This window comes from Pseudomonas sp. 3A(2025), from assembly GCF_054589175.1.
Genome location: NZ_BAAILM010000039.1, coordinates 93,468 through 151,138, shown reverse-complemented (window position 1 = coordinate 151,138; position 57,671 = coordinate 93,468). Strand labels below are relative to the sequence as shown.

General features: G+C 61.5%; 47 protein-coding genes and 2 tRNA genes (1 of these 49 only partly in view). 39 read left to right on the top strand and 10 right to left on the bottom strand.

Features of this window, described 5'->3' with window-relative positions; all coding sequences use genetic code 11:
* Positions 1-699: the 5' portion of an RsiV family protein gene (locus ACYP2A_RS16315; protein WP_459746553.1), read on the bottom strand. Its footprint begins 48 nt before the window's first position; only the first 699 of its 747 coding nucleotides appear in the window; its start codon is at positions 697-699; its stop codon lies off the left edge, out of view.
* Positions 700-908: 209 nt separating this feature from the next.
* Here ACYP2A_RS16315 and ACYP2A_RS16310 point away from each other — a divergent pair, with 209 nt between their 5' ends.
* The 10 genes from ACYP2A_RS16310 to ACYP2A_RS16265 all read left to right on the top strand — a co-directional run bounded on the left by ACYP2A_RS16310 (position 909) and on the right by ACYP2A_RS16265 (position 10,534).
* Positions 909-1,529 carry an NUDIX domain-containing protein gene (locus tag ACYP2A_RS16310; RefSeq protein ID WP_459746552.1) on the top strand — a complete coding sequence of 207 codons (621 nt, stop codon included), beginning with the start codon at positions 909-911 and terminating at the stop codon, positions 1,527-1,529.
* On the top strand, positions 1,520-1,972 hold the full coding sequence (locus tag ACYP2A_RS16305) for a DUF1249 domain-containing protein (protein ID WP_056840639.1): 453 nt from the start codon (positions 1,520-1,522) through the stop codon (positions 1,970-1,972). The genes ACYP2A_RS16310 and ACYP2A_RS16305 overlap by 10 nt, the downstream gene beginning before the upstream one ends.
* A 232-nt stretch (positions 1,973-2,204) precedes the next feature.
* Positions 2,205-2,351 carry a hypothetical protein gene (locus ACYP2A_RS16300; RefSeq protein WP_459746548.1) on the top strand — a complete coding sequence of 49 codons (147 nt, stop codon included), beginning with the start codon at positions 2,205-2,207 and terminating at the stop codon, positions 2,349-2,351.
* Positions 2,352-2,428: 77 nt separating this feature from the next.
* The gene (cpdA, locus tag ACYP2A_RS16295; RefSeq protein WP_459746547.1) at positions 2,429-3,238 is read left to right on the top strand and encodes a 3',5'-cyclic-AMP phosphodiesterase; all 810 of its coding nucleotides are present in this window, start codon (positions 2,429-2,431) and stop codon (positions 3,236-3,238) included.
* Positions 3,239-3,318: 80 nt separating this feature from the next.
* Positions 3,319-3,936: a YqiA/YcfP family alpha/beta fold hydrolase gene (locus ACYP2A_RS16290; RefSeq protein ID WP_459746545.1), complete on the top strand. Its 618-nt coding sequence runs from the start codon at positions 3,319-3,321 to the stop codon at positions 3,934-3,936.
* 53 nt (positions 3,937-3,989) lie between these two features.
* The gene (parE, locus tag ACYP2A_RS16285) at positions 3,990-5,894 is read left to right on the top strand and encodes a DNA topoisomerase IV subunit B (RefSeq protein WP_459746543.1); all 1,905 of its coding nucleotides are present in this window, start codon (positions 3,990-3,992) and stop codon (positions 5,892-5,894) included.
* Complete coding sequence (locus tag ACYP2A_RS16280; protein WP_459746542.1) at positions 5,891-6,865, top strand: esterase-like activity of phytase family protein; 975 nt, start codon at positions 5,891-5,893, stop codon at positions 6,863-6,865. The genes parE and ACYP2A_RS16280 overlap by 4 nt, the downstream gene beginning before the upstream one ends.
* Positions 6,862-7,383, top strand: coding sequence for a retropepsin-like aspartic protease family protein (locus ACYP2A_RS16275; protein ID WP_459746541.1), 522 nt, complete (start codon positions 6,862-6,864; stop codon positions 7,381-7,383). Before ACYP2A_RS16280 ends, ACYP2A_RS16275 begins: the two co-directional genes overlap by 4 nt.
* 13 nt (positions 7,384-7,396) lie before the next feature.
* Positions 7,397-9,652, top strand: a complete 2,256-nt coding sequence (gene parC, locus ACYP2A_RS16270) for a DNA topoisomerase IV subunit A (RefSeq protein ID WP_459746539.1) — start codon at positions 7,397-7,399, stop codon at positions 9,650-9,652.
* 180 nt (positions 9,653-9,832) lie between these two features.
* The gene (locus ACYP2A_RS16265; protein WP_459746536.1) at positions 9,833-10,534 is read left to right on the top strand and encodes a PqiC family protein; all 702 of its coding nucleotides are present in this window, start codon (positions 9,833-9,835) and stop codon (positions 10,532-10,534) included.
* Positions 10,535-10,663: 129 nt separating this feature from the next.
* Here the strand turns inward: ACYP2A_RS16265 and ACYP2A_RS16260 are convergent, their stop codons facing one another.
* A complete protein-coding gene (locus ACYP2A_RS16260) occupies positions 10,664-12,196 on the bottom strand; it encodes a histidine kinase (RefSeq protein ID WP_459746534.1) in 1,533 nt (510 codons plus the stop codon).
* A gap of 130 nt (positions 12,197-12,326) precedes the next feature.
* Here ACYP2A_RS16260 and serB point away from each other — a divergent pair, with 130 nt between their 5' ends.
* A complete protein-coding gene (serB, locus tag ACYP2A_RS16255; protein ID WP_459746533.1) occupies positions 12,327-13,541 on the top strand; it encodes a phosphoserine phosphatase SerB in 1,215 nt (404 codons plus the stop codon).
* 45 nt (positions 13,542-13,586) lie between these two features.
* Here the strand turns inward: serB and ACYP2A_RS16250 are convergent, their stop codons facing one another.
* The 4 genes from ACYP2A_RS16250 to ACYP2A_RS16235 all read right to left on the bottom strand — a co-directional run bounded on the left by ACYP2A_RS16250 (position 13,587) and on the right by ACYP2A_RS16235 (position 18,978).
* Positions 13,587-15,365, bottom strand: coding sequence for a molecular chaperone (locus ACYP2A_RS16250; RefSeq protein ID WP_459746531.1), 1,779 nt, complete (start codon positions 15,363-15,365; stop codon positions 13,587-13,589).
* Between the two features lie 237 nt (positions 15,366-15,602).
* The gene (asd, locus tag ACYP2A_RS16245) at positions 15,603-16,466 is read right to left on the bottom strand and encodes an archaetidylserine decarboxylase (protein WP_459746527.1); all 864 of its coding nucleotides are present in this window, start codon (positions 16,464-16,466) and stop codon (positions 15,603-15,605) included.
* Between the two features lie 69 nt (positions 16,467-16,535).
* Positions 16,536-17,351 carry a rhodanese-like domain-containing protein gene (locus tag ACYP2A_RS16240; protein WP_459746524.1) on the bottom strand — a complete coding sequence of 272 codons (816 nt, stop codon included), beginning with the start codon at positions 17,349-17,351 and terminating at the stop codon, positions 16,536-16,538.
* Positions 17,352-17,448: 97 nt separating this feature from the next.
* Entirely contained in the window at positions 17,449-18,978 is a 1,530-nt protein-coding gene (locus ACYP2A_RS16235) for an HDOD domain-containing protein (RefSeq protein WP_459746522.1), read from the bottom strand.
* Between the two features lie 216 nt (positions 18,979-19,194).
* Here ACYP2A_RS16235 and motA point away from each other — a divergent pair, with 216 nt between their 5' ends.
* Entirely contained in the window at positions 19,195-20,046 is an 852-nt protein-coding gene (gene motA, locus ACYP2A_RS16230) for a flagellar motor stator protein MotA (RefSeq protein ID WP_459746518.1), read from the top strand.
* Positions 20,047-20,049: 3 nt separating this feature from the next.
* On the top strand, positions 20,050-21,054 hold the full coding sequence (gene motB / locus ACYP2A_RS16225) for a flagellar motor protein MotB (protein WP_459746516.1): 1,005 nt from the start codon (positions 20,050-20,052) through the stop codon (positions 21,052-21,054).
* A 7-nt stretch (positions 21,055-21,061) separates the two neighbouring features.
* On the opposite strand, the gene rsgA is transcribed toward motB, so the two are convergent.
* A complete protein-coding gene (gene rsgA, locus ACYP2A_RS16220; protein ID WP_459746513.1) occupies positions 21,062-22,093 on the bottom strand; it encodes a small ribosomal subunit biogenesis GTPase RsgA in 1,032 nt (343 codons plus the stop codon).
* 139 nt (positions 22,094-22,232) lie between these two features.
* Here rsgA and orn point away from each other — a divergent pair, with 139 nt between their 5' ends.
* Entirely contained in the window at positions 22,233-22,766 is a 534-nt protein-coding gene (gene orn / locus ACYP2A_RS16215; RefSeq protein WP_459746511.1) for an oligoribonuclease, read from the top strand.
* A 99-nt stretch (positions 22,767-22,865) separates the two neighbouring features.
* Positions 22,866-23,477 (top strand): trimeric intracellular cation channel family protein, encoded by a 612-nt coding sequence (locus ACYP2A_RS16210; RefSeq protein ID WP_459746509.1) that lies wholly within the window; start codon positions 22,866-22,868, stop codon positions 23,475-23,477.
* An 81-nt stretch (positions 23,478-23,558) separates the two neighbouring features.
* Here the strand turns inward: ACYP2A_RS16210 and queG are convergent, their stop codons facing one another.
* Entirely contained in the window at positions 23,559-24,641 is a 1,083-nt protein-coding gene (queG, locus tag ACYP2A_RS16205; RefSeq protein WP_459746507.1) for a tRNA epoxyqueuosine(34) reductase QueG, read from the bottom strand.
* A gap of 63 nt (positions 24,642-24,704) precedes the next feature.
* On the opposite strand from queG, the gene ACYP2A_RS16200 reads away from it, so the two are divergent.
* The 12 genes from ACYP2A_RS16200 (at position 24,705) to ACYP2A_RS16145 (ending at position 39,732) form a co-directional block, all read left to right on the top strand.
* The gene (locus ACYP2A_RS16200) at positions 24,705-26,201 is read left to right on the top strand and encodes an NAD(P)H-hydrate dehydratase (RefSeq protein ID WP_459746505.1); all 1,497 of its coding nucleotides are present in this window, start codon (positions 24,705-24,707) and stop codon (positions 26,199-26,201) included.
* The gene (tsaE, locus tag ACYP2A_RS16195; protein WP_459746503.1) at positions 26,189-26,671 is read left to right on the top strand and encodes a tRNA (adenosine(37)-N6)-threonylcarbamoyltransferase complex ATPase subunit type 1 TsaE; all 483 of its coding nucleotides are present in this window, start codon (positions 26,189-26,191) and stop codon (positions 26,669-26,671) included. Before ACYP2A_RS16200 ends, tsaE begins: the two co-directional genes overlap by 13 nt.
* Before the next feature lie 14 nt (positions 26,672-26,685).
* Entirely contained in the window at positions 26,686-28,107 is a 1,422-nt protein-coding gene (locus tag ACYP2A_RS16190; protein ID WP_459746501.1) for an N-acetylmuramoyl-L-alanine amidase, read from the top strand.
* Positions 28,104-30,053: a DNA mismatch repair endonuclease MutL gene (gene mutL / locus ACYP2A_RS16185; RefSeq protein ID WP_459746499.1), complete on the top strand. Its 1,950-nt coding sequence runs from the start codon at positions 28,104-28,106 to the stop codon at positions 30,051-30,053. The genes ACYP2A_RS16190 and mutL overlap by 4 nt, the downstream gene beginning before the upstream one ends.
* Positions 30,054-31,025: a tRNA (adenosine(37)-N6)-dimethylallyltransferase MiaA gene (gene miaA, locus ACYP2A_RS16180; RefSeq protein WP_459746496.1), complete on the top strand. Its 972-nt coding sequence runs from the start codon at positions 30,054-30,056 to the stop codon at positions 31,023-31,025.
* 92 nt (positions 31,026-31,117) lie between these two features.
* Complete coding sequence (gene hfq, locus ACYP2A_RS16175; protein WP_056840661.1) at positions 31,118-31,378, top strand: RNA chaperone Hfq; 261 nt, start codon at positions 31,118-31,120, stop codon at positions 31,376-31,378.
* 12 nt (positions 31,379-31,390) lie between these two features.
* A complete protein-coding gene (gene hflX / locus ACYP2A_RS16170) occupies positions 31,391-32,692 on the top strand; it encodes a ribosome rescue GTPase HflX (RefSeq protein WP_459746492.1) in 1,302 nt (433 codons plus the stop codon).
* Between the two features lie 96 nt (positions 32,693-32,788).
* Positions 32,789-33,976 (top strand): FtsH protease activity modulator HflK, encoded by a 1,188-nt coding sequence (gene hflK / locus ACYP2A_RS16165; protein ID WP_459746489.1) that lies wholly within the window; start codon positions 32,789-32,791, stop codon positions 33,974-33,976.
* Complete coding sequence (gene hflC, locus ACYP2A_RS16160) at positions 33,976-34,845, top strand: protease modulator HflC (protein ID WP_459746486.1); 870 nt, start codon at positions 33,976-33,978, stop codon at positions 34,843-34,845. The genes hflK and hflC overlap by 1 nt, the downstream gene beginning before the upstream one ends.
* A gap of 269 nt (positions 34,846-35,114) precedes the next feature.
* Complete coding sequence (locus ACYP2A_RS16155) at positions 35,115-36,299, top strand: ATP phosphoribosyltransferase regulatory subunit (RefSeq protein ID WP_459746485.1); 1,185 nt, start codon at positions 35,115-35,117, stop codon at positions 36,297-36,299.
* A gap of 54 nt (positions 36,300-36,353) precedes the next feature.
* Positions 36,354-37,646, top strand: a complete 1,293-nt coding sequence (locus tag ACYP2A_RS16150; RefSeq protein ID WP_459746483.1) for an adenylosuccinate synthase — start codon at positions 36,354-36,356, stop codon at positions 37,644-37,646.
* A 151-nt stretch (positions 37,647-37,797) separates the two neighbouring features.
* The gene (locus ACYP2A_RS16145; RefSeq protein WP_459746482.1) at positions 37,798-39,732 is read left to right on the top strand and encodes a methyl-accepting chemotaxis protein; all 1,935 of its coding nucleotides are present in this window, start codon (positions 37,798-37,800) and stop codon (positions 39,730-39,732) included.
* 129 nt (positions 39,733-39,861) lie between these two features.
* Here ACYP2A_RS16145 and ACYP2A_RS16140 read toward each other — a convergent pair.
* Both ACYP2A_RS16140 and ACYP2A_RS16135 read right to left on the bottom strand, forming a co-directional pair.
* Positions 39,862-39,948, bottom strand: a tRNA-Leu gene (locus ACYP2A_RS16140).
* A 79-nt stretch (positions 39,949-40,027) separates the two neighbouring features.
* Positions 40,028-40,114, bottom strand: a tRNA-Leu gene (locus ACYP2A_RS16135).
* Positions 40,115-40,340: 226 nt separating this feature from the next.
* Here ACYP2A_RS16135 and rnr point away from each other — a divergent pair.
* The 12 genes from rnr to ACYP2A_RS16075 all read left to right on the top strand — a co-directional run.
* Complete coding sequence (gene rnr, locus ACYP2A_RS16130) at positions 40,341-42,953, top strand: ribonuclease R (protein ID WP_459746481.1); 2,613 nt, start codon at positions 40,341-40,343, stop codon at positions 42,951-42,953.
* Positions 42,950-43,708: a 23S rRNA (guanosine(2251)-2'-O)-methyltransferase RlmB gene (gene rlmB, locus ACYP2A_RS16125; RefSeq protein ID WP_459746480.1), complete on the top strand. Its 759-nt coding sequence runs from the start codon at positions 42,950-42,952 to the stop codon at positions 43,706-43,708. The genes rnr and rlmB overlap by 4 nt, the downstream gene beginning before the upstream one ends.
* 216 nt (positions 43,709-43,924) lie before the next feature.
* A complete protein-coding gene (locus ACYP2A_RS16120) occupies positions 43,925-44,911 on the top strand; it encodes a catalase family protein (RefSeq protein ID WP_459746478.1) in 987 nt (328 codons plus the stop codon).
* A 47-nt stretch (positions 44,912-44,958) separates the two neighbouring features.
* Complete coding sequence (locus ACYP2A_RS16115) at positions 44,959-46,899, top strand: LodA/GoxA family CTQ-dependent oxidase (protein WP_459746476.1); 1,941 nt, start codon at positions 44,959-44,961, stop codon at positions 46,897-46,899.
* Positions 46,878-47,960 carry an FAD-dependent monooxygenase gene (locus ACYP2A_RS16110; protein ID WP_459746474.1) on the top strand — a complete coding sequence of 361 codons (1,083 nt, stop codon included), beginning with the start codon at positions 46,878-46,880 and terminating at the stop codon, positions 47,958-47,960. Before ACYP2A_RS16115 ends, ACYP2A_RS16110 begins: the two co-directional genes overlap by 22 nt.
* A gap of 201 nt (positions 47,961-48,161) precedes the next feature.
* Positions 48,162-48,587, top strand: a complete 426-nt coding sequence (gene rpsF / locus ACYP2A_RS16105) for a 30S ribosomal protein S6 (protein ID WP_109512918.1) — start codon at positions 48,162-48,164, stop codon at positions 48,585-48,587.
* Positions 48,588-48,615: 28 nt separating this feature from the next.
* The gene (gene rpsR, locus ACYP2A_RS16100) at positions 48,616-48,846 is read left to right on the top strand and encodes a 30S ribosomal protein S18 (RefSeq protein ID WP_002551829.1); all 231 of its coding nucleotides are present in this window, start codon (positions 48,616-48,618) and stop codon (positions 48,844-48,846) included.
* Positions 48,847-48,885: 39 nt separating this feature from the next.
* Positions 48,886-49,782, top strand: a complete 897-nt coding sequence (locus ACYP2A_RS16095) for a hypothetical protein (RefSeq protein WP_459746472.1) — start codon at positions 48,886-48,888, stop codon at positions 49,780-49,782.
* A gap of 18 nt (positions 49,783-49,800) precedes the next feature.
* Positions 49,801-50,247, top strand: a complete 447-nt coding sequence (gene rplI / locus ACYP2A_RS16090; protein ID WP_056840673.1) for a 50S ribosomal protein L9 — start codon at positions 49,801-49,803, stop codon at positions 50,245-50,247.
* A 121-nt stretch (positions 50,248-50,368) separates the two neighbouring features.
* Positions 50,369-51,763, top strand: coding sequence for a replicative DNA helicase (gene dnaB, locus ACYP2A_RS16085; RefSeq protein ID WP_459746470.1), 1,395 nt, complete (start codon positions 50,369-50,371; stop codon positions 51,761-51,763).
* A 133-nt stretch (positions 51,764-51,896) separates the two neighbouring features.
* The gene (locus ACYP2A_RS16080; protein ID WP_459746468.1) at positions 51,897-54,209 is read left to right on the top strand and encodes a YgiQ family radical SAM protein; all 2,313 of its coding nucleotides are present in this window, start codon (positions 51,897-51,899) and stop codon (positions 54,207-54,209) included.
* Between the two features lie 255 nt (positions 54,210-54,464).
* A partial coding sequence (locus ACYP2A_RS16075) for a transglutaminase family protein (protein ID WP_459746466.1) occupies positions 54,465-57,671 on the top strand: 3,207 nt, incomplete at its 3' end.

Below are 57,671 nucleotides of genomic sequence, written 5' to 3'. Positions count from 1 at the left end.
CGGATACGGAATCTTCAGCTCGATATGGCCCATGGCATAGGGCGCAATGGTGGTCACCGGGTACTTGAGGATCACCGCGCCGTAGGTCAGGGCCACATTGGGGGTGCGCTTGAATGGCCAGGTCTTGATGAACTCAGGGTCTTCATTGACCTTGGTCGAGGTCATCCAGGCCTGGTGGGCGAGCTGGGCCTTGTCCCAGAACTCGGCTTCCTTGCCCGGCACGACCATGTCGGCCAGGGTCAGCACTTTCTGTTGCTGGCGCGAATAGCTGAACACTGCGCGACCCGGGTCGCCATGCGCGCCGCCGGTGTCCAGGTAGCTCGACAGCTCGATGACCACAATGCCGTCATGCTGCTCGCGGACCTTGGCCTGCAAGTAACTGCTGTTGCGGCCCTGTGCGCTGCTCAAGAACTGTTGTTCGTAGGCTTTGAGCGTGGCCGCCGGGGCCGTGCCTGCTTCGCTGCCGGCCATCTGCAGCAGGTTTTTCTGCACGATGGCGTCAAGCCGCGGTTCGGCGGGGAAGTGCACGGTATCGATGTTCACCAGCGGGCAATCGTCGCTGCTGCAGCCCGGCTTGATCTGCTCCCAGGCTTCGCGCTCCACTTGCAGCGGGGCACGCATATTGGGTGTGAACAGGCTTTGGCAGGCACCCAGCGTAACGGCCAGGCAAGCCAGTGCGGCGATCTTCGATAACGACATTGATGATCCTTGGCGGTTTCGGAAAAAACGCATGTGGCGTGCGTATGCAGGCTGCTTGGACTGCAAACCCGGCTTTCGGTTCGCCACTGGGCGGATTAGAAATGCTTTGGCGCCTGCGCGTCTACCCTGCATTTTGAAGGGGGGCTGCATCCGGTGGTCGATGCGCGTTAGGATGGCCCGAAGCCAAAGCGTCCTGCAGCGAGACCTCCATGACCCAAACCACTACCCGATCGACCCCGACGGCGTTTGAAATCACCCGCCGTGAAACCTGCTTTCAGGGGTTCTACAAACTCGACAAGCTTTACCTGCGCCATGAGCTGTTCAATGGCGGTACAGGCCGTGAAATCGGCCGTGAACTGTTCGTGCGTCACGATGCCGTTTGCGTGTTGCCGTACGATGCCAGGCGTGACGAAGTGGTGCTGATCGAGCAGTTCCGCGTCGGTGCGCTAGAGAAAGTCGGCAACCCGTGGCTGATCGAGCTGGTCGCCGGATTGATCGACAAGGACGAGCAACCGGAAGAGGTTGCTCATCGCGAGGCAGAAGAGGAAGCTGATCTGGCATTCCAGGCCTTGTGGCCGATTACCCGGTACTTTCCTTCGCCGGGCGGCAGCGATGAATATGTTCATCTTTTCCTGGGACAATGCGACAGCCAGGGCGCCGGTGGCGTGCACGGGCTGGAATCGGAGGGGGAGGACATCCGCGTTACGGTCTGGTCGTTCGACGACGCATTGCAGGCTGTGGCCGATGGCCGGATCATGAACGCGGCAACCATCATTGCCTTGCAATGGCTGGCCTTGAACCGCGCTGAAATAAGGGGGCTATGGTCGTGAATCTCTTGCGCGAGCGCTATCGTGTCGATCTTGCCGGCCTGCAGGCAGCATGCGAGGCCAACTATGCCCGCCTGATGCGCCTGTTGCCCGACATGCGCACACAAAAAAGCTCGCGTCGTGTAGCAGTGACTCAAGGCGAGCAAATGCTCGGCGTGCTGGCAGTCGAAGTCCTGCTCGACTGCCCCTATACCACCACCTTGCAGGTCAGCCAGGAGCACAGCCTGCCCTGGCTACCGGTGCCGCGCCTTGAAGTGCAGGTTTATCACGACGCGCGCATGGCCGAAGTGATCGGCGCCGAACACGCCCGGCGCTTTCGCGGCATCTACCCGTACCCCAATACCCACATGCACCAGCCCGACGAAAAGGCCCAGCTCAACCTGTTTCTGGGTGAGTGGCTGAGCCATTGTCTGGCGTGCGGGCATGAGTATGAGGCGGTGCGGTAGAAATCCCCCGCCGTCTTGGCGTCGCGCTGTCGCGCAGTAAACACAGATCATGATGTGGGAGGGAGCTCTGCTCGCGAAAGGGCCAGTAAAGTCCGCACATTGGCAGTAGCTTTACCTCCGTCATCGCGGGCAGAGCCCCCTCCTACCATTGACCGTGTTCCTTCAATTGATCGGTATTACTTGGCCGCATAGGTCTTTCGATAAGCCTGGCCGGAATTTTTACGGAGTGATCATGGACGCGAATCAAGCAAAAGTCCCTGTCAGTCGCCAGATTGCCGATCTTGATGCGCGTATAAATGCCAAAAAAACATTTGCGGCTCGAATCGGCCTCGTTCCCGCTTGTCTGGCGTTGCCGCACGGAGAATGTTTGCCAGTGTGACCGGCTACTCATTCCCGGTTTGCCGTACCCGATATCACCCACCATAATCGCAACGTATCGTTCCAGGGAGACGGCCGTTGCCGAGTTCATCTATCAAGGACTCCTCAGTCCTGCTGGTCCAGCTTTCCGACAGTCATCTGTTCGCCGAGGCGAGCGGTACGCTGATGGGTATGAATACCCGTGACGGCCTGGAAAAAGTGCTTGAGCTGGTGCAGGCCGAGCAGCCAGAAATCGATCTGTTGCTGATGACCGGGGATATTTCCCAGGACGGCACGGTGCAGTCGTATCAGACCTTTCGCCAGATGAGCGAGCCACTGGGCGTGCCGGTGCGCTGGTTGCCGGGCAATCATGACGAATGGGCGCAGATGCACGAGGCGGCGCACGGCACCGATGTGCTGGTGCCGGTGACCGACATCGGCGGCTGGCGGGTCACGATGCTCAACTCGGAGGTCGAGGGCTCGGTGTTCGGTCATCTGGAAGACGATCAGTTGCAATTGCTCGAGCAATCGCTGAGCGAGGCGCCTGATCGCCATCATCTGGTGTGCCTGCATCATCATCCCGTGCCTATTGGCTGTGCCTGGATGGTGCCGATCGGCTTGCACAATGCCGTGGCGCTGTTCGCCGTCCTGGATCGCTACCCTCAAGTGCGCGCAGTGCTCTGGGGCCATGTGCACCAGGCGTTCGACCAGGTGCGCGAGGGGGTGCGGCTGCTGGCGACACCGTCGACCTGCATCCAGTTTGCGCCGGGCAGCGAGGATTTCGGCCTCGACACGGCTGCGCCCGGCTATCGCTGGCTACGCCTGCATGACGACGGACGGCTCGAGACCGGCGTCAACAGGCTGGCAGCGGCGGATTTCGGCGTCGATTACACCGGCACTGGCTATTGATACAGTTGCAGTGCGTTTCTGTCCTCTGACTCCTGTAAACTACGCAGCTTTGCTCTGCTGCGAGTTACCGGAGGCATGACGTGACCGGCAATAACCCCTCTGTGCTTTATATACACGGCCTGAACAGCTCGGCCCTGTCGAAGAAGGCGACCTGGTTGACGACGCTGATGCGCTCGCTGGGCTTGCAAGCGCACCTGCAAGTGCCAGAACTGCATCACCACCCCCGTCAGGCCATCGGCCAGCTGGAGCAGGCGATTGAAGCCCTGGGTCGGCCGCTGCTGGTCGGCAGCTCGCTCGGCGGCTACTATGCGACCCATCTTGCGCAGCGCCACGGGCTAAAAGCCGTGTTGATCAACCCGGCGGTCAATCCGCACCAGTTGTTCGACGGTTTTCTGGGGACCCAGCAAAACCTGTACACCGGTGAGCGTTGGGAACTGACTCTGGACCATGTGCAGGCACTGGCCGATCTGCAGGTGCCGGCACCCAGCGACCCGCAGCAGATCCGGGTGTGGTTGCAGACCGGCGACGAAACGCTGGATTACCGCCGCGCCGAATCGTTTTACAAAGGTTGCAGCCTTGATATCCAGCAAGGCGGTGACCACAGCTACCAAGGCTTTGCCGCGCGTCTGCCAGAGCTGCTGGCGATTGCCGGTTTTGCCCCGCAGGTGCTGCAAGCGATTGACCTTTCACAGCTCTGAAAAGCAGGCATGTGAAGATGCGATATTTCATGAACCATTGATGACGAGACCCCATGGCCACTCCCAGCGCTAGTTCTTATAACGCCGATGCCATCGAAGTCCTCTCGGGCCTCGACCCGGTTCGCAAGCGTCCGGGTATGTATACCGACACCTCGCGGCCCAACCACCTGGCTCAGGAAGTCATCGACAACAGCGTCGACGAAGCCTTGGCCGGCCACGCGCGCTCGGTGCAGGTCATTCTTCACGCCGACCATTCCCTTGAAGTCAGCGACGATGGCCGCGGCATGCCGGTGGACATTCACCCTGAAGAGGGCGTGTCCGGGGTCGAACTGATCCTTACCAAGTTGCACGCCGGCGGCAAGTTCTCCAACAAGAACTACCAGTTCTCCGGTGGCCTGCACGGTGTGGGCATTTCGGTGGTCAACGCGCTGTCGACCCAGGTGCGGGTCAAGGTCAAGCGCGATGGCAACGAATACCAGATGACCTTCGCCGACGGCTTCAAGGCCTCGGATTTGCAGGTCGTCGGGACAGTGGGCAAGCGCAACACCGGCACCAGTGTGTATTTCAGTCCGGACCCCAAGTATTTCGACAGCCCCAGATTCTCTGTCAGCCGCCTCAAGCATGTACTCAAGGCCAAGGCGGTGTTGTGTCCGGGGCTGCTGGTCAGTTTCGAAGACAAGTCCACCGGCGAGAAGGTCGAGTGGCATTACGAGGACGGCCTGCGCTCTTACCTGCAGGATTCGGTCACCGAGTTTTTGCGCCTGCCCGACGAGCCGTTCTGCGGCAGCTTCGCCGGTAATAAAGAGGCCGTCGACTGGGCCTTGCTGTGGTTGCCCGAAGGTGGCGACAGCGTCCAGGAAAGCTACGTCAACCTGATCCCTACCGCCCAGGGCGGTACTCACGTCAACGGCTTGCGCCAGGGCCTGCTCGATGCCATGCGCGAGTTCTGTGAGTTCCGCAGCCTGCTGCCACGTGGCGTCAAGCTGGCCCCGGAAGATGTCTGGGAGCGCATCGCCTTTGTGCTCTCGACCAAGATGCAAGAGCCGCAATTCTCCGGCCAGACCAAAGAGCGGCTGTCGTCGCGTGAAGCGGCGGCGTTTGTCTCGGGTGTGGTCAAGGATGCCTTCAGCCTTTGGCTCAACACCCACTCTGACCTGGGCATGCAACTGGCCGAGCTGGCGATCAATAACGCCGGCCGCCGCCTGAAAGCCAGCAAGAAGGTCGAGCGCAAGCGCATCACCCAGGGGCCGGCACTGCCCGGCAAGCTGGCCGATTGTGCCGGGCAGGACCCGGCGCGCTCCGAGCTGTTTCTGGTCGAGGGCGACTCTGCCGGCGGTTCGGCCAAGCAGGCGCGGGACAAGGAGTTCCAGGCCATCCTGCCGTTGCGCGGCAAGATTCTGAATACCTGGGAAGTCGATGGCGGCGAGGTGCTTGCCAGCCAGGAAGTGCATAACATTGCCGTGGCCATTGGCGTCGACCCGGGCTCGACCGACATCAGCCAGCTGCGTTACGGCAAAATCTGCATTTTGGCCGACGCCGACTCCGACGGCCTGCACATCGCAACCTTGCTGTGTGCCTTGTTCGTCCAGCATTTCCGCCCGTTGGTGGATGCCGGCAACGTCTATGTGGCCATGCCGCCGCTGTACCGCATAGACCTGGGCAAAGAGATTTTCTATGCGCTGGACGAAGCCGAGCGCGACGGCATCCTCGACCGGCTGGTGGCCGAGAAGAAGCGCGGCAAGCCGCAGGTCACGCGATTCAAGGGCCTGGGCGAAATGAACCCGCCACAGTTGCGCGAAACCACCATGGACCCCAATACCCGGCGCCTGGTCCAGCTGACCCTGGACGACTTTGCCGCGACCACAGAGATCATGGACATGCTGCTGGCCAAGAAGCGCGCCTCGGACCGCAAGGCCTGGCTTGAGGCCAAAGGCAACCTGGCCGAGGTCCTGAGTTGAGGCTAGCCTGTCTTGCCGCGCTAATCCTGCTGGCGGCACCGGCCCACGCGCTGGTGCCGCTCGAACAGCTCCAACTGCTGTCCGAGCATCCGGTGGAGGGCATGGTCGGCGGCAATCTTTCAGGGCTGGCCCTGTGCAACGGGCAGTTGTGGACGGTATCGGACCGCGACGACCGGGTGATCTATCGCCTGGACCGTACGCAAACCGTGTGGCAGGCCGAGGCCGAACACTTCGAGGTGCCCGAGCCGCCCAGTAACTTGCCGGCCAGCCTGCGGGCAATGGCCAGTATGTCGACGGTGGTGCGCGGCGGTGGCATGGACTACGAGGGCGTGAGCTGCGATGCCGCAGGCAATCGCTATCTGGTCAGTGAAGCCCACGCCGCCGTCTTGAAGCTTCCGTTGCAAGGTGCTGCCAGCTGGCTGGCCTTGCCGCCGGCGCTGGTCGAGCAGGCCCGTGCAAAGGGCATGCTGCAACGCTTCAACGCCATTTTCGAAGGCATTGCAGTCAATCCGCAGGGCGACCGCGTCTGGCTGGCGGCAGAGCGCGAGGCGCGTGGCCTGCTGGTGGTCAGTCGTGACGGCGAGAAATGGCATTGCCAGCCGACGTGTGTACTGTATGCCGAGGTCGATCGTGTGCAGACCAGCAACCTGCGTCACCGGGACACATCCAGCGACTTTGCCGACCTGTCGTTGTACAACGGCAAGCTCTACACGCTTGAACGCTCGGTGTACCGGATATGCCGACGCGACCTGGAGGACGGGCAGATCGAGCGTTGCTGGGCGTTCAGCCGTGAAGCCCGGCAACCGCAGCGCCGCTACGATCAGCCGTATGGCTTGACCGAGGCGCTGGTGGTCGACGAAACCGGTGCCTGGATCGGCACGGACAACAACTTCGGTGCGCGCGCCGATGGTGAAAAACGACCCGTCGTGTGGCGCTTCGCAGCGCCCGCACGCGGCTGGAGTGCGCCATGAATCAAGCGGTTCCCGGCCGGCGTGCCGGCAAGATTCTGATGATCGTGGCCTGGGCGGCGGGGATCTTTTTGGCCACGCGCTTTTTTGGCGACTGGGAAGACAAGCAACACAACCCCAATAGCAGCATGGTCTCCGAGCATGCCAATGGCGCGATCGAAGTGCGCCTGGCGGGCAATCGCCAGGGGCATTTTGTCGGCACCGCGAAAATCAACGGGCGTGACGCGCAGTTCATGATCGACACCGGCGCCACCGATGTCGCGATTCCGGGCGAGCTGGCTGACGAACTGGGCCTTGAGCGCGGCGTGCCGGTCACCGTCAGCACCGCCAATGGCCGCGTGCAGGGCTTTCGCACCCACCTGGACCGCGTGCAACTGGGCGATATCGTCCTGCGCAATGTGCGTGCACTGGTCACCCCCAGCCTGGACGGCAACGAGATCCTGCTGGGCATGAGTGCCATGAAACAACTCGAATTCACCCAGCGCGACGGCACCTTGCTGCTGCGCCAGACGACCCCCTAATGACGAGGCCCGCATGAGCGACTCCCTTGACCTCAGCCTGGACGGCGTCGAACGCCGCTCCCTGGCGGACTTCACCGAACAGGCCTATCTCAACTATTCCATGTACGTGATCATGGACCGCGCACTGCCGCACATCGGCGACGGCCTCAAGCCGGTGCAGCGCCGTATCGTGTACGCCATGAGCGAGCTGGGCCTGGGCGCCGATGCCAAGCACAAGAAGTCGGCGCGCACCGTCGGCGACGTGCTCGGCAAGTTCCACCCGCACGGCGACTCGGCCTGCTATGAAGCCATGGTGCTGATGGCCCAGCCGTTCAGCTACCGCTACACCCTGGTCGACGGCCAGGGCAACTGGGGTGCGCCGGACGATCCGAAGTCGTTCGCGGCCATGCGTTACACCGAAGCGCGTCTGTCGCGCTATTCCGAAGTGCTGCTCAGCGAGCTGGGCCAGGGCACCGCAGACTGGGTGCCTAACTTCGACGGCACCCTCGATGAGCCTGCCGTGTTGCCGGCGCGTTTGCCCAATATCCTGCTCAATGGCACCACGGGTATTGCCGTGGGCATGGCCACCGATGTGCCGCCGCATAACCTGCGCGAGGTGGCCAATGCCTGTGTGCACTTGCTTGACGAGCCCAAGGCCACCGTCGAAGAGCTGTGCAGCTTCATTCAAGGGCCGGATTATCCGACCGAAGCGGAAATCATCACCCCGCGTGCCGACCTGCTGAAGATTTACGAAACCGGCAAGGGTTCGGTGCGCATGCGCGCCGTGTACCGGGTCGAAGACGGCGACATCGTGGTCACCGCGCTGCCGCATCAGGTTTCCGGCGCCAAGGTGCTGGAGCAGATCGCTGCGCAGATGCAGGCCAAGAAGCTGCCGATGGTCGCCGACCTGCGCGACGAGTCGGACCACGAAAACCCGTGCCGTATCGTGATCATTCCGCGCTCCAACCGCATCGATGCCGCCGAACTCATGCAGCACCTGTTCGCCACCACCGACCTTGAATCGAGCTACCGCGTCAACATCAACATCATTGGTCTGGACGGCAAGCCGCAGCTCAAGAACCTGCGGGTGTTGCTCAGCGAGTGGCTGACGTTCCGTATCGGCACCGTGCGCCGCCGTTTACAGTTCCGCCTGGACAAGGTCGAGCATCGCCTGCACCTGTTGGACGGTTTGCTGACCGCCTACCTGAACCTGGATGAAGTTATCCACATCATCCGCACCTCCGACCAGCCAAAGGCCGACCTGATCGCGCGTTTCGGACTGTCGGAAATTCAGGCCGACTATATTCTCGACACCCGTCTGCGGCAGCTGGCGCGTCTCGAAGAAATGAAGCTGCGCGGCGAGCAGGATGCCTTGCGCAAGGAGCAAGCCAAACTCAAGGCCCTGCTGGGCAGCGACACCAAGCTGCGCAAACTGGTGCGCACCGAGCTGATTGCCGACGCCGAAACCTATGGCGACGATCGCCGCTCGCCGATTGTCGAGCGTGCCGAGGCCCGTGCGCTGTCGGAAAACGAGCTGATGCCAACCGAGCCGGTGACGGTGGTGATGTCCGAGAAAGGCTGGGTGCGCTGCGCCAAGGGCCACGACATCGACGCCACCGGGCTGTCTTATAAAGCCGGCGACGGCTTCAAGACCTCGGCCATCGGTCGCTCCAACCAGTTTGCGGTGTTCATCGACTCGACCGGGCGCAGCTATTCGGTGGCTGCGCACACCCTGCCGTCGGCCAGGGGGCAGGGCGAGCCGTTGACCGGCAAGCTGCAACCGCCGCCGGGTGCGACCTTTGAATGCGTGTTGCTGCCCGAAGACGAGGCGCTGTACGTGATTGCCTCCGATGCCGGCTACGGATTCGTGGTCAAGGGCGACGACCTGCAAGCTAAGAACAAGGCCGGCAAGGCCTTGCTGACCTTGCCGGGCGGCTCGAAAGTCATTCCGCCGCGCCCGGTCGGCGACCGTGAGAGCAACTGGCTGGCGGCGGTGACCACCGAAGGTCGCCTGCTGGTGTTCCGCATCAGCGACCTGCCGCAACTGGGCAAGGGCAAGGGCAACAAGATCATCGGCGTGCCCGGCGAGCGGGTGGCCAGCCGCGAAGAGTATGTCAGCGACCTTGCGGTTATTCCTGAAGGCGCGACGCTGGTATTGCAGGCCGGCAAGCGCACGCTGTCGCTCAAGGCCGACGACCTGGATCACTACAAGGGCGAGCGTGGCCGACGCGGCAACAAGCTGCCACGGGGCTTCCAGCGAGTAGACGCGCTGTTGGTAGAAAACAGCTGAAAACAGTTGTTTATGGTCAGCGATCTTCGTTTTGCAGCGAAGATCGCCGCAGAATCGCTGGAGTCATGACCGATATTCGCGGATGATATGGGGTCTTTAAACAGGCGTGGCTCTGTGCCTGTATGACTTTGACGAGCTTTCAATTTGTAACCTGCCGCTCGCAGGTTCCTGGACGGGACGATGAATTTCCGACGCCTCCCCTTTATTTTGCTGATGACCGGTGTACTCGGCCTTGCCGGCTGCAGTGTGCATCAGCCTGCCGCGCTGTATCAGCTTGACAGCGGCGAGCCGGGCCAGCCCAAACAGGGCGCCGGGCTTGCGGTGTTGCTGGGCCCGGTTTCCATAGCCGACTATTTGCAACGTGAAACCCTGCTGCAACGCCAGCCCGACGGCACCCTGACCGCTGCCACCGATGGTCGCTGGGCCGGTAACCTGTCGTCCGATATCGATCAGTTATTGTTGCGCCAGATCGCCTGGAAGCTCGACAGCCAGCGCGTCGTCCTGGCGCCAGCGACGGGCGCCAGCTTCTCGCCCGACGTACAGATTCTGTTGTCCATCACCCGGCTGGACTCGGGCAGCAAGCAACCTGCAATCCTCGACGCTCAATGGCGTCTGCTGGACCGCAAGGGCAACGTACGCGACAGCCGTCTCGTGCATCTCGAAGAGGTGCACAGCGGAACGACAGCAGCACAGGTCAAGGCGCAGGGTATTCTGTTGCAGCGCCTGGCCGATCAGGTCAGCACCGCGATCAAGCCGATTGCCTGGCAGCCGCCTGAAGAACCGAAAAAGGCGCCTGTCGTGCGTACCAAACCGCAGGCCGAAAAGCCAAAGATCCCAATGGCCGCGCCTATCCGCACCGATCTTGAAGTGTTCCGCTTCTGATTGCACTCCCGTAGGGCCGACCGTACGGCGATCCGTCGGGCGGCCCCGTAGGACCGACTTTAGTCGGGAAGCAGGCGACACCGATTCGCGCCCTTCGCTGCTAAAGCAGCTCCTACGTACGGATTCGCCCTACACGTCGTGCATGCGTGCCAGCTGGCGCTCGAGCATCGACGGGTAGGGCTCCATCAAGCGTTCCACACAACACGCACCTTCGGGGCTGGCGATAGGGCGGATGCGTGCGCGCTGGCGAATCAGCTCATCGTCGTTGACCGAGCGTTCGACCAGCAGCAGGTTGCGGCTGTGTTGCGACAGGGCCAGGGCGTCCTGGGCTTTTTCGGTCAGCAGCAAGTCGATCTGGCTCAGTCCTTTCAGACCCTCGCCCAGTGTCAGGCCCAATTGCAGTTGCAGGGTGATGCCGCTGTCGGCGACTTCGACCTGCAAGGCGTGGCTCAGCGCACGCAGCAGCTCGCCACAGCAGATGGCGTTAGTGAGGTAATCCTCGCCACTGACCTGGCTGTGGAACAGCAACAGTGTGCTGCCGTCATTCAGGGTGTGGACTTCGCCATCGTACAGCGAGGCCGCCTGCTCCAGGCAGTCGCGATAGCGCTGCAGCAGGTCGTTCAGGCGCGCACGGGGCAGGCGTCGCAGTTGGTCCTGAGCCCCCAGTTGTGCGGCCAGAATTGCACTGTGTTGCGGTTCGTCATGAGCCGGCGCCACATAGGCCGGTGCTGCGACCGGCAGCGCGGCCAGGCGAGCGGCAGGCGCTGCATGCTCGCGCAGGTCGGCGAACGCCTCGTCATCGTCCAGGTCTTCTTCGGCAACGATACGTCGTGGCACAGGTGCTGCTGCCAGACGTGGCTTGACCGGTGGCTCGATGATTTCATCGTCACGGGCCGAAAACGACGAGTCGTCGAGATCGTCGTCGATCAGTTCAGGATCGTACTCCGGCTCCGGTGGCTGTTCAGGCTCGGGCGGTGCGAACGAGGCGCGCAGCTGGCGGGCCAGGTCACCGACTTCGTCCTGACGCTCGGTGCCCGGCGTATAAGGGTCGATATGGCGCAGCCACAGGCGCAACTGCAGCAGTGGCGTGGAAATATGCCGGCCCAGGCGCAGGCTGAGCGCCAGGGCCAGTGCCAGCAGGATCCCGGCCAGAATGCCCATGCTTTGCAGGCTGATGGTCAGCGGCTGCTGGAATTGCGACATGTCCAGGCTGATGCGCAGATGACCTGCCATCACGTCCTGAAAGGTGATCTTGATTTCGTACAGCCCCTCGGTTTCACCCAGCAGGCCGCTTTTGGGGCGCTGTCCGGCTTCGGCAAGGATGCGGTTGTCGACGCTGTAGATCGCCGCGTGTGCCACCAGCGGGTTCTTCACCAGGTTGCCCAGCAGCACATTGAGACTAAGGATGTCGTTGGACACCAGCAGCTCGGTGGCCGAGGTCGCGGTCTGGGTGGTCAGCGCCTGACCCAGGGCATCGGCCTGCTCATGCATGGCCTGCTTGAACTGCAAGCCCATGACGCCGGCGTAGATCACCAGCGCCAAGGCCACCAGAATCACGTTATGGCTGGCGATACGCAGGGCAATCGGTACACGGCGATGACGCAGGGCACGAAAGATCAGCAGGAAGAAGTTATCGGATTTGACAGGCGTGGGCCGGTTCACAGAGCACGGCTCTTTCGAAGAAGTTGCCGCGCAGTATAGCGAGCGCCCCTGAGACGGCAAAGCGCTGGCTGTGCCCGATAGGCCTTGAAAGCAGGTAGAATGCGGTTTTTTTCCATAGCGGGGGTGCGCCTTGCGCGAAATCGTCCTGATTAACATCACTGGTGAGGATCGTCCCGGTCTCACCGCAGCCATTACCGGCGCTCTCGCCCAGGGTGGCGTGAACATTCTCGATATTGGTCAGGCAGTGATCCACGACACGCTGTCGTTTGGCATCCTGGTTGAGATTCCGGATACGGTGCAGGGTTCCTCGGTGCTCAAAGAGGTTTTGTTCACCGCCTACAAACTCGACCAGCAAGTGCGTTTTACCCCGGTGTCCGAAGCCGATTACCAGCACTGGGTCGACGGCCAGGGCAAGGCCCGGCACATCGTCACGCTGCTGACCCGCAAGGTCACCGCCGAGCAACTGCAATGCGTCAGCTCGATCATTGCGCGCTATGGCCTGAACATCGATCAGATCGATCGCCTGTCCGGGCGCACGCCGCTGGATACCCCGGATGACAAGAGCAAGGGCTGCATCGAGTTTTCGGTACGCGGCGAAGCGGGCGATCTCAAGGCCATGCAGGCCGAGTTCCTGAGCGTGGCCCAAGAGCTGAACGTCGACATCGCGTTTCAGCAGGACTCGCTGTTCCGCCGCAATCGCCGTCTGGCGGTGTTCGACATGGACTCGACGCTGATCGAGGCCGAGGTCATCGACGAACTGGCCAAGGCTGCAGGCGTCGGTGAGCAGGTTTCGGCCATCACTGAGCGGGCCATGGCCGGCGAGCTGGATTTTCGCGCCAGCTTCAAGGAGCGCCTGGCGCTGCTCAAGGGCCTGGACATCAATGTGCTGGACGAAATCGGCGCGTCGCTGCGCCTGACCGAAGGGGCTGAAAACCTGTTCGCCGAGCTCAAGCGCCTGGGGTACAAGACGGCGATCTTGTCCGGTGGCTTCACCTACTTCGCCAGGCAGTTGCAGGAAAAGCTGGGCATCGACTACGTGTTCGCCAATGAACTGGAAGTGGTCGACGGTCGTGTGACCGGCGTCGCCGTCGAGCCTATCGTCGATGCTCAGCGCAAAGCCGACCTGCTGCGTGAACTGGCGCGCAAGGAAGGGTTGAGCCTGGAGCAGACCATCGCTGTGGGCGACGGCGCCAACGACCTGCCGATGCTGGCGATTGCGGGTCTGGGTGTGGCGTTCCGTGCGAAACCGCTGGTCAAGCAATCGGCCAAACAGGCGATTTCTACCCTGGGGCTGGACGGGATTCTGTACCTGCTGGGTTTCCGCGACCGCGAAGGCCGGAGCTAAGACGCAAGATACAAGCTGCAAGCGCTTGAAGCTTGAAGCTTGAAGCTACAGCGTGCCCCACAACGATTCGAATTCTTCGCCGGTACGGGACTTGTCCTGGCCGGCGACTTTCGGCGCTTCGAATATCTGATACTCGAACTGGTTGTAGCTGGCACTGGCAATGTGGCGGCCTTTGAGGGCCGCACGTTTCTCGTCGCCATTTACATTCATCATCACCTTGTTGCCCTCCTTGAAGGGCAGTCGCGGCGCCAGCACCGTCGGCGGTTTTTCCATCGGGCGTATCTCGGGCAGCATCAGGCTGCGCAGGTACTGGCTGTTTTGCAGTTCGCCAATCAATTGCATGCCGCAGGGCTGGGCGAACGGCGCGATCAGTTCGATGCCCATCTGCGTGCCACCGCTGCGCACCTGACGTATCCAGCGCACGATGGCGACACTCCAGCCGGGTCCGCTCTCATCCTGCAAGCCGATCACTTCGCCCGCCTGTAACTGGCTGGGCACCTCTTTCTGCCAGGCCAGGCAATAGCCGCCTGGGCTGTGGTTGACGATATTCAACTCATACGTCGGGAAATCATGCTGGGCGTTGCTGCCGTCAGCATCGCCCTCGGCTTGCGGGTATTCGATTTCCTCGAGCGGCAGCAAGGTCGATGAGGTGTTGCCGCGCTGAGTATCGAACGCTTGTGACCATGGGTCGTCGTTATCGTTGACCAGCTTGAGGCTGAAGTCCGCCGGCTTGCTGGCTGCCGGCAATTGCAGTTGCTCGCTGAACGACTTTCGTCCGCCCAGGTAGTAGTGCAGGGCGCTCATGCCCAGGCACAGTTTCAGCGTACCCTGGCCAGGGGTGCGCTGAAAGGTCCGTTCGGCCACATCGCCCCAGGCCACCGCCAGATGTTGCAGCAGGTCGGTGCTGATGCCGGGCGGTACCGACAGAGCCGCTTGCCCGCGTTGTTCGGCTGGCAGCTCGAGGTATTGATGGATTGCACTGGCCAGTTGCAGCGAGTTGACCCCGAGCAACTGCGGTATCAGCTCTTCGCCAAACAGACTGCGATAGCGCGGTGGTTTGTCGGCCGTGGGGTCCACGGCAAACAGACTGCCCTCTTTATGAGCATCCTGCAGTTGCACTTGGCTGCTCCAGGCCTCCAGCGCCTCGGCCAGTTTGCCGATATTGAGCTGGCGCATCTGGTTACAGCGTGCGTTGCCCATCATCAGGGCGATGACGTAGGTCTGCTCGATGCTCAGGCTGCGTACATGCAGCGCCTGGGGTTCTGGCACCTGAGCATTGTGCAACTGATACTGGCGAGCGATCTGATACATCTGGTGCAGTTCAAGCCACAGGCCGTCCTGTACCGGGCAGTACAGCTGGCTTGCGCGCACCAAGGGCCCGTTCAGGCAGTGCAAGGCGCGTTGCAGTGCTGTGGTGAACAGGGTGGCGCGTTCGCGGGTGTACTTCGGCGCGATGCGGTGGATGATCAGTTTATAACCGGTTGCCAGATGGTTTTGCAGGGCCTGGCACAGGTTGGCGACCTTGCGCGGGCGCTCGTCCAGAACGATGGACTGATTGAGAAAGTGGCGTTCCAGGTGCTTGCAGACGAAATACACTTCTGGGCGCAGCAACTCCAGCAACTGCAGGCGGTTTGCGCTGGGGGTGACCAGCAGGTTGAGCTCTGTAAGACCTTGATACAATTGCCGGGCCATTTCGCCCAGGTTCGCCTTGGGAAGGGTCGAGATCCAGCGCTTCAGGTCGCGCGGGCTGGCTTCACAGAAGGTCAGGCTCGACTGTGTCGGTGCTGGAACACGCAACAACAAAGGAAAGCTCAAGTTGCTCATGTGACAGGCAGACTCCTGGTATTACTGGCCCGAACGGTGGCATTCAAGGCGGGTAGTCGCGCACGGCCTTGATCCAGGCGGTGTGCGAGTACCGATTAAATGCAGAGTGTCCTACAACACCGATGGGCCGACTGTAACAGCATCAGACTAACATCGCAGCTTAATCTGGCTTTTAGCCATCGCAGGGGCCGATCAGAACCCGCTATAAAAACATACCGTCCTGATCGACCCTCCGGATCATACCTTCGTTGCGTGCGCGAGTGCCTGACCCATGTTGACCGCTGATCCGGCCGTCAGGTTTTCAGCCCATTTCACTTGCTCGGGGCCGAACAGGACGATGACGGTAGAGCCCAGTTTGAAACGGCCCATCTCGGCGCCTTTTTCCAGATGGATCGGTGCACGTGCGGCTTCGTCATAGCGTACGGTTTTCAGCGTGCGCTTGGGTGGCGTGACCAGCCCGGCCCAGACGGTTTCGACCGAAGCGACGATCATTGCGCCGACCAGTACCATGGCCATCGGGCCACGTTCGGTATCGAAAATGCAGACCACGCGCTCGTTGCGGGCAAACAGTTCTGGCACGTTTTCGGCCGTGGTCTGGTTGACCGAAAAGATGCGCCCCGGCACATAGACCATTTCACGCAGGGTGCCGGCCAGCGGCATGTGCACGCGGTGGTAGTCCTTGGGCGACAGGTACACGGTGGCGAATTCGCCGCCCATGAACGGCGCCGACAGGGCCGGGTCGCCGCCCAGCAGTTCAAGCGCGCTGAAGCTATGGCCCTTGGCCTGGAACAGACGGCCCTGTTCGATCGGGCCCAACTGGCTGATGGCGCCGTCGGCAGGGCTGAGAATCGCGTCGGGCGTGGTGTCCAGTGGGCGAGCGTCAGGCTTCAGGGCGCGGGTGAAGAAGGCGTTGAAGTGCTCATAACCGTGAATGTCTTCGACCTGCGCCAAGGACATGTCGATCTGATAGCGGCGAGCGAACCACGCGGTAAAGGCGTTCTTGAACCAGGTCACCCGGCACTCGGCGATGCAGCCGGCCAGGCGCGACAACAAATGATGGGGCAGCAGGTACTGGCTCAGAATAAACAGACGCTCTTTCATTAATCGTTCCTAACCTCTTGATGGAAGCCTGTGATGGAAGCCTGCGCGCAACGGGCGCAGGCTGCCGGTTTATTGTTCGACCGGGGTGTCGGGGTGATTGCCCCATTCGCTCCAGGAGCCGGCGTAAGCCTTGACCCGCGGGTAGCCCAGCGCCTTGGCGGCCAGATAGGTGAAGCCGGAGCGGCGATGGCTCTGGCAGTGGGTGATCACTTCCTTGTCCGGGGTAATGCCCAGCTCTTCCAGCGCCTGGCGCAGGTCCTGGCGGATGCGCAGCTGGCGTGCCTTGTCCATGCCGTCGGTCCATTCGAAATTGACCGCGCCAGGAATGTGCCCGCCTTTTGCCGACAGCACCTTTGCCCCGGAAAACTCCTCCGGTGCGCGGGCATCCCAGATCGCCAGGTCATCGGCGCCCAGGCGGCTTTGCAGGTATTCACGGGTGGCGGTGGGTTGCTCGTGCAGTTCCAGGCTCACCGGCGTCGTGCCCGCCGCCGGGGTGTCGGTGGACAAGGCCAGGCCGTCTTCGGCCCACGCCAGAACACCGCCATTGAGGTAGTGGTAGCGGCTGTGGCCGATGACGTCGAGCAACCAGATAAAACGTCCGGACCAGCCGCCGCCTTCATCGTCGTAGACTACGTAGACCGCATCGCTGCGATGGCCCAGTTCGCCGAACAGGCGCTCCAGGTCGGTCTGGCTCGGGGCCAGCCCGGGGGCTGGCGGTTGACCCAGCTGGGTGCGCTTGGGCTCGACGAAGCGGGCACCGGGGATATGTCCGGCGTCATAGCGCGCCTGATTGGTCAGGTCGACGAGAATCAGTTCCGGCGCCGTCAGGCGTGCCTGCAGGTCGCTGGGCTCGATGACCAGCGGCAAGTCGTTGAACACGGACATTTCCAGCCTCCCTTGATGAGCAAAGGCGCAAATTGTAGCCCAAGGCAGCGCTGAAAAGTGTCTGTAGGGAGTCCTTAAGTCGATAACCCTGTCCGCGTCAGGACTTGACCTGAACGAAATTGACCAATGCCCGCTCGATGCATTGCGCGGTTTTGGCAAAGGCCTGCACGGAAATCTCCGACAGCGGGCTGCCGCCCTGGTCTGCGATGGCCAGCATCAGCACCTTGCCGTTGCAACTCAGCGAGCGAATCAGCAGGTGCTGGCCTTTGAACAAGGCCTTGAACACCGGCGGCAACAGCGCGGCAAACTGTGCATGGTTGGCAGGGGTTAGGCGCAATTGCGTCGGCTGGCCGAGCAGGCGGGCCAGCACCTTGCTGTCCTTGAGCGGGAACTGCAAGGTGGCGTTGTCGTTGCTCATCCCGGCCAACTGGTGCACGCGCAGCAGGCTGGCGGTCTTGTCGGGCATCAACAGCATGACCCGCTGCATGCCGCAGGCCACCAGCGCATCGCGGGCCAGAGTGGTCAGGTGCATGGCGTTATTGAACGGGCTGGGCTCGACCAGAAGTTCTGCACACAGCTTGCGCCAGCGTTGCAATGCGTCGGCCGAAGGCGGCGGCGTTGGCTCGTGGTTATTGGCGATACGCCTGAAATCCCATGGCCACAGCAGAGACTCGGCCGGGTGCCACAAATCCTTGCTCGCATGCTGGCGTGCACTGCTGGCGGCATTCTGGTGCACCTGTTGCTGGACATCGGCCAGTGGCTGCTGCAGATACAGGCTGCTGAGCAACTCCCAGCGCAGGCAGTGCGGGCTGTTCCAGGCCTGCTGGGCGGCCAGTGCCAGGCCGTTGCCCATCAGCACGGTGTTGGCCGGCTGGTTGAACCAGCGTTGCAGGATCGGGTTGGCGTCCATGTTGCGTTGCTGCTGCAACGGTTCTTCGTTCTCGCGAGCGATGCGCAGGGCCTTGACCCATTCGCGACGCTCCTTGATCAGCACGGTATAGCCACGGGTAACCCACAGCGGCAAACGCCAGGTGTCGGCCAGTGCCAGGCACAGGTCGAGCAGCTTGATGCCGAACAGTTCCTGTTCGACGCTACGGCTCGACTCACCCTTGTGGATCACCCGCAGTTCCCACTCTTCGAGCAGCTTGGGGTGCGCCAGCGCCATCGGCCACAGCGGCGCGAGAAACAACAGGCTGCCCAGATGAATGTCCTGCCACAGGCGCGCCAGGCGGCTGGCAAACAGGCCGCTGGCCTGCTGGGTGGCGTGCTGGCTGATGAGGATCAGTTGTCGATAGGCCTTGGGGATCTCATCGGCCGGTTTTGCCGGCAGACGATTGAGCAGCACTTCGGTGCGCGCCAGCCCCAGACGATTGAGCGCCACCTCCAGGCTCTCGGCCTGTTCGGCCAGGCCATGGGTGTGCTGGTTGGCTTCGCGCAGGACGCTGAGCACCAGTGCCGGGCTCTCGTGCATCATGTCGGCGATCTCGCGCAACGAGCGGCGGCTGTCGGTCAGCGCAGAGCGCACATGTGCGTGGTTGTGCTGCGGGATCGGCAGCGCAAGGCCATCCAGTTGCTTGACCCAGGCATCGAGCGTTCGTGGGCGTGGGAAGTGTGGCGTTGTCGGCATACGGGGCGGCCTGTGCGGCTAATAGTCTGTCAGTGATGGGTTACGCTTATTCAGACCTTGCGATGTCATGTATTGTTACACCCTGAGTCAATGACGAAACAGGTTTTTCACGCGATCAGACTACAGTCTGGCTCAGTGAGGCCGATAAGTAGAACAGCAGTTTCATCGTTGCACCGCACATATCCCTGAATCCGACTGAACAAGTATTTTTTACCTATGGCTAAAATCATCGGCATTATTGTCGTTTTCGCGAGCGTTCTCAGCGGATACGTGCTGTCCCACGGTCAGATCATGGCGTTGTTCCAGCCATTCGAGGTCCTGATTATCGGGGGCGCGGCACTGGGTGCCTTCTTGCAGGCCAACCCGGGTCATATGACCATGCATGTGTTCAAAAAGTCGCTGAAGATGTTCAGTACGCGCTTTACCCATGCCTACTACCTCGAAGTGCTGGGGCTGATCTACGAAATTCTCAATAAAAGCCGTCGTGAAGGCATGATGGCCATCGAAGGCGACATCGAAGAGCCGGCGTCCAGCCCGATCTTCGCCAAGTACCCCGGCGTACTCAAGGATGAGCGCATGACCGCGTACATCTGCGATTACCTGCGCATCATGTCGTCCGGCAACATGGCGCCGCACGAGCTCGAAGGCCTGTTCGACATGGAACTGCTGAGCATGAAAGAGGAGCTTGAGCATCCCTCCCATGCCGTGACCGGTATCGCCGACGGCATGCCCGGCTTCGGTATCGTGGCAGCGGTACTGGGGATCGTGGTGACCATGGCCTCGCTGGGCTCCGGCGACAAGGCCGCGATCGGTCAGCACGTGGGTGCGGCACTGGTCGGTACCTTCTTCGGTATTCTGGCGGCATACGGCTTCTTCGGCCCGCTGGCCACCTCTTTGGCACACGATGCCAAGGAAGAGATGAACGTCTACGAATGCATCAAGGCATCGCTGGTCGCTTCCGCTTCCGGCATGCCGCCTTCACTGGCCGTCGAGTTCGGCCGCAAGGTTCTGTACCCGGCACACCGCCCCAGCTTCACCGAGCTGGAACAAGCCGTACGTGGTCGCTAAGCCATGGAAAATAATCAGCCGATAATCGTCAAACGGGTCAAACGCTTCGGCGGTGGACACCACGGCGGCGCCTGGAAAATCGCCTTCGCCGACTTTGCAACGGCAATGATGGCGTTCTTTCTGGTGCTGTGGCTGATGTCGGCCGCCACCCCTGAAGAGTTGGTCGCGATTGCCGGCTACTTCAAGGACCCGGTGGGCTTTAGCGACAGCGGCTCGCCGTATGTGATCGACTTGGGCGGTTCGCCGGAAATGGCGCCGGACCGCTCGCTGAACCCTGAGATCAAGAGCACGCCAAGCCCGGACACTGTGCCGATCGAAGCGGACGATGCCGAGGCCAAGGCTGATCAGGTCGAGAAAGAACGTCTTGAAATGCTGCTGCAAGAGCTGCAGAACAAGGTCGAAGAAAGCCCGCAACTGCAGAAATTCAAGGACCAGATTCTGCTCGAAATCACTCAGGACGGCTTGCGTATCCAGATTGTCGATGCCGACAACCGGCCGATGTTCGACTCCGGCAGTGCGCGGCTCAAGCCTTATTTCGAAGATATTCTGCTGGCCCTGGCCGACACCATCAAGGATGTGCCGAACAAGATCAGTGTCAGCGGCCACACCGATGCCAAGCCGTTTGCCGGTAGCGGTGAGTTCGGCAACTGGGAACTCTCGGCCAGTCGTGCCAACGCCGCACGCCGTGCGCTGGTGGCGGGCAGCTACCCCGAGTCGCAAGTGGCGCGGGTGGTGGGGTATGCCTCGTCGGCGCTGTACGATCGTGACAAGCCGCTGAACCCGATCAACCGGCGCATCGACATCGTGGTACTGACCAAAAAGGCCCAGCGGCTTATCGATGGTGATCAGGGCACCGGTACTGCGCCTGCCAGCACCCCGGCAACGCCAGCACCGCCGGGCGCATCGACCCGGGGGGCGGTCGACCCGCAGGCCGGTGCTCTACCGCACGAGGTTCGCCAGCGGCTGAACCTGTTCGAGCAAGGCAACGTACGGGCGCCGGGTCAGTAAGCGCCGATCAGTATTCATCCTGCGGCAAGCTGGCCAGGATCGAGCGGTAGCTGTGCATGCGCTGGGCTGAAATACGGCCCTCTTCAAGTCCCTTGAGCAGCGCGCAGCCAGGTTCGCGGTCGTGCTTGCAGTCGCGGAAGCGGCAAGTGCCGATCAGGTTGTTGAACTCGATAAAGCCGGCTTCCACGTCATGACGACTCACGTGCACCAGGCCGAATTCGCGGATGCCCGGTGAGTCGATCAGCTCGCCGCCATTGGGGAAATGGAACAGCCGTGCGGTGGTCGTGGTGTGGGTACCTTGCCCGGAAAACTCCGACAGCGGCCCGACACGGGTGCCGACGTCCGGCAGCAGGCTGTTGACCAGCGACGATTTGCCCACCCCGGATTGGCCGACAAACACACTGACTTGTCCGTTCAGGCGCTCTTCGAGTTGCTGCATGCCGTCGCCTTGATGGGCGGAGACTTCCAGCACCGGATAGCCCAGGCCGCGATACACCGACAACATTTCATTGAGGGCAACGGCGTTCTGCTCGTTGATCAGGTCGGCCTTGTTGAGCAGCAGCAGCGGGTGGATGCCGGCATGTTCGGCAGCCACCAGATAACGGTCGATCAGGTTGGCGTGCGGCTCGGGCATTGGCGCAAAGACGATCACGATCAGGTCGACGTTGGCTGCTACCGGCTTGAGCTGGCCGCGCGAATCCGGCCGGCACAGCTCGGTGCTGCGTGGCAGTTGCGCCACGATGACGCCGATACCCTGGTTGCCGGCCCGCCATACCACCTGGTCGCCGGTGACCAGCGCTGGCAGGTTGGCGCGCAAGTGGCAGCGGTAGGTCTGACCCTTCTGCTCGCCTTCCTGGGCTTCGACCTCGACCTGGACGCCGAAGTGGGCAATCACCAGGCCGACCTGTTCAGGGCCCAGATCGCCACCTTCAAGGATTTCGACTGCCTGGGATTCGCGTTTGGCGGCGCGAGCGGCGCGCTCGCCCTGGATCTTTTCGATACGCCAGTTCTGGCGGCGATTGAGTTGGCGTTTGGCCATGGGGACTTCCGATGTGTGAGGTCCAGGCCACGCCGTCTGGCAGCGACCGGCCCGCAAAAATGAACAGCTTGGGATGCAAGGGCCGATACTAGCACGCCGGGCTAGGCTAAACTGCGCGCCTACGCTGAGGAGCCCAAACATGCAGAGCAAGAGCAACCTGATCTGGATCGACCTGGAAATGACCGGTCTGGATCCTGATCACGACGTCATCATCGAGATGGCGACCATCATTACCGACAGCGAGCTCAATACCCTGGCCGAAGGGCCGGTGATCGCCATCCATCAGAGCGATGAAATCCTCGCCGGCATGGACGAGTGGAACACCCGTCAGCACGGCGGTTCCGGCCTGACCCAGCGGGTGCGCGAGAGCACTATCAGTAACGCTGAAGCGGAAGCCCTGACTCTGGACTTCATCAAACAATGGGTGCCAGAGCGCAGCTCGCCGATCTGCGGCAACAGCATCTGCCAGGACCGCCGCTTTCTGTATCGGCACATGAAAGGCCTGGAAAACTACTTCCATTACCGCAATCTCGATGTCTCGACGCTCAAGGAACTGGCCGCGCGCTGGTCGCCGGAGCTGAAATTCAAGAAAGGCAGCACCCATCTGGCACTGGACGACATTCGCGAATCCATCGCAGAACTGCGTTTCTATCGCGAAAACTTCATCAAGTAACGACTGGGTTCACAGGGGCAACGAATAAACCTCGTTGCACCCTTTCAGTGCGCCGGGCGGCTGGGTAGACTGCGCGCCTTTGTCGCCGGGGCTGCCGCCATGTTGTTGATGCTTTACCTGATTGCCATCACTGCCGAGGCCATGACCGGCGCATTGTCGGCCGGGCGCCGTGGCATGGACTGGTTTGGCGTGGTGCTGATCGCCTGCGTCACCGCGCTTGGCGGTGGTTCGGTGCGCGACGTGCTGATTGGCCATTACCCGCTGACCTGGGTCAAGCACCCTGAATACCTGGTGCTGACCAGTGTGGCGGCACTGGTGACGATCTTTATCGCGCCGTTGATGCGTCATTTGCGCTCGCTGTTTCTGGTGCTCGACGCTCTGGGGCTGGTGGCGTTCACCCTGATCGGCTGCATGACGGCGCTGGAAGCCGGCCACGGCATGTTGATCGCCTCGGTGTGCGGTGTGATCACGGGTGTGTTCGGCGGCATCCTGCGCGACATCTTCTGTAACGACATCCCGCTGATCTTCCGCCGCGAGCTGTACGCCAGCGTCTCGTTTCTGGCGGCGTGGTGCTTTTTGTTGTGTGGCTACTTCAACGTGCCGAACGAGCAGGCGATTCTGATCACTCTGTCGGGCGGGTTGCTGCTGCGGTTACTGGCCATCCGCTTCAAATGGGAAATGCCCAAGTTCGTTTACAACGACGATCACTAAAACGGTGATTGGAATGCCCGTAGGACCGGCTTTAGCCGGGAAAGCCGTTATGCGGTGCCTGCTTCCCGACTAAAGTCGGTCCTACGTGCGGGCAGCGTGCTGCCCGATAGCCCATTCGACGTGTTCTCTGACCATTTCCGAGGGGTAGTCGCGGCGCGCTTCAAGCGCTTGCAGTACGCTGATGGTCGAGGGGGCGTTGCCCAGGCCGACGGCGAGGTTGCGCAGCCAGCGTTCGTAACCGGCGCGGCGCAGCGGGGAGCCTTCAGTGCTGGACAGAAAGCGTTCTTCGTCCCACATGAACAGCTCGGCCAGGCCTGCGTTGTCGAGGTTGTGGCGCGGCTGGAAGTCGCTTTGTTCGGTGGGCTTGGCGAAGCGGTTCCACGGGCAGACGATCTGGCAGTCGTCGCAACCAAACACCCGGTTGCCAATCAATGGCCTCAGTTCCACCGGAATGGCGGTCTTGAGTTCGATGGTCAGGTACGAAATACAGCGCCGCGCATCCAGCACATAGGGGCCTACGAAAGCGTTGGTCGGGCAGATGTCCAGGCACGCCGTGCAGCGGCCGCAGTGTTCGCTGGCGTGGGGGGCGTCGACCGGCAAGGGCAGGTCGACGAACAGTTCGCCCAGAAAAAAGAAACTGCCGGCCTTGCGGTTGAGCACCAGGGTGTTCTTGCCGATCCAGCCCAGACCTGCCTGTTCGGCGATGGCCTTTTCCAGTACCGGCGCGCTGTCGACGAAGGCCCGAAAGCCGAATGGGCCGATGTCCTTTTGAATTCGCTCGGCCAATTGTTGCAAGCGTTTGCGTACCAGCTTGTGGTAATCGCGGCCCAGCGCGTAGCGCGATACATAGGCTTTTTCCGGTTCGCCAAGGCGCTGGTTCATCTCGGTATCGCCCGGCAAATAGTCCATGCGCAGCGACACCACGCGCAAGGTGCCGGGCACCAGTTGCTCTGGATGGGAACGTTTGCTGCCATGGGCGGCCATATAATCCATCTCGCCGTGATAGCCCGCGTCGAGCCAGCGCTGCAGGTGCTGTTCGTGCTCATCGAGCGCCAGCCCGCTGATGCCGACTTGCTGAAAGCCCAGTTCACGGCCCCAGGTCTTGATCGACTGGGCAAGGGCGGCAAGATCGTCGTCGGTCAGTTGTGCAGTAGTAGCGGGCATGCGAAAGGAGAAACCAGGGCCAAGGTGCGTATAATTCTGCCAGACATTGGAGTCCGTAAGCGCATGCCAGACACTCAAGCCCATTTACCCGACGCGCTGTACAGCGCAGCGCAGGTCCGCGACCTCGATGCGCGGCTGATTGGCGCCGGTACGCCGGGGCTGGAATTGATGCAGCGTGCCGCCCACGCCACCTGGCGCGCGATGCGCAGACGTTGGTCTGATCCGGCCGTTCTGAGCGTGCTGGCCGGGCACGGCAACAATGCCGGCGACGGTTATCTGGTGGCCGCGCTGGCGCACAAGGCCGGCTGGTCGGTGCGTGTGCTGGCGGTGGGTGATCCGGCGGCTTTGCGCGGCGATGCCGCTGCCGCTCATGCCGAAGCCCAGACGCAGGGTGTCGATATCGTGCAATGGCTCGGCCAGCCGCTGGCCGGCGTGGTGCTCGATGCGCTGCTCGGCACCGGGCTGGCCGGTGAAGTGCGTGAGCCCTACAAAAGCGCTATCGACGCCATCAATGCCGCCAACCTGCCGGTGGCTGCCGTGGATATTCCCTCGGGTTTGTGTGCCGATACCGGGCGGGTATTGGGCTGCGCCGTGCGCGCCGACCTGACGGTGACGTTTATCGGTCTCAAACTGGGTCTGTTCACCGCCCAGGCGCCCGATCTGGTCGGGCAGCTGGTGTTCGATGATCTGCAAGCGGACCCGCAATTAGTCGTTGATGTGCCTGTCAGCGCCACGCGCCTGGACAGCTTCAATCTGCCGCCGCTGGCGCCACGCCCGCCGACTGCGCATAAGGGTCAATATGGTCGGGTGCTGGTGATCGGCGGCGACCATGGTTTTGCCGGTGCGGCGCTCTTGAGTGCCGAAAGCGCCCTGCGCAGCGGCGCCGGCATGTTGACCCTGGCGACTCGCCCCGAGCATGTTCCGGCAGCGTTGGTGCGCATGCCCGAGGTGATGAGTGCCGGAGTGAGTTCGGCCAATCAATTGATGGGCCTGATCGCGGCGGCCAGCGTGCTGGTGGTCGGGCCGGGCCTGGGGCAGGGCAGTTGGGGGCGCAGCTTGTTGTCGGCGGCAGCCAGTAGCGACAAACCGCAAGTCTGGGACGCCGATGCCCTTAATATGCTCGCGGCCGGGCAGGCCAGCATTGCGCCCGGTGGTGTGATCACGCCGCACCCTGGCGAGGCCGCGCGCCTGCTGGGTATCGAAACCCGTGAAGTCCAGGCGGATCGTCCTGGCGCTGCGCGGGCGCTGGCGAAAAAGTATCAGGTTGTGTGTGTATTGAAGGGCAGCGGCAGTCTGATCGCCGATGCCCAGGGGCGTCTGGCCCTGTGCGATCGTGGTCATCCGGCCATGGCCAGTGCGGGGTTGGGCGATGTGCTGGCCGGTTTGATCGGTGCACTGCTGGCCCAGCACATGGCGCCGTTCGAGGCCGCCTGCCTGGGTGTCTGGCTGCATGCCAGCGCCGGTGAAGAGGCAGGTCGGGCCGGTCGGGGTTTGCTGGCCAGTGACCTTGTCGCTGTCATTCGTCGCTTGTTGGAGGAGCATCAACCGTGTCTGAAATAACCCTGCAGGTGAATGGTGAAGACGCCATGACAGCCCTGGGTGCGCAGCTTGCGCAGTGGGTCGGCGCCAAGGGCGTGATCTTTCTCGAAGGTGATCTGGGGGCGGGCAAGACCACCCTGTCACGCGGTATGATCCGCAGTCTGGGGCATCAGGGCGCGGTGAAAAGCCCGACCTTTACCCTGGTCGAACCCTATGAAATCGGTGCGCTGCGGGTTTTTCATTTCGACCTGTATCGGCTGGTCGACCCCGAAGAACTTGAGTTCATGGGCATTCGCGACTACTTCGACAGTGATGCTGTGTGCCTGATCGAATGGCCCGCGCTGGGTGCAGGCTTTTTGCCAAAGCCCGACCTGACCATTACCATTAGGCACCAAGGCCAGGGTCGCGCTGTGACCCTGAGCCCGCAAGGTTCGCGTGGCGAGAGCTGGTGTTCGGCTCTGGCGACGGAATTCAACCAGAAATGCCAATAGATATGGGGAAAAGTATGCGCATGCGCGCGCCGCTGGCGGTGCTTGGTTTGCTGTTGATGGCTCTGGCCGTGGATGTATGGGCGGCCGCCACCCAGGTACGCAGTGTTCGCCTGTGGCGTGCACCGGACAACACCCGTCTGGTGTTCGACCTCACAGGACCCGTGCAGCACAGCGTCTTCACGTTGACCTCGCCGGACCGTCTGGTGATCGACATCAATGGCGCCACGCTGGGCGGGCCGCTGAATATCGCCACGGCCAATACGCCAATCACCAGCATGCGCTCGGCGCAGCGTACCCCCACGGACCTGCGTGTGGTCATCGACCTGAAAAAGGCGGTCACCCCCAAGAGCTTTACCCTGGCGCCCAACCAGCAGTACGGCAACCGGCTGGTGGTCGACCTGTTCGATGACGCTGCCGATGCCAATCCGCCGCCCGCCCTGCCCGAAACCACGGTGGCCACTGCGCCGGCGGTGCCGATCAGCCCGGCCAAACCCGAGATCAAGCTGACCCCGGTGCCCAATGGCAAGCGCGATATCGTGGTGGTGATCGATGCCGGCCACGGTGGCGAAGACCCAGGCGCCTCGGGCGGCAAGGGCCAGATAGAAAAACACGTGGTGCTGTCGATTGCCAAAGAGCTGCAGCGTCAGGTCAACGCCGAGAAAGGTTATCGCGCCGAACTGACCCGTACCGGTGATTACTTCATTCCGTTGCGCAAACGTACCGAGATTGCCCGTGCCAAGGGCGCTGACCTGTTCGTGTCGATTCACGCCGATGCGGCACCGTCGAAGGCCGCATTCGGTGCTTCGGTGTTTGCCTTGTCCGACCGCGGGGCGACGTCTGAAACGGCGCGCTGGCTGGCCGACAGCGAAAACCGCTCCGACCTGATCGGCGGTGCCGGTGCGGTCAGCCTGGACGACAAGGACCGCATGCTGGCCGGTGTGTTGCTCGACCTGTCGATGACTGCTTCGCTGTCGTCGAGCCTCAACGTTGGCCAGAAAGTGCTGAGCAGCATTGGCCGGGTGACTTCGCTGCACAAGTCGCGGGTCGAGCAGGCCGGCTTCATGGTGCTAAAGTCGCCGGACATTCCATCGATTCTGGTCGAGACCGGGTTCATCTCCAACGCCAACGAAGCCAGCAAGCTGACCTCGGCATCGCACCAGCAGGCGCTGGCGCGTTCGATCAACACCGGCGTCAAGCAGTTCTTCCAGCAGAACCCGCCACAGGGCACTTATATCGCCTGGCTGCGTGACAACGGCAAGCTGGCCCAAGGCCCGCGCAACCATGTCGTAACCTCCGGCGAAACCCTGGCGATGGTCGCCGCGCGTTATGACATGAGCGTCGCGACCCTGCGCAGCGCCAATTCGCTGAAGACCGACGAGCTGCGCATTGGTCAGGACCTGCGAATCCCCAGCTCCGAGGTCGCCGCACAGCCATGACCGATCTGCTTGCTGACAGCCTGCCTGTAGACGCCTGCGAGAGCGCCACCGAGGCGGCACGCATCCAGTTGCTCAGCCCTCGGCTGGCCAACCAGATCGCTGCCGGCGAGGTGGTCGAGCGTCCGGCGTCGGTAATCAAGGAGTTGCTGGAAAACAGCCTGGACTCCGGTGCCCGGCGCATCGACGTAGATGTCGAGCAGGCCGGTATCAAGCTGCTCAAGGTACGTGACGACGGGCGCGGCATTGCGGCCGATGACCTGCCGCTGGCTCTGGCCCGCCACGCGACCAGCAAGATTCGCGAGCTTGAAGACCTTGAACGGGTCATGAGCCTGGGCTTTCGCGGTGAAGCGCTGGCGTCGATCAGTTCGGTGTCACGCCTGACCCTGACCTCTCGTACCCAGGGCGCCGATCAGGCCTGGCAGGTCGAGACCGAAGGCCGCGAAATGAACTCGCGGGTCCAGCCTTCGGCGCACCCGGTCGGCACCTCGGTCGAAGTACGCGACCTGTTCTTCAATACGCCTGCGCGGCGCAAGTTTCTCAAGGCCGAGAAGACCGAATTCGATCACCTGCAAGAAGTCATCAAGCGCATGGCGCTGGCGCGTTTCGATGTTGGCTTTCACTTGCGCCATAACGGCAAGAGCGTACTGAGCCTGCACGAGGCTCACGACGAAACTGCCCGTGCGCGCCGCGTCGGAGTGATTTGCGGGCCGGGCTTTCTCGAGCAGGCGCTACCCATCGACATCGAGCGCAACGGCCTGCACTTGTGGGGTTGGGTTGGCTTGCCGACGTTCTCGCGCAGCCAGGCCGACTTGCAATATTTCTTCGTCAATGGCCGTGCGGTGCGCGATAAACTGGTCGCCCACGCGGTGCGTCAGGCGTACCGCGACGTGCTGTTCAACGGTCGTCACCCGACGTTCGTGTTGTTTCTGGAGGTCGATCCGGCCGCTGTGGACGTCAACGTTCACCCGACCAAGCATGAGGTGCGCTTTCGTGACGGGCGCATGGTTCATGACTTTCTGTACGGCACCCTGCACCGTGCGCTGGGCGATGTGCGCCCGCAGGATCACCTGACCGACACCCAGGTCGAACCCGAGGCGCCGCGGCCTACCGGGATTGCGGCCGGTGAGTTCGGCCCGCAGGGTGAAATGACTCTGGCGGCCCATGCGCTGGAACGCCCGCAAGGCTCGGCCTATGGCGGCAGTGCAGGTTCCGGGCCGGGGGCGGGGTATCAGTACACGCCGCGTCCGACCTCCAGCCTGCCGACCGCCGAGACGCAAAACGTCTACCGTGAATTCTTTTCGCCGCTGCCGGGGGCAACCCCTGCCCAGGCTCCGGCCGCATTGCCGGAGTCCGGCGGCGATGTACCGCCGCTGGGCTATGCGCTGGCACAGCTCAAGGGGATTTATATCCTCGCTGAAAATGCCCATGGTCTGGTGGTGGTCGACATGCATGCCGCTCACGAGCGGATCATGTACGAGCGCCTCAAGGTGGCCATGGCTCAGGAAGGCCTCAGCGGCCAGCCGCTGCTGGTGCCCGAATCGCTGGCGGTCAGCCAGCGCGAAGCCGATTGCGCCGAAGAGCATCTCGACACCTTCCGCCAACTGGGCTTCGAACTGCATCGGCTGGGCCCGGAAACCCTGGTGATCCGGCAGATTCCTGCCTTGCTCAAGCAGGCCGAAGCCAACCGGCTGGTCAGCGATGTGCTGGGCGACCTGATGGAATACGGCACCAGCGACCGGGTGCAGGCGCACCTGAACGAACTGCTCGGCACCATGGCCTGTCACGGCGCCGTGCGCGCCAACCGGCGCCTGGCCATCCCGGAAATGAACGCCTTGCTGCGCGACATGGAACACACCGAGCGCAGCGGTCAATGCAACCACGGACGGCCCACCTGGACCCAGATGGGTCTTGATGATCTGGACAAACTCTTCCTGCGCGGTCGTTGAATGAACGCTTTACCTCCGGCCATCTTTCTTATGGGGCCAACCGCCGCAGGCAAGACCGATCTGGCCATCGAACTCACTAAAGTGCTGCCCTGCGAGCTGATCAGCGTCGATTCGGCGCTGGTTTATCGCGGCATGGACATCGGCACTGCCAAGCCTTCAAAAGAGCAACTGGCGCAGTATCCGCACCGGTTGATCGACATCCTCGACCCGGCGCAGAGCTATTCGGCGGCTGATTTTCGCCGTGATGCACTGGAGGCCATGGCGCAAATAACCGCACGTGGAAACATTCCTTTGCTGGTCGGCGGCACTATGTTGTATTTCAAGGCTCTACTGGAGGGCCTGGCCAACATGCCATCCGCCGATGCCGAGGTTCGTGCCCGGCTCGAAGCCGAGGCCAAGGCGCATGGCTGGCAGGCATTGCATGACCAGTTGGCAACGGTAGATCCGGTGTCCGCTGCCCGTATCCATCCCAACGACCCGCAGCGTCTGATCCGGGCGCTTGAGGTGTATCGGGTCAGTGGAATCAGCATGACGGCGCATCACGAGCAACAAATTGCGCAAAGTGCCGATGGATCAGCATCGGGACAGGGGCAATTGCCCTATACTGTCGCCAACCTCGCGATAGCACCGGCTGATCGCAAGGTCTTGCATGACCGAATCGCATTACGTTTTGTGCAAATGCTGGAACAGGGATTTCTGGACGAAGTACTGGCATTGCGCTCAAGGGCAGACCTGCATGCAGGGTTGCCCGCCATCAGAGCCGTTGGTTATCGCCAGGTCTGGGATCATCTGGATGGAAAGCTGACACGTGAAGAAATGCAGGAGAGGGGCATCATTGCCACGCGCCAACTGGCCAAGCGGCAGTTTACCTGGCTACGCAGCTGGGAGAATCTGCACTGGCTTGACAGCCTGGATCGCGACAATCTGCCACGCGCCTTGAAATACCTGGGATCGGTCTCCATATTGAGCTGAGTCCTTGCAATTGCCGTCTATCCTTGGGGGGTAGCGGTTCAAGCTCATCGAATTCGTTTTTCTTATTATTGATCCTTAAAGGAGTGCGGCACATGTCAAAAGGGCATTCGCTACAAGACCCTTACTTGAATACCCTGCGTAAAGAGAAGGTCGGTGTTTCGATCTATCTGGTCAACGGTATCAAGCTGCAAGGTACGATCGAGTCGTTCGATCAGTTCGTCATTCTGCTGAAAAACACTGTCAGCCAGATGGTCTACAAACACGCTATCTCCACCGTGGTACCGGTTCGCCCGATCCGTCTGCCAAGCGCTTCCGAAACAGAAGCCGGTGATTCCGAGCCTGGTAACGCCTGATAGGAGCCTGCCTTGTTCTTTGAGCGCCACAGCGGTGGTGAGCGGGCCATACTCGTTCATCTGGAAGGTCAAGACCCTGAGGCGCGTGAAGATCCGCAGGAGTTTCAGGAACTGGCTATCTCGGCCGGTGCCGATACCGTCGCGTTTATCAACGTGCCGCGTCATCGGCCATCGGCCAAATACCTGATCGGAAGCGGCAAGGTCGAGGAACTTCGCGACCAGATCAAATCCGGTCAGGTCGATCTCGTGATTTTCAATCACACCCTTACGCCCAGTCAGGAGCGTAACCTCGAACGTGTCTTCGAATGTCGGGTGCTCGACCGCACCGGGCTGATCCTCGACATCTTCGCTCAGCGTGCCCGTACTCATGAAGGCAAGCTGCAGGTCGAACTGGCCCAGCTTGAGCACATGAGCACCCGTCTGGTTCGCGGCTGGACCCACCTTGAACGCCAGAAAGGCGGTATCGGCCTGCGTGGTCCGGGTGAAACCCAGCTCGAAACCGACCGTCGTCTGCTGCGGGTTCGCCTGCGCCAGATCAAGGGGCGTCTCGACAAGGTGCGCAGCCAGCGCGATCAGGCGCGGCGCGGGCGCAAGCGTGCGGACATCCCGTCGGTTTCGCTGGTGGGCTACACCAACGCCGGCAAGTCGACACTGTTCAATGCCGTGACCGATTCGGATGTCTATGCGGCCGACCAGTTGTTCGCGACCCTCGACCCGACCCTGCGCCGTCTGCAACTCGACGACCTGGGGCCCATCGTGCTGGCCGATACCGTAGGGTTTATCCGCCATCTGCCGCACAAGCTGGTCGAGGCCTTTCGGGCGACCCTCGAAGAGTCGAGCAACTCCGATTTGCTGCTGCATGTGATCGACGCCCATGAGCCCGAGCGCATGGCGCAGATCGAGCAGGTCATGGCGGTGCTGGGCGAGATCGGTGCCGAGGGCTTGCCGATCCTCGAGGTGTATAACAAACTCGATCTGGTTGAGGGCGTCGAGCCGCATATCCAGCGCAATGCCGAAGGCAAGCCCGAGCGGGTCTGGCTGTCGGCGCGTGACGGTCGCGGTCTTGGGCTGCTCAAGCAGGCGATTGCCGAGTTGCTGGGCGAAGACCTGTTCGTCGCGACCTTGTGCTTGCCGCAGGCGCTTTCGCGTTTACGGGCCCGGTTTTTCGAGCTGGGTGCCGTACAAAGCGAAACGCACGACGATGAAGGGTCCAGCCTGCTGGCCGTTCGCTTGCCGCGTGTCGAACTCAATCGACTGGTGAGTCGCGAAGGATTGCAGCCGCTGGAGTTCATTGAGCAACACACTTTGCAATAAAAGCCCGGGAAAGCGATTGCACGGCTTTCCCGGGCATTCTGTAGCATGGGGCGGCGCGCCGAGGGCGCGTCTTTGCTTTATCAGATGGAGAGCGCTATGGCTTGGAATGAGCCGGGTGGCAACTCGAATAATCAGGATCCCTGGGGTGGCAACCGTCGTGGTGGCGACCGCAAGGGGCCGCCGGATCTCGACGAAGCCTTCCGCAAGCTGCAGGACAGCCTGAAGGGGTTGCTCGGTGGCGGTAAGAAACGTGGTGGCGATGGCAGTGGCAGCGGTGGCGGCGGCTCGAACAGAGGCGGCGGTTTCGGTCTGCTCGGCATCGGCTTGTTCGTGGTCCTGGCCTTCTGGCTGTACAACGCCATCTATGTGGTCGATGAGCAGGAGCAGGCTGTCGTCCTGCGCTTCGGCAAATACTACGAAACCGTAGGGCCGGGCCTGAACATCTACTTCCCGCCGTTCGATCGCAAGTACCTGGAAAACGTCACCCGCGAGCGCGCCTACAGCAAGCAAGGTCAGATGCTGACCGAAGACGAGAACATCGTCGAAGTGCCGCTGACCGTGCAATACCGGATTTCCAACCTCCAGGACTTCGTGCTCAACGTCGATCAGCCTGAAGTCAGCCTGCAGCACGCCACTGAAAGCGCGCTGCGCCACGTCGTGGGCTCCACGGCGATGGATCAGGTCCTGACCGAAGGTCGTGAGCTGATGGCCAGCGAAATCAAGGAGCGCCTGCAGCGTTTCCTCGACACTTATCGCACCGGTATCACCATCACCCAGGTCAACGTACAGAGCGCGGCAGCCCCGCGTGAAGTGCAGGAAGCCTTCGATGACGTGATCCGCGCCCGTGAAGACGAGCAGCGTTCGCGCAACCAGGCCGAAGGTTACGCCAATGGCGTGATCCCTGAAGCCCGTGGTCAGGCCCAGCGCATCATCGAAGACGCCAACGGTTATCGCGACGAAGTCATTTCGCGTGCCAAGGGTGAGGCCGACCGCTTCACCAAGCTGGTGGCCGAGTACCGCAAGGCGCCGGAAATTACCCGCGAGCGTCTGTATCTCGAAACCATGCAGCAGGTCTACAGCAATACCAGCAAAGTGCTGGTAAGCGGCGACAAGGGGCAGAACAACCTGCTTTACCTGCCGCTGGACAAGATGATCGACAACTCCCGCAGCGGCAACAACACCGCGTCGCCTGCGACCGGCAGTTCGTCTTCCGCGAACTCCGATGTCGGCACCCGGGCGACCGAGATCCAGCAGCGTGAGACGCGTACCAGGGAGAGCCGCTGATGAGCAATAAATCACTGTTCGCACTGATCGTGGGCGTGGTGCTGGCGATCGTCGCCTGGAACAGCTTCTACATCGTGTCGCAGACCGAGCGTGCCGTATTGCTGCAGTTTGGTCGCGTGGTTCAGGCCGATGTCCAGCCAGGTCTGCATGTGAAGGTGCCTTACGTCAACCAGGTGCGCCGTTTCGACGCCCGCCTGCTGACGCTGGATGCACCGACCCAGCGGTTCCTGACCCTGGAAAAGAAAGCCGTGATGGTCGATGCCTACGCCAAGTGGCGGGTCAAGGACGCCGAGCGCTTCTACACCGCGACCTCCGGTCTCAAGCAGATCGCCGACGAGCGCCTGTCGCGTCGTCTGGAGTCTGGCCTGCGTGACCAGTTCGGCAAGCGCACCCTGCACGAAGTCGTGTCGGGTGAGCGTGACGCGCTGATGGCTGACATTACCGGCTCGCTTAACCGCATGGCGGAAAAAGAGCTGGGTATCGAAGTCATCGATGTCCGGGTCAAGGCCATCGACCTGCCCAAGGAAGTCAACCGCAGCGTATTCGAGCGGATGAGCACCGAGCGTGAGCGTGAGGCTCGTGAGCACCGCGCCAAGGGTAACGAGCTGGCTGAAGGCATTCGTGCCGACGCCGACCGTCAGCGCCGTGTACTGCTGGCCGAAGCCTATCGCGAGTCTGAAGAGGCGCGCGGTGAGGGTGATGCCCAGGCCGCTGCCATCTACTCCAAGGCCTACGGCCAGGACCAGGAGTTCTACTCGTTCTATCGCAGTCTGATGGCCTACCGCGAAAGCTTTGCGAGCAAGAACGACGTGCTGGTGCTGGACCCGAAAAGCGAGTTTTTCCGCTACCTGGAAAAGGTCAAGCCTTGATCTGAATCACCCCGCTGGGCGGCAAAACCGTCTGGTGGGGTGATCGGATGCAAAAACGTGTGTATGATGCGGCAGCCGGGAATTTCCCGGCTTTTTTGCGTCTGCACGATTGATTGGTCGCAGCCCGGTGGGCAGGCGACAGGATTTTTCGAGGAGAGTGGTCCGAGGCCTGTTCTCGGGTATTTGTCGTGCCCGTCGTATGGCCCCGCTCTCTGCTTTACTCAAGGCTTGCCGCACGGCTTGCCGCCCGCACAAAGGGGAATGGCTTAATGGCAACGGTTGACCGCTGGCTGCTACCAGATGGCATCGAAGAAGTACTGCCACCGGAAGCTGCGCGCATCGAAGTCGCGCGGCGTCGGGTGTTGGATCTGTTCCAGAGCTGGGGCTATGAGTTCGTCGTCACCCCGCATATCGAGTATCTGGAGTCGCTGCTGATCGGCGCCGGCTCCGATCTGGACCTGCGTACCTTCAAGGTGATCGATCCGCAATCGGGTCGGCAGATGGGCTTTCGGGCCGACATCACGCCGCAGGTGGCGCGTATCGACGCACACACCCTCAAGCGTGAAGGGCCGACCCGCCTGTGCTATGCCGGCAGCGTGCTGCACGCCAGGCCGCGGGCGTTGTCCAATTCGCGTAGCCCGATCCAGCTGGGCGCCGAGTTGTATGGCGATGCCAGTACGAGCAGCGACGTTGAAGTCATCAGCCTGATGCTGGGCATGCTGCAACTGGCCGAAGTGCCGGATGTGCACATGGACCTGGGGCATGTGGGTATCTATCGTGGGCTGGCGCGTGCGGCCGGTTTGTCCGGTGAAGTCGAGCAACTGCTGTTCGACGCCCTGCAGCGCAAGGCCATCGACGAAGTGGTAGAACTGACTGCCGCTCTGCCGGCCGATCTGGCTGCCATGCTGCAAGCGCTGGTCAATCTGTGCGGTGGCCGTGAAGTGTTGGCAGATGCGCGTGAGCGCCTGGCCGCTGCGCCAGCGCCTGTGCTGGCGGCGCTGGATGACCTGCTGGTGGTGGCCGAGCGCCTGACCGCACGCTTCCCGGATCTGCCGTTGTACTTCGACCTGGGCGAGTTGCGCGGCTACCACTACCACACCGGTGTGGTGTTTGCCGCATTCGTACCGGGTGTCGGCGAGTCGATTGCGCAGGGCGGTCGTTACGACGACATCGGCGCCGACTTTGGCCGGGCGCGTCCTGCGACAGGTTTTTCCACCGACCTGAAAACCCTGGTTACCCTGGGGCAGGCCGAAATTGAATTGCCGTCCGGTGGTATCTGGGTGCCGGACAGTACCGATTCGGCGCTCTGGCAGCAGGTCTGCCAGTTGCGCAAAGACGGGCAGCGTGTGGTTCAGGCCTTGCCTGGGCAGCAGGTGAGCGCCGCGCACGAAGCTGGCTGCGACCGGCAATTGATCCAGCAGGGCGAGCACTGGCAAGTACTGCCGCTGGCCTGAGTTATTCCTGCCGGCGCCGCCGGTACCAAGTTTGCGTGAATGAGGACAAGTGTTATGGGTAAGAATGTCGTAGTCCTGGGCACCCAATGGGGTGATGAGGGCAAAGGCAAGATCGTTGATCTGCTGACCGAACATGCTACCGCTGTCGTGCGCTACCAGGGTGGCCACAACGCGGGTCACACACTGGTGATCGACGGTGAAAAGACCGTATTGCACCTGATTCCGTCCGGTGTGCTGCGCGAAGGCGTGCAGTGCCTGATCGGCAACGGCGTAGTGGTCGCGCCCGACGCGCTCATGCGTGAAATCATCAAGCTCGAAGAGAAAGGCATTCCGGTTCGCGAGCGTCTGCGCATCAGCCCATCCTGCCCGCTGATCCTGTCCTACCACGTCGCACTGGACCAGGCGCGCGAGAAGGCCCGTGGCGAGCTGAAGATCGGCACCACCGGTCGCGGTATCGGCCCGGCTTACGAAGACAAGGTTGCACGTCGCGGTCTGCGCATTGGCGACCTGTTCCACCGCGAGCGCTTTGCTGCCAAGCTGGGCGAGCTGCTGGATTACCACAACTTCCAGCTGGTCAATTACTACAAAGAGCCGGCCATCGACTTCCAGAAAACGCTCGACGAGTGCATGGAATACGCCGACCTGCTCAAGCCGCTGATGCTCGACGTCACTGCCGCCCTGCACGAATTCCGTCGTGACGGCAAAGACATCATGTTCGAAGGTGCGCAAGGCTCGCTGCTGGACATCGACCACGGTACTTACCCGTACGTGACCAGCTCCAACACCACCGCCGGCGGCATCGCCACCGGTTCCGGTTTTGGTCCGCTGTACCTCGACTACATTCTGGGCATCACCAAGGCCTACACCACGCGCGTCGGTTCCGGTCCTTTCCCTACCGAACTGTTCGACGACATCGGTGCGTTCCTGGCCAAGCGCGGCCATGAGTTCGGCTCCACTACCGGTCGTGCGCGTCGTTGCGGCTGGTTCGATGCCGTGATCCTGCGTCGCGCCATCGAAATCAACAGCATCTCGGGTATCTGCCTGACCAAGCTGGACGTGCTCGACGGCCTGGAAACCATCAACATCTGCGTCGGCTACGAAAACGAAGATGGCGCCGTGATCGATGCGCCAACCGATTCGGACAGCTACATCGGCCTGCGCCCTGTGTACGAGCAGATGCCGGGCTGGAGCGAGTCGACCCTGGGCGCCAAGACCCTGGAAGACCTGCCGGCCAATGCGCGTGCCTACATCAAGCGCATCGAAGAGCTGGTCAATGCGCCGATCGACATCATCTCCACCGGCCCGGACCGCAACGAGACCATCGTGCTGCGTCACCCGTTTGCCTGATTGACTGCTGTCGTATACGACAAAGGGCCGCTATTGCGGCCCTTTGTCGTTTCTGCTTGATCCGCGTCTTGTTACCGGCATGGCAATTGCTGTAGAAACGTCAGAAAAAGTGCCATCACTTTAATGGCGTTTAGTGCTGGGGGTGTCTCCTGTGTCAGCTGTCCTTTCTCTTCTGCGTAGTCGTCTGCTGCGTCCGGTCTTTATCGCGCTTGGTATCGCTCTTTTGGTGCAGGTTCTGATCGCGGTTGCGCTGACGCGAAGCACCGTCACAGCGCTGGAGGCCGATCTGGCGCAAAGTCTGGGGGTAGATTCGCAACAACTGTCCTCGCAACTGGAACAAGCCAGTAACGAAGTGGCGTCTAGTCTCAATGCCTTGTCGGTCAATACCCAGCAGCGCCTTAGCCAAGGCTTGTCCACTCGTCTGAAGGATGAGCAGGCGCAACTGCGCGCTACGCTGGAAAAGAGCCTGCGCGAGTCGACCAACGACATGGCCGAGCTGCTGGCGGCTGTGGCGCCGCGGGCCATGTGGGATAACGACACGCCAACCCTGTCGGAATTTGCCCGGCGTGCACAGCGCAATCCCAACGTACTGTTCGTGGTCTATGACGATGCGGCTGGCGAGCACCTGACCCGTTATCTTGATCGTGACAATGTCACGATCAAGAGGTTGTTGGCTGCCGGGCAGGGCGAGCGGGCCATGGACAAGGTGCTGGATGCGGCTAAGTCCGACCCGGGTGTTTATTACGTCGAAGCGTCGATCAGTCCCAATGGTGTCGAGATCGGCAAGGTGCGCATGGGTGTGTCGACCACCGCTGTCGAGGAGAATCTGGTCGCTCTGGACAAGCGCTTTGCTGCCCTGACCGCCAGTGGTGAGCAATTGGTCTCTGCCAGCCTGGCCAGTGCGTCGGCCGACAGCTCCGCTGCCTTGCGCAGCCGCTTGCAGGCGGCGCACAGCACGGCAGACACCATGGCCAGCAATACCCGGTTGGCGGTCAAGGATGCGGCCGAGTCGCTGCGCTGGAGAATTGGCTTGAGTCTGGCGCTGGTCGGGCTGGGGGTGCTGCTGCTAGTAGCAGTCGTGCTTGGGCATCGGGTGGTCAGCAAGTTGCGTCTGCTGATTGCGGCGCTGGACGATCTGGCGGCGGGTGAGGGGGACCTGACCAAGCGCGTCAAACTCGACAGCAATGACGAGATCGGTGACATGTCGGCGGCGGTCAATCGTTTCGTCGACAAGCTTCAGCCTATTGTGCGCGAGGCCGGTGAGGTGGCGCAGCGTACCGGTGTCGAGATCGGTGTGATGAGCGAACGCAATGCCGGCGCCGATGCGGCGGCCGAGTTGCAGCGTGACGAAGTGGCGGCCAGTTTGCAGGCACTGGAGCGCATGGCCGATGAGGCCCAGAACGAAAGCCAGGCCATGCAGGCGGCGCTGCGTCAGGTGGTCGGCATCAAGCAGGCGACCGACGAAAATACTCGTACTTCCAATCAGGTCGGTGGCTTGATCGAGGCGCTGGCCGGGCAGGTCGAAACCGGTGCCCAGGTCATCGAGCGGCTGGCTCAGCAAAGTCAGCAGATCGAGGTGGTACTCGAGGTGATTCACGGTATTGCCGAGCAGACCAACCTGCTGGCGTTGAACGCGGCTATCGAAGCGGCGCGTGCCGGTGAGACCGGGCGCGGTTTTGCGGTGGTGGCCGATGAGGTGCGGGCGCTGGCGAGCAAGACTCAGAGTTCGACCGGCGACATTCAGGCGCACATCGGTGCATTGCAGCGTGGTGCCAAAGAGGCGGTGGCGGCCATCGATCAGGCGGGGAGGCAGGCCAAGGAGGGGCTTGCCGTGTTGCGTGACAGCACCCGATTGCAGCAGTCGGTGCAGGAGTCGGTCGAGCAGGTGCATGCTGCCATCGGTCTGGCGACCCAGGCGGCCGTGCATCAGGCGCAGGGTGCGCAAGCAGTTCGCGGGCGGGTCGAGGTGATTCATGCTCAGGCCGAGCGTGCCGCCAGGGCGGTGTCGGAAACCACCGCCAGCGGCAAGGTGCTCAATGGGCTTGCCGCGCAACTGAAAGCCAGTCTGGGGCAGTTCCGCGCCTGATCGAAGGCGTTACCCGGCGTGGCCTTATGGCTGCGCCGGATTATGTTTTCACAGAACGAAGGCGGGGCGGGATAAAACCCATATGCCAGAAAGCACAAAACCGAGCGCTTGGCTCGGTTTTGTTTGAATTGGTGCCCAGGAGAAGACTCGAACTTCCACGACCGTAAGGTCACCAGCACCTGAAGCTGGCGTGTCTACCAATTTCACCACCTGGGCATGTGTTGCTTTTGAAGCTTTCGACCTGAATCGTAATCCTGGTCTACTTTTAAAACAAAGCGATGCTCTGTTTTTGAATTGGTGCCCAGAAGAAGACTCGAACTTCCACGACCTTGCGGTCACCAGCACCTGAAGCTGGCGTGTCTACCAATTTCACCATCTGGGCAACTCGTTGCTTTCAACAGCACTTTCGTTCGAGAATGCTGTCTGTTTCAACTCAACACAGCCTTGGCTGTCGTTGTGGTGCGCATCTTAGGGATGGCCTTATGGCCTGTAAAGCTCTTTTTCATGTTTTTTGAAAAAAAAGTGATTGAGAGGGCTGAAACGGCTTTTTCGCGTTTCAATCCTGTATATGCGAAACTGCGCCCTTCCGAAAAGGTGAATGAATACTAATGGCCGATTGGCAGTCCCTCGATCCCGAGGCCGCTCGTGAAGCGGAAAAATACGAAAATCCTATTCCCAGCCGCGAGCTGATCCTGCAGCACCTTGCCGAGCGTGGTTCGCCGGCCAGCCGCGAGCAACTGGTCGACGAGTTCGGCCTGGTCACCGAAGATCAATTCGAGGCTCTGCGCCGCCGCCTGCGGGCGATGGAGCGCGACGGTCAATTGATCTACACCCGTCGCGGCACCTACGCGCCGGTCGACAAGCTGGACCTGATCCTGGGCCGCATCAGCGGTCACCGTGACGGCTTTGGCTTCCTGGTTCCCGATGATGGCTCCGACGACCTGTTCATGAGCCCGGGCCAGATGCGCCTGGTATTCGATGGCGACCGTGCCCTGGCGCGGGTTTCCGGCCTGGACCGGCGCGGGCGCCGCGAAGGCGTGATCGTCGAGGTTATTTCCCGTGCGCACGAATCCATCGTGGGCCGCTATTTCGAAGAAAGCGGCATTGGTTTCGTCACCCCGGACAACCCGAAGATCCAGCAGGAAGTGCTGGTCACCACCGGTCGCAATGGCGGCGCCAAAGTCGGCCAGTTCGTCGAGGTGAAAATCACTCACTGGCCAACCCCGCGTTTCCAGCCGCAGGGCGATGTGGTCGAGGTGGTGGGCAACTATATGGCTCCGGGCATGGAAATCGACGTTGCGCTGCGCAGCTACGATATTCCTCACGTGTGGCCACAAGGCGTGCTCAAGGAAGCGGCACGACTCAAGCCTGAAGTCGAAGAGAAAGACAAGGCCAACCGCATCGACCTGCGTCACCTGCCGTTCGTGACCATCGACGGTGAAGACGCCCGCGACTTCGACGACGCCGTCTATTGCGAGGCTCGCCCAGGCAAGCTGCGCCTGTTCTCCGGTGGCTGGAAGCTGTACGTGGCGATTGCCGACGTTTCCAGCTACGTGAAAATCGGCTCGGCTCTGGACGACGAAGCTCAGGTGCGTGGCAACTCGGTGTACTTCCCCGAGCGTGTCGTGCCGATGCTGCCAGAAGAACTCTCCAACGGCCTGTGCTCGCTGAACCCGCACGTCGACCGTCTGGCAATGGTCTGCGAGATGGACTTCTCCAAGACCGGCGAAATGGTCGACTACGTGTTCTACGAGGCGGTCATCCACTCGCATGCGCGCCTGACCTACAACAAGGTCAGCACCATCCTGGAACACGCCCGTACCTCCGAAGCGCGCAAGCTGCGTGACGAGTACAACGAAGTGGTGCCAGACCTCAAGCAACTGTACGCGTTGTACAAGGTGCTGCTGGGCGCGCGTCATGCGCGTGGCGCAATCGACTTCGAAACCCAGGAAACACGCATCATCTTCGGTGCCGAGCGCAAGATCGCCGAGATCCGCCCGACCACGCGCAACGATGCTCACAAGCTGATCGAAGAGTGCATGCTGGCCGCCAACGTGGCGACGGCCGAGTTTCTCAAGAAACACGAGATTCCGGCTTTGTACCGCGTCCACGACGGTCCACCGCCAGAGCGTCTGGAAAAGCTCAGTGCTTTCCTTGGCGAGCTGGGATTGTCGCTGCACAAGGGCAAGGACGGTCCGTCGCCCAAGGATTATCAGGCCCTGCTGGAAACCGTGCGCGAGCGCCCGGACCATCACCTGATCCAGACCGTGATGCTGCGCTCGTTGAGCCAGGCGGTGTATACCGCCGACAACAACGGCCACTTCGGTTTGAATTACGAGGCCTACACGCACTTCACCTCGCCGATTCGTCGCTACCCGGACCTGCTCACTCATCGGGCGATCCGCAGCGTGATCCGCTCCAAACGCGAGACTTCGCACGTGCGCCGTGCCGATGCCGCCACGATTCCCAAGGCGCGCATCTATCCGTACGACGAGCCGCAGCTTGAGCAACTGGGCGAACAATGCTCGATGAGCGAGCGCCGGGCCGACGAAGCGACGCGTGACGTCGTGAACTGGCTCAAGTGCGAGTTCATGAAAGACCGTGTGGGCGAGTCCTTCCCGGGTGTGATCACCGCCGTTACCGGCTTTGGTCTGTTCGTCGAGCTGACCGACATCTATGTCGAAGGCCTGGTGCACGTCACCGCGCTGCCGGACGACTACTACCATTTCGACCCGGTGCACCATCGCCTGGCCGGTGAGCGCAGCGGTCGCAGCTACCGCCTGGGCGACACCGTCGAGGTCAAGGTCATGCGTGTCGACCTGGACGAGCGCAAGATCGATTTCGAAGTGTCGGCCAAGGCCACTTCGATCGCGCCGGCCAGCCGCGGCAAGCGCCGTCTGCATGAGACCACGCCGCCTGTCGAGAACAAGCCTGCCGCGACACCGGTACCGCCCGCTCGCAGCGACCGCCGCAAGACGGCCGACAAGTCTTCTGACAAAGCCTCGGGCAAACGCGCCGTCAGCGATGCGTATTACCCAAGCGATGCGGTGGCCAAGAATGCCGAGGTGCGCAAAAGCCGCGAGCTGAAACAGGCGCTGCTGGCTGAAGCCAAGGGTGCCGGCAAATCGTCGGGCAAGCCTTCGCGCAGTGAAGAGTCGTCTGCCAAGCCCAGCAAGCACCGCAAGGGGCCGTCACGGTCCAAAACCAAGGCCAAGTCATGAGTGATCTGGAAAAAGTCTACGGTGTGCATGCCGTAGAAGCGCTGTTGCGTCATCACCCCAAGCGGGTCAAGCAGATCTGGCTGGCCGAAGGTCGCAGCGAGCCACGGGTTCAGACCCTGGTCGAACTGGCCGGGCAAAATCGTGTGCAAATCGGTCAGGCCGAGCGCCGTGAAATGGATGCCTGGGTCGAAGGTGTTCATCAGGGCGTGGTGGCCGAAGTCAGCCCCAGCCAGGTCTGGGGCGAGGCGATGCTCGATGAGCTGCTGGAGCGTCATGAAGGCCCGCCGCTGTTGCTGGTGCTCGACGGCGTAACCGACCCGCATAACCTTGGCGCTTGTCTGCGCACGGCCGACGCGGCCGGTGCCCTGGCCGTGCTGGTACCCAAGGACAAGTCGGCAACGCTCAATTCGACCGTGCGCAAGGTGGCCTGTGGCGCAGCCGAAGTGATTCCGCTGGTGGCCGTGACCAACCTGGCCCGTACCCTGGAAAAGCTGCAGAATCGCGGGCTGTGGATCGTCGGCACCGCCGGTGAAGCCGAGCAAGAACTGTATGAGCAAGACCTGACCGGGCCGATCGTGCTGGTCATGGGCGCCGAAGGCAAAGGCATGCGCCGCCTGACCCGCGAGCATTGCGATTTTCTGGTGCGCCTGCCGATGGCGGGCAGCGTCAGCAGCCTCAACGTCTCGGTGGCCACCGGTGTGTGCCTGTTCGAAGCGCTGCGTCAGCGTGGCGCCAAGGCGGGCGGCAGGAAGTAAGGCTGACCTGATAAAAAATACCTCGACTGGATCGGGGTATTTTTTTGCCCGTATGAAACATCTCAGGGGCAATATTTACCGTTGGGCCCGGGTATTTCCTCTTGATATGTAGGACTTGTCTGTTTTTCTCTGAAAACTGGTTTTCATGGTGTTGGGCGCCTATCCATTAGTCATGCACACATGAAGTGTGACACTCCTGGAGAAAGGACTCTCATCATGAAAGAACAACAAGGCCCCGATCACGACGCTATTGCGTGTCTTGAAGATCTGTTTATCGAAAAGACCCAGAAGGCCCGGATCCGCAAAGGCCAGTGCCCGGTTCGGCGTCCGGTTTTCCTGAACCTCAATGGGGTCGCCCACGGCCGTTTCGATGTGCTGGATAGCCTCCCGGAATCCTTGCAGGTTGGGCTGTTTGCAAAACCGGGCACTTACCCTGCATGGGTCAGGTACTCCTGTGATATCCGCGATGACCAGCCTGTTTTCCGGGAAACGGTAGGGCTGGGAATCAAGCTGTTCGATGTGCCGGGCCTAAAGTGCCTGGTGCCGGACGAGAGCACGCCTACCCTGGACTTTCTGCTGCAAAACCATCCGGTTTTCTTCGTCAGGACGGCCAGCGATATGTGTGCGTTATTTCGCGATTTCGACGGCTGGGTTCGCGAGCATCCAGAAACCGGGGAGGTGCTGGATGCCATGAAAAAGAGTGTGCCCAGTGTGCTGCAAAGCGAGCTCTGGAGTGTGGTTCCTTATCGTTTTGGCGCGGGCTACTGCAAGTACAAGGTCGTACCGGAGTACATGCCGCCGGTAGAGGAGCCCGACTATGACGACCCTGCTTACTTGCGCAAGGACCTGCGTGAAAGGCTGGCGACCGGCGAGGCGCGCTTGCACTTCATGGTGCAGCGCTGGACGTCGAGTGACGCGGTGCCTGTGGACGATGCCATGGTGCTATGGGATGAACATTCAATGCCTGCCGTGCATGTGGCCACCCTGACATTGCCTTTGCAGGATATCGATGCGCGCAGCCAGACCGAATATGGCGAGGCGCTGGCCTATAACCCATGGCGAACACTCAAGGAGCATGAACCGGTCGGCAGCATCGCCCAGGCTAGAAAGGTGGTTTATCAGGCCTCGGCCAATGTGCGCAGAAACTACAACGGACAAACGCTGGGCGAGCCGCAGATTCCCAGGCCTGATCGGCTGGAATAAAGATTTTTTACAACAGACCTGACTCACAACGTTCAAGGACGAACAGCATGAATGATTTTACGATTCGCCCGGATTCTGTGGCACCTGACCTCGGCACGATTGTGCGGGCAGTGATTCACCCCGGAATCGGCATCGCCCGGCTTGGCAGCAGCCGCGAACACGACGGCTTTTTCATCGGCCCTGAAACCCTTGAGCCTGGCACCTATATGCTGGGCAATGCGCGCGACGATACGGGCGCCTTGAAGCGCCAGGCTGCACGCTTTCGCATTTATGGCTACGACGCCAATGACCAGGTGGTCGCGGAGCTGACTGCTGATCAGGCGCAGATCGACTGGCAGGTGCATCTGGCCAATCGCAAGGCTCAGTGGTACAGGTTCGAGATGGCGATGGACCTTCCTGAGGCCGGGGACCTGAAAATGGCGCTGCGCAACGATCACCTGAGCGGCGCTGCGCGAGAAGCGCTGGTCATCGATCCAGGTGCCCGATCCATCAGCGGCAAGAGTCGCAGCGGTCAGGGCTATCAGTTCGACACTGGACAATTCATGGGGGGCAAGGTCCCGCTGGGTGAGCTGCGCACCGACTCAGAGGGGCGTTTGCTGGTGCTGGGTGGTTTTGCACAGTCGGCGTCGCCCACCGGTAAACTGATTTACGACAAGGATGAGCCAGGCAGCTTTGCCAATGCGAGGGAGTGGTGCGATGACACCTCTGACGGCCCTGTCAGCGCCACCGTCGTACTTAATGGCAAGTCCCTGCCGGTGGAGTCGGCCTGGGTCGTTTCAGCGCAGCCCAGCTTCGCGCCGCATATCGTGGGCTGGCGAACGCTCTATGACTTGCTGGTTGATACCTATACCGAATGTGGCTGGCTGCAGCCTGTCGAGACCGTTTCCTTTCAGCGTGATGTCTTGCCAGTGCTGCAGCGCCTGAGTGGCTTGCAATGGGTCAACAAAGGCTTCGCCAGCCTGTATGGCTACGGCGCGCCGATGGACTTCACCAATCGTAAACTGCTGGCCAGATTGTCCCGGACCGACGAAGCCAGCAGCCACCTGCGGCGCACGGTGTTCAACGCTTTTCGGGCGACCGATAACAGTGTCCACGAACAGCGCACCTGGCCCTGGCTGTACGGAGATACCTTCGGTGGCGATGAGGATTTGCCCGGTAATCATCTGGCGCCTTCAGCGGTACGCAGCAACCTGTTGAAGCGCTGGGTTGCCGGAGACTTCATCAATGACTGGCTGGCAGACCCCGAACCGGTAGGCTCGCTCGACAGGTTGCCAGTGGCCATGCGGCCGGCGATGCTCGATCAGGCAGCACTGCATTTTTGCGTGGCCGACGCGTTTCACCCTGGCATCGAATTGAGCTGGCCCATGCGCCACGCTTCGATCTATCGCGCGCCCTTCCGGATCAAGGCGCTGCCGGATGGTCAGCCCGCGCCCGAGTATGGGGCGTTGCTGGATCAGGAAAAGGCTTTGAGTGCCCAAGGGCCCTTGCATGCTCAGCCTCCCGGCGGTCTGAGCCGCTGGATGGCGCTGCCATGGCAGGTCGACGCAGTGGGCTGCCGCTCCGGCTACGACAAGGATTATGATCCCTTCCTGCCGACGTTCTGGCCTGCCCAGGTGCCGAATCAAGTATTGAGCGAGGCCGATTACAAGCGGGTGATCGATGACTCGCAACCGCGAGAAGAGCGTCTGGCATTGTTCAATCGACGGAGTCGATGGGGGCGACAAGCCTCTGGGACATTCGTCAGTCAGGCCATGCAGATGGTCGCCGATGTCAGCGCTCTGGGCGTCGTTGAAGCGCGTCCCGGTATTGCTGATGACGATGATTTTCCTGCTGTCATGCAGGTCGAGATCGAGCGTCGCGGTGCAGCGGAAAAAACCATGGCATCTGTTGGGCTGGACGTTCCCGAACCAGAGTTACAAAGCCTGATTCTCGCCGGCTGGGACAGTGCCGAGCAATACGAAGAGTTTTGTCGGATCCTTGGGCGTTGACGGTGATCGATGTTGCCGTCATCGGCGCTGGCCCGGCCGGGGCGGTGGCCTCGCGGCAATTGGCGCTGTACGGGTATCGGGTGATGTTGATAGACCCGCTGCCCGAGGTGGCGCGAATAGGCGAAAGCTTGCCGGGCGCGGCGCGGCCCCTGTTGCGTGACCTGGGACTGCTGGATCATCTGGAGCGCAGCCTGCCGCAGGTGTGTATCGGAAATTGCTCGGCCTGGGGTGAGGCGCATTTGCGCACGCACGATTTCATGATCGACCCGCAGGGTTCGGGCTGGCATCTGAATCGTGCCCGCTTCGATGAGGTCTTGCGTGAGGCGGCCTGGTCGGCGGGCGTTCAGAGTTGGCGTGAGCGCTTGGGTCGGCTCAGCCGAACGGCACACGGCTGGCAGTTGCAAGGGGCACAAAAAAACATCACTGCGCGCTGGCTGGTCGATGCCAGCGGCAGGGCATCGATCCTGGGTCGACGTCTGGGGGTAGGGCGGGTAAGAGATCAGGCGCTGGTGGCAGTGTATGCCTGGGCGCAAAGCGACAATCAGGACCTGCGTACCTTGATCGAGTCGGTGAGCAAGGGCTGGTGGTATCAGGCGCAGTTGCCTGATGGCCGCTGTGTCGCCGCCCTGCATACCCGTGCCGATGAGGCCGCTGCCCTGCAGGGTTGTCGGCAATCCTGGCTTGAGCAACTGAAGGGCACCCAGCATTTGCAATCGCTATGTCGGGCCAGCCAGTGGAGTGTGCCTCGTGCCTGTGATGCCAGTGGCGGTCAGTTGCAACAGTGCTCTGGCGATGGCTGGCTGGCGGTGGGCGACGCAGCTCTGGCATTTGACCCCTTGTCCTCCCAAGGGCTGTTCAATGCGTTATACACCGGGTTGCGTGGTGCCGAGGCTGTGCACAGGGTCTTGCAAGGCGAGCCACAGGCACTGGCACCCTATCGGTCTGTACTGCAAAGCGTTCGTCAGGCTTACCTCAAGCAAATCGACTACCACTATCGACGTGAGCAGCGCTGGCCGGATGAGCTGTTCTGGCAGGCGCGAAACGGCGATGGCCGTCGATGAAAAGCGGCAGTCGGCGCCATTGGCGCGTGCTGCTCAAATAATCACCAATTGCCTTGCGCCGCACCGGTCCCTTCTCTACAATTGCGCCCCTTGCTGCCACGGCAGGCCATCATGTGCCCGTGCGTGAGCAAGGCAAACACGAGTCATTCACTCCTTGTCTGACCACACTTCGTGGCAGGCTACAACCCGTAAGGAGCATTCATGCGTCATTACGAAATCATCTTTTTGGTCCACCCGGATCAAAGCGAACAAGTCGGCGGCATGGTAGAGCGTTACACCAAGCTGATCGAAGAAGACGGTGGCCAGGTTCACCGTCTGGAAGACTGGGGCCGTCGTCAACTGGCCTATGCAATCAACAATGTTCACAAGGCTCACTACGTGATGCTGAACGTTGAGTGCACTGGCAAGGCCCTGGCCGAGCTGGAAGACAACTTCCGTTACAACGATGCCGTGATCCGTAACCTGGTCATCCGTCGCGACGAAGCCGTTACTGGCCAGTCCGAGATGCTCAAGGCTGAAGAAAACCGCAGCGAGCGCCGTGAGCGTCGTGACCGTCCTGAGCACTCTGACAGCGCCGATGGCGATGACAGCGACAACAGTGACGTTAGCGATAACGCTGACGAGTAATCCACGGACCTTTTGAGGAGCCTATTACATGGCACGTTTCTTCCGTCGTCGTAAATTCTGCCGCTTCACCGCTGAAGACGTGAAAGAGATCGATTACAAGGATCTCAACACTCTGAAAGCCTACGTATCGGAAACCGGCAAAATCGTTCCAAGCCGCATCACCGGTACCAAAGCTCGTTATCAGCGTCAGCTGGCCACCGCTATCAAGCGCGCCCGCTTCCTGGCCTTGCTGGCTTACACCGACAGCCACGGCCGCTGAGACCGGGTAGTCGACAAGACGTAACAAGGGATAGATCGCATGCGCGCCTTAGCTGAATTGATCATGCGCGGTCGTATGCAGGCCACTTTGATCGTGGCCGGATGTGCGGCATTGCCGCTGCTGTTCTGGTTGAGTGCTGCCGCAGGATGCCTGGTGCTTCTGCGACGCGGGTTCAGTGATGCCGCCGGCATCCTGGCCTGGGCTCTACTGCCGGCTTTGGCCTGGTGGTATTTCGGTGAACCGCGCACCGCTATGGTGCTGGTCGGTTCGCTAGGCCTGGCAATGGTTTTGCGTGCCAGCGAGTCCTGGGTCCGTGTGCTGCTTGCAAGCGTAGCGTGGGGATTGTTGTACGCAGTGATTCTGGGGTCGGTGTTTCGTGAGCCGATCGAGATGTTGTCGCAGGAGCTTCAAAAGCACCTGCCGGCAATGCTTCCCGGTATCTACGATCAGATGAGCGTAGAAGAACGGGCCCGCCTCGGATCACTGATTGCACCGGTTCTCAATGGCCTGATAGCGGCTTTGTTGCAGATCGTCAGTGTGCTGACCCTGATGCTGGGGCGTTACTGGCAAGCGTTGTTGTACAACCCTGGTGGTTTCGGGCGTGAATTTCGCGCCGTGAGACTGCCGCGAATACCGATGCTGGTGCTGTTGGTGTGCATGCTGGTGGGGCCGAACTTCGGTCCGCACATGGCCATGTTGACACCGTTGTGCAGCGTACCGCTGGTGTTCGCGGGTGCCGCCCTGATTCATGGCCTGGTCGCTGAAAAGCGTCTTGGCAAGTTCTGGCTGGTGGGGATGTACATCACGCTGCTGTTGTTCATGCAGCTGATCTATCCGTTGCTCGTGGTCTTGGCCATTGTCGACAGCCTGATTGATTTTCGCGGCCGCCGGGGGTCGAAAGACGCCGGTAACGGTTCTGCGAACGGTGAAGGTTAAAAGTTAGAGGATTTCCACATGCAACTGATCCTTCTGGAAAAAGTCGCCAACCTGGGCAACCTGGGCGACAAAGTAAACGTTAAGGCCGGCTACGGTCGTAACTACCTGCTGCCTTACGGCAAGGCCACCCCTGCGACCGCTGCCAACCTGGCTGCGTTCGAAGAGCGTCGTGCCGAGCTGGAGCAGCTGGCTGCCGACAAGAAAACTTCGGCCGAAACCCGCGCCGCCCAACTGGCCGAGCTGGAAGTGACCATCACTGCCACCGCTGGCGACGAAGGCAAGCTGTTCGGTTCGATCGGTACTCACGATATCGCTGACGCACTGACCGCCTCGGGCGTTGAAGTGTCGAAAAGCGAAATTCGTCTGCCGAATGGCACCATCCGTAACGTCGGTGAATTCGATGTTGCCGTGCACCTGCACAGCGACGTTGACGCAACCGTTCGCGTTGTCGTGGTGGCTGCTTAAGCTGCACATGATCGTCTGGCGGCCTGGCTGCCAGAGGATTAACATCGGGCACGATCCTGTTCACAGGTCGTGCCCTTTGTCTTTCTGCAAGCCTGATTGAGTACTCCGAATTCTTGTGGCCATGAACGATATCTCCGCCCCCGAGCAATACGATCTGCAAACCGCTGCCCTCAAGGTGCCGCCTCATTCCATCGAAGCCGAACAGGCTGTACTCGGTGGCCTGATGCTGGACAACAACGCCTGGGAGCGCGTGCTCGATCAAGTATCCGATGGCGATTTCTATCGACATGACCACCGCCTGATCTTCCGCGCCATTGCGCGCCTGGCCGATCAGAACCTGCCCATTGACGTGGTGACCCTGTCCGAGCAACTGGACAAGGAAGGCCAGGCTTCGCAGGTCGGTGGCCTGGGCTATCTCAGCGAACTGGCCAAGAACACCCCGTCGGTGGCCAACATCAAGGCCTATGCGCAGATCGTTCGCCAGCGGGCCACGCTGCGCCAGTTGATCGGCATCAGCAGCGAGATCGCCGACAGCGCCTTCAACCCCGAAGGCCGCACCGCCGAAGAAATCCTCGACGAGGCCGAGCGGCAGATCTTCCAGATTGCCGAGGCGCGGCCCAAGACCGGCGGCCCGGTGGGCGTCAACGACCTGCTGACCCGGGCGATTGACCGCATCGATACGCTGTTCAACAGCAACAACGCCATTACCGGTCTGTCCACCGGCTACACCGACCTGGACGACATGACCAGCGGCCTGCAGCCGGCCGACCTGATCATCGTTGCTGGCCGTCCGTCGATGGGCAAGACCACCTTCGCCATGAACCTGGTCGAAAACGCCGTATTGCGCAGCGAAAAGGCCGTGCTGGTCTACTCGCTGGAGATGCCAGGCGAATCGCTGATGATGCGGATGCTGTCCTCGCTCGGTCGTATCGACCAGACCAAGATTCGTTCCGGGCAACTGGATGACGATGACTGGCCGCGCCTGACCTCGGCGGTCAACCTGCTCAACGACCGCAAGCTGTTCATCGATGACACCGCCGGCATCAGCCCCTCGGAAATGCGTGCCCGTACGCGCCGGGTGGCGCGTGAGCATGGCGACATCGGCATGATCATGATCGACTACCTGCAGTTGATGAAAGTCCCGGGCGCTGCTGGCGACAACCGCACCAACGAGATCTCCGAGATCTCGCGCTCGCTCAAGGCGCTGGCCAAGGAATTCAACTGCCCGGTCATCGCCCTGTCGCAGCTCAACCGTTCTCTGGAGCAACGCCCGAACAAGCGCCCGATCAACTCCGACCTTCGTGAGTCCGGTGCAATCGAGCAGGACGCCGACGTGATCATGTTCGTCTACCGTGATGAGGTGTATCACCCGGAGACCGAATACAAGGGCATTGCCGAAATCATCATCGGCAAGCAGCGTAACGGCCCTATCGGTACTTCACGCCTGGCGTTCATCGGTAAATACACCCGCTTTGAAAACCTCGCGCCGGGCAGTTATCAGTTCGACGACGATTGATCGCGGGTTCGTCGGGCGCTCTCTCATAACCCGACCAAACCCGTCGGGTTTGATCATTTTTTGTGCTATATTGCGCGCCCGCGAATTTCCATGCGCGATCAGCCTCCCCTGACACCAACACCGGTCACCGCCCATGCAAGCAGCCAAGCCGTTATTTGACTATCCCAAGTACTGGGCCGAATGTTTCGGACCAGCGCCGTTCCTGCCCATGAGCCGGGAAGAGATGGATCAGCTTGGCTGGGATTCGTGCGACATCATCATCATCTCCGGTGATGCGTACGTCGACCATCCGTCCTTTGGCATGGCGATTATCGGCCGGCTGCTGGAGTCGCAGGGCTTTCGGGTCGGCATCATTGCCCAGCCCGACTGGACCTCCAAAGACGACTTCATGAAGCTGGGCGAGCCGAACCTGTTCTTCGGTGTCGCGGCCGGCAACATGGACTCGATGATCAACCGCTACACCGCCGACAAGAAGATCCGCTCCGACGATGCCTATACGCCGGGCGGCATGGCCGGCAAGCGTCCTGATCGCGCCAGTCTGGTGTACAGCCAGCGCTGCAAGGAAGCCTACAAGCATGTGCCGATCGTACTCGGCGGCATCGAAGCTTCGTTGCGCCGTATCGCGCACTACGATTACTGGCAGGACAAGGTTCGTCACTCGATTCTGGTCGACGCCTGCGCCGATATCCTGTTGTACGGCAACGCCGAGCGCGCGGTGGTCGAAGTCGCCCAGCGCCTGTCCTATGGGCAGAAGATCGAAGACATCACCGATGTGCGCGGTACGGTGTTCATTCGCCGTGACACGCCAAAAGGCTGGTACGAGGTCGACTCGACCCGTATCGACCGTCCGGGCAAGATCGACAAGATCATCAACCCGTATGTGAACACTCAGGACACTCAGGCCTGCGCCATCGAGCAGTCCAAGGGCGAGGTCGAAGACCCGAACGAAGCCAAGGTCGTGCAGATTCTCGAAAGCCCGCGCATGACCCGCGACAAGACCGTGCTGCGTCTGCCGTCATTCGAGAAAGTGCGTAACGACCCGGTGCTTTATGCTCACGCCAACCGCGTGCTGCACCTGGAAACCAACCCGGGCAACGCCCGTGCGCTGGTGCAGAAGCACGGCGACGTCGATATCTGGCTCAACCCGCCACCGATTCCGATGACCACCGAAGAAATGGACTATGTGTTCGGCATGCCGTACGCCCGCGTGCCGCACCCGGTGTATGGCAAGGAAAAAATCCCGGCCTACGACATGATCCGTTTCTCGGTGAACATCATGCGCGGCTGCTTTGGCGGCTGTACCTTCTGTTCGATCACCGAGCACGAAGGGCGGATCATCCAGAACCGTTCCCATGAATCGATCATTCGCGAGATCGAAGAAATCCGCGACAAGGTCCCGGGCTTCACCGGGGTGATTTCCGACCTCGGCGGGCCGACCGCGAACATGTACCGCATTGCCTGCAAGAGCCCGGAAATCGAATCCGCGTGCCGCAAGCCATCGTGCGTGTTCCCCGGCATCTGCCCGAACCTGAACACCGACCACTCGGCGCTGATCCAGCTGTACCGCAGCGCCCGTGCGTTGCCGGGTGTGAAGAAGATTCTGATCGCCTCCGGCCTGCGTTACGACCTGGCGGTCGAGTCGCCGGAATACGTCAAGGAACTGGTGACCCATCACGTTGGCGGCTACCTAAAGATCGCCCCGGAGCACACCGAGGAAGGACCGCTCAACCAGATGATGAAGCCGGGCATCGGCAGCTATGACCGCTTCAAGCGCATGTTCGAGAAATACTCGAAAGAGGCGGGCAAGGAACAGTACCTGATCCCGTACTTCATCGCTGCGCACCCCGGCACCACCGACGAAGACATGATGAATCTTGCGCTGTGGCTCAAGCGCAACGGCTTCCGCGCCGACCAGGTACAGGCGTTCTATCCGTCGCCGATGGCCTCGGCGACCGCCATGTATCACTCGGGCAAGAACCCGCTGCGCAAGGTCACTTACAAGAGCGACAACCTGACCATCGTCAAAAGCGATGAGCAGCGTCGTTTGCACAAGGCTTTCTTGCGCTACCACGATCCGAAGGGCTGGCCGATGCTGCGCGAGGCTCTGGAGCGTATGGGCCGTAGCGATCTGATCGGGCCGGGCAAAGAGCAGTTGATTCCACTGCACCAGCCGGCGACCGACAGCTACCAGAGCGCGCGACGCAAGAACTCGACGCCGTCGGGCAGTCACAAGGTCGGCAAAGACAGCAAGAAAGACACCGGCAAGATCCTGACCCAGCACACCGGCCTGCCGCCGCGTGCCAGCGATGGCAGCAAGCCATGGGACAAGCGCGAGCAGGCTAAAGCTGCCGCTGAAGCCCGCAACAAGCAGGCCGCCCGCGATCGTGCACAAGCCGGCAAGAAAGGCGGCAACAAGCCGGCGCGGCAGCCGGTCGTGCCGCGCTGATCGTGTTTGTCTGAATACATGACGCCAACCTTCGGGTTGGCGTCATGCGTTTGGGGAACCCGGGATATGTCAATCCTCTCGATTGACCTTGCCCTCTTTCCGTGCGTCACCACGCACGTGCAATGAACTCTGGCGCCGTTATGGTGCTCTGCTGGTCTTTAGGCGCATTATCCATGCCTTGGGCGCCGCGCATGTCGCTGGTGGCATAAGTCTTGCGCGGCCCGAGAACTTGTTCAGGCTCGCAGGAGGCACGCCGTGTCGATTCATATCGCCTTGCACCACGTCACGCATTACCGTTACGAACGCGCCGTCGAACTGGGGCCTCAGGTGGTTCGCTTGCGTCCGGCCGCCCATAGCCGCACGCGGGTGTTGTCCTATTCACTGAAAGTGCAGCCGGACAACCACTTCATCAACTGGCAGCAAGACCCACAGGGCAACTACCTGGCGCGTCTGGTGTTTCCCGAGAAGACCCAGGAGTTGCGCATCGAGGTCGATCTGGTCGCCGAAATGGCAGTATTCAACCCGTTCGACTTTTTCCTTGAGCCTTACGCCGAAAAGATCCCGTTCACCTACGCCAGCGAAGAGCTGCGCGAGCTGGCGCCGTACCTCGAAAAACTGCCGCTGACGCCAAAGTTTGCGCAGTACCTGCAAGGCATCGCGCGCGAACCACTGCCCAGCATCGACTTTCTGGTGGCGCTCAACCAGCGGGTGAACAGCGACATCGGTTACCTGATCCGCATGGAGCCGGGCGTACAGACGCCTGAGCAAACACTGGGCAACGCTTCCGGTTCATGCCGCGACTCGGCCTGGCTGCTGGTGCAGATTCTTCGTCATCTGGGACTGGCGGCGCGTTTCGTGTCCGGCTACCTCATCCAGCTCAAGGCCGATGTCGAGGCACTGGACGGGCCATCGGGCACTGACGTGGACTTCACCGACCTGCACGCCTGGTGCGAGGTGTACTTGCCGGGCGCCGGCTGGATCGGTCTGGACGCCACCTCGGGTCTGCTCGCCGGCGAAGGGCATATCCCGCTCGCATGCAGCCCGGAGCCGTCTTCTGCCGCGCCGATCAGCGGCCTGGTCGAACCATGCGAAAGCGAGTTCAGCCACGAGATGTCGGTGACCCGTATCTGGGAAGCGCCGCGCGTCACCTATCCGTACAACGATGAGCAGTGGGGCGAGATTCTTGCGCTCGGCCAGCAAATCGACCGTGACCTCGAACAAGGCGATGTGCGCCTGACCATGGGCGGCGAGCCGACCTTTGTGTCCATCGACGACCGTGATGGCGCCGAGTGGAACACCGCCGCCCTCGGGCCGAACAAACGACGCCTGTCGGCGCAACTGTTCCAGCGCCTGCGTGAGCATTACGCCCCCGGCAGCCTGGTGCATTTTGGCCAGGGCAAGTGGTACCCCGGCGAGCAATTGCCGCGCTGGTCGCTGAACTGCTTCTGGCGCAAGGACGGCCAGCCGGTGTGGCGCAATCCTGAACTGATCGCCGATGAAAACCGTGACCATGGCGCTACCAGCGAACTGGCCGAACGTTTTCTGGCCAGTGTCGCCGAGCGTCTTGGCGTCGCGTCGCGCTTTGTGTTTCCGGCTTACGAAGACAATTTCTATTACCTGTGGCGCGAAGGGCAGTTGCCGGTCAACGTCAGCGCCGAAGATGCGCGCCTTGGCGACGAGATGGAGCGCGCGCGGCTGCGCAAGGTGTTCAATCAGGGGCTCGACAAGGTCATCGGCCAGGTCCTGCCACTGGCGCGCACCGCTGCCGGTGACGAGTGGCAGAGCGGGCGCTGGTACCTGCGCGACGAGCATTGCCGGCTGGTGCCGGGCGACTCGGCGCTGGGCTATCGCCTGCCACTGGCTTCGCAGCCATGGGTCAAGGCCGCCGAATACCCGTACATCCACCCCACCGATCTCAATCAGTCGTTCCCGGCGCTGGGCGATGCCGCAGGGTCGGCTCCGTCTGCTGCGCCAGAGATCGAGCGGCCACCGAAGATCGACGAGTCCGCCGACTGGCTGACCCGTACCGCGTTGTGTGCCGAAGTGCGCGACGGGCGCTTGTACCTGTTCCTGCCGCCATTGCAGAAACTGGAAGAGTTCCTGGAACTGGTGGCCGTCATCGAAGCCACTGCCGAGGAATTGAAGTGCCCGGTGTTGCTCGAAGGTTACGAGCCGCCGAGCGATCCGCGCCTGGCCAACTTCCGCATCACCCCGGACCCGGGTGTGATCGAGGTCAACGTGCAACCGTCCGCCAGTTGGGATGAGCTGGTCGAACGCACCGAATTTCTCTACGAGCAGGCACGGCTGACGCGCCTGACCACCGAGAAGTTCATGATCGACGGGCGCCACACCGGCACCGGTGGCGGCAACCACTTCGTGCTGGGGGGGGCTGTGCCTGGCGATTCGCCATTCCTGCGCCGTCCTGACCTGCTGCGCAGCCTGATCAGCTACTGGCACAATCACCCGTCGCTGTCGTACCTGTTTTCCGGGTTGTTCATCGGCCCGACCTCCCAGGCACCGCGCATCGACGAAGCGCGCAACGACTCGCTGTACGAGCTGGAAATCGCCTTTGCGCAAATGCCTGCGCCGGGCGAGCAGGTCGCGCCATGGGTGGTCGACCGTTTGCTGCGTAACCTGCTGATCGATGTCACCGGCAATACCCACCGCGCCGAATTCTGCATCGACAAGCTGTATTCGCCCGACAGCGCCAGCGGGCGTCTGGGCCTGCTGGAACTGCGCGCCTTCGAAATGCCGCCGCATGCCCGCATGAGCCTGGCCCAGCAACTGCTGCTGCGTGCCCTGGTCGCACGCTTCTGGCGCGAGCCTTACCAGCCGGAGCGGCTGGCGCGCTGGGGCACCGAACTGCATGACCGTTTCATGCTCGCGCACTTCATCGAGCAGGATTTCGCCGATGTCATCACCGAACTCAATGAGGCCGGTTATCCGCTGAAAGCCGACTGGTTTGCGGCGCACCTGGAATTCCGCTTTCCCAAGGTGGGCGATTACGCGGTCAACGGCATCGAGCTGGAGCTGCGTCAGGCGCTCGAACCCTGGCATGTGCTGGGCGAGGAGGGCTCGGGCGGCGGTGCGGTGCGTTACGTCGACTCGTCGCTGGAGCGGCTACAAGTGCGTCTCAAGGGCCTGGCGCCGCAACGCTACGTGCTGACCTGCAACGGCATTGCGGTGCCGCTGCAAGCCACCGGCACGGTCGGCGAGTTCGTGGCCGGGGTGCGTTATCGTGCCTGGCAGCCGGCCAACTGCCTGCAACCGACCATTCCCGTGCATGCGCCGCTGGTATTTGACCTTGTCGACACCTGGATGCAGCGCTCACTGGGTGGCTGCGAGTATCATGTCGCGCATCCGGGCGGGCGCAACTATGAAACCCTGCCGGTCAACGGCAACGAAGCGGAAAGCCGGCGCCTGGCGCGCTTCTTCCGTTTCGGTCACACACCGGGCAAGCTC

What these genes read in the sequence shown, in the direction of transcription:
- ACYP2A_RS16305 (WP_056840639.1), top strand. Translation starts at nt 1,520, where the DNA reads ATGGTCGTGAATCTCTTGCGCGAGCGCTATCGTGTCGATCTTGCCGGC.
- parC (WP_459746539.1), top strand. Translation starts at nt 7,397, where the DNA reads ATGAGCGACTCCCTTGACCTCAGCCTGGACGGCGTCGAACGCCGCTCC.
- ACYP2A_RS16210 (WP_459746509.1), top strand. Translation starts at nt 22,866, where the DNA reads ATGTTGTTGATGCTTTACCTGATTGCCATCACTGCCGAGGCCATGACC.
- ACYP2A_RS16200 (WP_459746505.1), top strand. Translation starts at nt 24,705, where the DNA reads ATGCCAGACACTCAAGCCCATTTACCCGACGCGCTGTACAGCGCAGCG.
- queG (WP_459746507.1), bottom strand. Translation starts at nt 24,641, where the DNA reads ATGCCCGCTACTACTGCACAACTGACCGACGACGATCTTGCCGCCCTT.
- rplI (WP_056840673.1), top strand. Translation starts at nt 49,801, where the DNA reads ATGCAACTGATCCTTCTGGAAAAAGTCGCCAACCTGGGCAACCTGGGC.
- ACYP2A_RS16150 (WP_459746483.1), top strand. Translation starts at nt 36,354, where the DNA reads ATGGGTAAGAATGTCGTAGTCCTGGGCACCCAATGGGGTGATGAGGGC.
- ACYP2A_RS16115 (WP_459746476.1), top strand. Translation starts at nt 44,959, where the DNA reads ATGAATGATTTTACGATTCGCCCGGATTCTGTGGCACCTGACCTCGGC.
- ACYP2A_RS16235 (WP_459746522.1), bottom strand. Translation starts at nt 18,978, where the DNA reads ATGCCGACAACGCCACACTTCCCACGCCCACGAACGCTCGATGCCTGG.
- motB (WP_459746516.1), top strand. Translation starts at nt 20,050, where the DNA reads ATGGAAAATAATCAGCCGATAATCGTCAAACGGGTCAAACGCTTCGGC.
- motA (WP_459746518.1), top strand. Translation starts at nt 19,195, where the DNA reads ATGGCTAAAATCATCGGCATTATTGTCGTTTTCGCGAGCGTTCTCAGC.
- ACYP2A_RS16080 (WP_459746468.1), top strand. Translation starts at nt 51,897, where the DNA reads ATGCAAGCAGCCAAGCCGTTATTTGACTATCCCAAGTACTGGGCCGAA.
- ACYP2A_RS16265 (WP_459746536.1), top strand. Translation starts at nt 9,833, where the DNA reads ATGAATTTCCGACGCCTCCCCTTTATTTTGCTGATGACCGGTGTACTC.
- hflC (WP_459746486.1), top strand. Translation starts at nt 33,976, where the DNA reads ATGAGCAATAAATCACTGTTCGCACTGATCGTGGGCGTGGTGCTGGCG.
- rsgA (WP_459746513.1), bottom strand. Translation starts at nt 22,093, where the DNA reads ATGGCCAAACGCCAACTCAATCGCCGCCAGAACTGGCGTATCGAAAAG.
- ACYP2A_RS16095 (WP_459746472.1), top strand. Translation starts at nt 48,886, where the DNA reads ATGCGCGCCTTAGCTGAATTGATCATGCGCGGTCGTATGCAGGCCACT.
- mutL (WP_459746499.1), top strand. Translation starts at nt 28,104, where the DNA reads ATGACCGATCTGCTTGCTGACAGCCTGCCTGTAGACGCCTGCGAGAGC.
- ACYP2A_RS16120 (WP_459746478.1), top strand. Translation starts at nt 43,925, where the DNA reads ATGAAAGAACAACAAGGCCCCGATCACGACGCTATTGCGTGTCTTGAA.
- hfq (WP_056840661.1), top strand. Translation starts at nt 31,118, where the DNA reads ATGTCAAAAGGGCATTCGCTACAAGACCCTTACTTGAATACCCTGCGT.
- hflK (WP_459746489.1), top strand. Translation starts at nt 32,789, where the DNA reads ATGGCTTGGAATGAGCCGGGTGGCAACTCGAATAATCAGGATCCCTGG.
- rnr (WP_459746481.1), top strand. Translation starts at nt 40,341, where the DNA reads ATGGCCGATTGGCAGTCCCTCGATCCCGAGGCCGCTCGTGAAGCGGAA.
- ACYP2A_RS16190 (WP_459746501.1), top strand. Translation starts at nt 26,686, where the DNA reads ATGCGCATGCGCGCGCCGCTGGCGGTGCTTGGTTTGCTGTTGATGGCT.
- rpsF (WP_109512918.1), top strand. Translation starts at nt 48,162, where the DNA reads ATGCGTCATTACGAAATCATCTTTTTGGTCCACCCGGATCAAAGCGAA.
- miaA (WP_459746496.1), top strand. Translation starts at nt 30,054, where the DNA reads ATGAACGCTTTACCTCCGGCCATCTTTCTTATGGGGCCAACCGCCGCA.
- ACYP2A_RS16300 (WP_459746548.1), top strand. Translation starts at nt 2,205, where the DNA reads ATGGACGCGAATCAAGCAAAAGTCCCTGTCAGTCGCCAGATTGCCGAT.
- rlmB (WP_459746480.1), top strand. Translation starts at nt 42,950, where the DNA reads ATGAGTGATCTGGAAAAAGTCTACGGTGTGCATGCCGTAGAAGCGCTG.
- ACYP2A_RS16250 (WP_459746531.1), bottom strand. Translation starts at nt 15,365, where the DNA reads ATGAGCAACTTGAGCTTTCCTTTGTTGTTGCGTGTTCCAGCACCGACA.
- ACYP2A_RS16240 (WP_459746524.1), bottom strand. Translation starts at nt 17,351, where the DNA reads ATGTCCGTGTTCAACGACTTGCCGCTGGTCATCGAGCCCAGCGACCTG.
- ACYP2A_RS16155 (WP_459746485.1), top strand. Translation starts at nt 35,115, where the DNA reads ATGGCAACGGTTGACCGCTGGCTGCTACCAGATGGCATCGAAGAAGTA.
- parE (WP_459746543.1), top strand. Translation starts at nt 3,990, where the DNA reads ATGGCCACTCCCAGCGCTAGTTCTTATAACGCCGATGCCATCGAAGTC.
- ACYP2A_RS16275 (WP_459746541.1), top strand. Translation starts at nt 6,862, where the DNA reads ATGAATCAAGCGGTTCCCGGCCGGCGTGCCGGCAAGATTCTGATGATC.
- dnaB (WP_459746470.1), top strand. Translation starts at nt 50,369, where the DNA reads ATGAACGATATCTCCGCCCCCGAGCAATACGATCTGCAAACCGCTGCC.
- ACYP2A_RS16310 (WP_459746552.1), top strand. Translation starts at nt 909, where the DNA reads ATGACCCAAACCACTACCCGATCGACCCCGACGGCGTTTGAAATCACC.
- orn (WP_459746511.1), top strand. Translation starts at nt 22,233, where the DNA reads ATGCAGAGCAAGAGCAACCTGATCTGGATCGACCTGGAAATGACCGGT.
- rpsR (WP_002551829.1), top strand. Translation starts at nt 48,616, where the DNA reads ATGGCACGTTTCTTCCGTCGTCGTAAATTCTGCCGCTTCACCGCTGAA.
- asd (WP_459746527.1), bottom strand. Translation starts at nt 16,466, where the DNA reads ATGAAAGAGCGTCTGTTTATTCTGAGCCAGTACCTGCTGCCCCATCAT.